Raw genomic sequence first — 57,671 nt, forward strand, 5'->3', positions numbered from 1 at the left:
ATCGTCGGCGCAGGCGTCAAAATCGTCCCACAGGGATACCAGTGGACGGTGGAGCGTTTCGGGCGTTACACCAAAACTCTGCAACCTGGGTTAAGCCTTGTTGTGCCGTTCATGGATCGTATTGGTCGTAAGATCAACATGATGGAACAAGTGCTTGATATCCCCTCTCAGGAAGTCATCTCCAAAGATAACGCCAACGTCTCGATTGATGCTGTGTGCTTTATTCAGGTGATCGACGCGCCGAAAGCAGCATATGAAGTCAGTAACCTCGAACTGGCAATCATCAACCTGACCATGACCAACATTCGTACCGTTCTCGGTTCAATGGAGCTTGATGAAATGCTCTCCCAGCGTGACAACATCAACACGCGCCTGCTGCATATTGTTGATGAGGCCACCAATCCCTGGGGCATCAAAATCACCCGTATTGAGATTCGTGACGTGCGTCCACCGGCGGAACTGATTGACGCCATGAACGCGCAAATGAAAGCCGAACGTACCAAGCGCGCCTACATCCTGGAAGCCGAAGGCATCCGCCAGGCGGAAATCGTCAAGGCCGAGGGTGAGAAGCAGTCGAAAATCCTGATAGCGGAAGGTGAACGTCAGTCCGCGTTTTTACAGGCTGAAGCGCGTGAACGTTCCGCAGAAGCAGAAGCCCGCGCAACGCAGATGGTTTCTGAAGCCATTGCCGCCGGGGATATCCAGGCCGTGAACTACTTCGTGGCGCAGAAATACACCGAAGCCTTGCAGCATATCGGTTCGTCGAATAACAGCAAAGTAGTGATGATGCCGCTGGATGCCAGCAGCCTGATGGGTTCCATAGCCGGGATCGCCGAACTGGTTAAGGACAGTGCCAGCGAGCGGAAAAAATCATGATAGCGATGATTCTGGTCCATCCGCACATCTTCTGGCTCAGCCTCGGCGGTCTGTTGCTCGCCGCCGAGATGCTGGGCGGTAACGGTTATTTGCTATGGAGCGGCGTGGCAGCGGTGATAACCGGACTGGTGGTTTGGCTCCTCCCGCTCGACTGGGCGTGGCAGGGAGCGATGTTCGCTGTACTCACGCTACTGGCGGCCTGGCTGTGGTGGAAGTGGCTGGCAAAACGCGTGAAAGAGCAGAAACCAGCCGACAGCCATCTTAACCAGCGCGGTCAGCAGTTGGTTGGCCGTCGATATATTCTGGAAAGCGCCCTGGTCAATGGTCGCGGACATATGCGCGTCGGCGACAGTTCGTGGCCCGTCAGCGCCCGCGACGATTTGAGCGCGGGAACGCAGGTTGAAGTCATTGCCGTTGAGGGAATTACCCTGATTATCAAAGCGGTACCACACTAAAATAGACAGGAATTCAGACTATGATCAGGAAGACGTCTCTCGCCGTTGCCCTTTATTCTTTGCTGGCTGGCGCGCCTCAGGCTTTCGCCTCCTTCGATATGGAAGACTGCAAATGGAGCGACGACAGCTGCCTGCTGAAAGGTACGCCGACCTTTAACCCGGCAAACGACAGCCGCGACAACCTGCTGCGGCTGCTGAGCCAGGAAAAAGCATTTGATCTGCCCGTGCAGTCGATGCCTGAAGATATCACCCGCTCCCGCGATTTCTATTTTGCATATCACCCGCAGTGGGATGAAACAGCCCCGCAGCCAGCCTCTGCCCCGGCATCCGCTGAAGATAGCCCCCTCTCCCGACAGATGGCCGAGCTGAACATTAATGCGGATGAAGCCAACCTCAACGACGCCGAGCATGAGAACCGTTATGTTTCGAATAATACCGCCAGCGTCAGCCAGTTTTTTGCTGCACTGCTGGCCGATACCGCGTTAACAGCAGAGCAACGCCAGGCCTTAGCGCAAGCGCGTATGGGGCTGTTCTCTGACGCGACCCGAGAACAGATTGAGTCATCTCTCGCCACTCTCCCAACGGATTCGCCAGCTCAACAGTACAAAAGTTACCTCGCGGCAGCCGCCAGCTTCTATGCGGGTGATTATGCCAGCGCCGAACGGGATTTCACTCAGCTCGCTAAAAGCGATCGCCCGTGGCTGGCGGAGACCGCGCAATACATGCTGATGCGTACGGCGCTGAACAAGAGCAGTCAGAACAGCGTGGGCGAATATGGCGATTTTGATATCGCTAAAATTAACCGCGAGGACGCCTCTCAGGCTCAGATTCTGGCGCAAGCCTATCTGCAACGCTTTCCGCAGGGGCAATACGCCGCCTCCACGCGCGGCATGTTGCGCCGAATTAACTGGTATTTACAGGCGTGGCCGCAGCTGGCCGGGTTGTATGAGCAGACGCTCCAGCAGTCGGCTGACGCACAGCAACTGCGTGAAACCGTCATCGAATACGATAATGTCTACGGCATGGCGTTCTACGATCAATCCGTGCTGGAAGCCTTCCCCGATGCGCCGCGAGTCAGCTACATCGAACTGCTACGCGCGTTACGTCTGGATAGCAATAACAACCCCACGCTGACCCAGGCGCAACTCGATGCCAGCAAGCCGGTGTTTGAGCAAAGCCAAAAAATGCCACTGTGGCACGATCTGCAACTGAATTTGTGGATGGCGACAGGCAACTATGCGGCGATTATCCAGGCGGTAACGCCAGCGCATAAACTTGCACCGCGCGATACGCTGGCTTTCAGCGAACAGGTGCTGTACGGCGAAGCGCTGATGGGCCAGAAGAATTGGACCGCGGCACGCGATTTCTGGCAGCAGTTGCTGAAACTCAGCCAGGACAACGAACAGCGGCAGTATGTGCAGGCTAAGCTCGCCGCAACGCTGGTTTATAGCGGTGACGTGGCTGCGGTTTTCGCTCCGGATAGCGCGGTGACTAACCTGCGTTTTCGTTCGCAGGTGCTGAAAACACAGGCCACACTTGAACAACTGCGTCAGCAGGCCATCCATGGACCGAATAACGAAGAACGTACCATCGCCCTGCATACGCTGCTGGTACGGGATCTTACCGAGAATCGTTTTGGCGACTGGTTGAAAGATAAAAAGCTTGTCAGCGAAATCGCACCGCCGGTCATTGGCGAGGCGTTTAATGACGTGAACCTGAGCACTTTTGACTGGAACGGCGATACGGCTCAGGCCGGATATACCTGCCGCAGCCTCAATGAAACGGTAACGGTATTGAGTAAAAAAGCGGATGATGCCCACGCGCTGAACTGTTTAGGCGAATTTTTCCGTACCACGCAAACGCATGTTGATCTGTGGAAAAACAGCGCTGGCAACGACGTGCTTGAAGCAGCCATTTCTCGTAAGGAGCCGTTTGGCCAGTTCGACAGACAAAGCTACTATCAGCAGGTAATCACCTCGTCCACCGCCGAAGTCGAAGATAAGAGCTTCGCGCTGTACCGCGCCATCATGTGCTATGCGCCTTCAGGCTCTAACGAATGCGGCGGTGAGGACGTGGATAAAGTGCAGCGTAAGGGCTGGTTCACCCAACTGAAAACGCAGTATCCGGGAAGTCCGTGGGCGCAAAAACTCAAATATTACTGGTAACCGCGCTACTGATGGGCCAGGCACAGGCGGCGGATGTTGTTGCCGCTCGTGAACATCCGGCTTTCTGGCTGTGGTCTGGAGTAAAGGCCAGTGACGAGCTGAAAAACGCGCAAACGGTCTATCTGCATCAGGGCGAGGTGCTGGTTCGGTCGGGTAACGTGGTTTTCCAGCGCTTGGGACTGCCGGTCAGTCGACTGACTTTTCCCTCAATCTGGCTGACCGTACGCTTTACCACGCTCGACGTACCGGAGGTGATTCCTGCCCGTATCATACGGCTGATGCAACGCTGGCAGAACGCTGGTAACCACGTCGTCGGCCTGCAGGTTGATTTTGACGCGGCGACCCACCAGCTAACCGATTACGCCCGTTTTCTACAGCAGCTACGCCAACAGCTACCGGCCGAGTTTGCGCTTGGCGTGACCGGACTACTGGATTGGGCAAAAACAGGCGATGTCGCCACACTGAACACGCTGGCGGTTGATGAACTGGTGGTGCAGAGCTATCAGGGGCGGCGCACGGTAACGAATTACCAGGCGTATCTGCCCGCACTCAGCCGCCTGCGTATTCCATTTAAGCTGGGACTGGTGCAAAACGGCAGCCGGGATCTGCAGGCAGAAGCGCAGCTGGAGAAATCCCCGTGGTACCGCGGCACGGTGGTGTTTATGCTTAATCCCTCTCGCCGTTAAGCCTTCGCTTTGTGATGACAGCAGCCAGAAAGATTATCCATGATCGGGCATTCGGCGCTGTCATCGCCGGGGCAACTCTCCGCCAGCGCCAGCAAATGCAACCGCATGGCCTGCAGCTCGCTGATATGCCGCTCAATGTCCGCTACTTTCTCTAATGTGCGTTTTTTTACGTCCGCGCTGTGACGCGCCGGATCGTTAAACAGATTTACCAGCTCACCGCACTCTTCCAGATTAAAACCAACCTGCCGCGCCTGGCGCAGCAGCGTCAGTTCATTCAGATGCTGTTGGTTGTATGTACGATAGCCATTTTCGCTACGCAGCGGCGGCGTCACTAGCCCTTTTTCTTCATAAAAGCGTATCGCTTTGCTGGTTAAACCGGTTTTTTTCGCTACATCGCTAATATTCACATTTCCCCCATCAGATCATTGAAGAGCCGAATCTCATTATAACGCACATCCTTCTCTCTTATAGATCCGAAACGATCCAGATCCACCACGCAGCAGGAAAGCCACTGGAGAACGGGGCGATAAATAAAGAAATACTCAAACCCGCTCCCCGGTTTTAGCAACATCAATATCTTATATTTTCTTCTCGAGCAGATGGGTGCGCATCAGTTCTGAAGCCATTTGAGCATCACCTTTTCTAATGTATGACAGGATTTCCCTTTGTTTTGTCGCGGTATCCAGGAAATATTGGCGATCATTTGCCGGTAACGACTCTCTTGTTTTCTCAAAATAAGTAATTAACACATCAGAGAAAACCTGCAGAACACGGTTGCCGCTTGCCTGCAGCAGGAGCAGATGAAAATCCCGATCGTGTTGATCGGCTTCTTGCGGATTGTCTGCGTTTTCTTCTATAAGCCTCAGTTCATTTTCGAGTTTCGAGAGCATGGCCGGAAAGATTCGCCGGGTTGCCAGGGGAATGATCGCACATTCAATCAGGATCCTGGCCTCTGTAAATTCCGTAATGTCAAAACCAGACAGATCGAACTGCATCAGCAGTTGGTTGTTAATGCTGCTTTGTCCCATATTTTTCAACACGCTGCCTCGGCGAGGGGCGCGTTCAAGCATCCCCATCTGTACCAGAGTGCTGAGCGCCTGACGGACTTTATAGCGAGATGTATTAAAACGAGCCGCGAGTTCAGTTTCTGTTTCAATACGTCCGTCGGCTTTACGGTTAGCATCATCAAGTAGATAATCTTTAATACTTTCAAACAGTTCGTTTTTTTTATCCATAACGTTCTCTGATTACAGTATGGCTGCATTCATAAGTATAAATAATATAATAAATTAGGTTACTTTATATACCATCGTGATAAAATTATAACCCATCATTATTAGAATAATATTAAAATATTTGTTAACAAAAAGGAATTAATTATGGTGTTATTCGTAATTGAGTTTGCGATAGTTCTTACATGTATTGGTATAGGGGGGCGCTTTGGGGGAATTGGCTTAGGCGCCGCAGGCGGATTAGGGCTCGCTATTCTGACCTTTGGCTTTGGCCTCCCTCCTGACTCTCCCCCTATTACGGTCATTTCTATTATTCTTGCAGTTATCACTTGTATCACTATCCTTCAGGCGGCAGGTGGTCTGGATCTCTTCGTTACGATGGCTGAAAGAATTCTGAGAAAGTGGCCTGGAGCAATCACTTTTCTGGGGCCAGCAGTCGCTTATCTTTTTACAGCTATATGCGGAACAGGATATGTTGCCTTTTCCGTTTACCCGGTGATTGCAGAAATAGCAGCAGATGCCAGAGTACGGCCGGAACGAGCAATGTCGATGTCAGTTATTGCCGCCAATTTTGGGCTCATTGCCAGCCCGGTGAGTGCCGTCGTAACAGGAACAATTGCCGTCCTTGCCGGGTTACATATTTCTGCTTTAGATATTTTATTAGTGACCGTTCCCGGAACGTTTCTTGGCTGCCTGGTTGGCTGTCTTTTTGTCTTTAAAAGAGGCCATGAGCTTGAAAATGATCCAGAATTTCAACGCCGGGTTGCTGAAGGTGAATTTGAGTCAGTAAAAGCTGAAGATCGTACAGCAAACATCGTGACCAAAGAAGCGAAGAGAGGATTGCTGATTTTTCTTACCGGCATCATTTTGGTTGTTGTTATGGGATCTATTCCTCAATTACGACCAGTATGGAACACTGGTTCCGGCATAGAGCGCATGAGCATCCCAACCGCGCTGCAAATAATCATGCTAACAACGGCGTGTATTATTATGATGGTGTGTCGAATTTCTCCTTCGAAACTTGATTCAGGTTCCGTTTTTAAAGCGGGCCTGGTCGGTGTCGTTGCCATATTTGGTCTGTCATGGATGATGAACTCTTTCTTTGAAGCCTGGCACGAATTATTTAATACGGCTTTTCATGGTTTTCACAACCCCGTGCTATTCGGCATAATTGTGTTTGGTCTTTCCGCCGTGATTTATAGCCCTGCAGCAACTGCGGTGGCGTTATTACCTGCTGGCGTATTAATGGGATACCCGGCTGAAACGCTGATAGCATTACTTCCGGTCACGTGTGGATCGTTTATTATTCCAGGTGGGGCACAGATTGGATGCGTGGCGTTTGACAGGACCGGAACAACCCGTATTGGTAAGTATGTGGTAAATCACAGTTATATGTTACCAGGTCTGGTCACCGTTGTGGCGTCGACCCTTTTCTGTTTCCTCTTTGCCAAAATCATATAGTGCCGAAAGACATCCCCTGCTGCATAAAACAGAGGGGATGCCGCTCATTTAGGTCAAAGCACAATCACTGTATCTCTCTTCACCTGCAACTAAAGAACAACCTGCGCAATCAGGTAGGCAAAAATTACCTGTGAGATAACCATGACGAAACCAGGACGAATATAGCTATGGTTAACCACAAAGCGTCCAATTTTGGTTGTGCCCGTTCTGTCAAACGCCACGCAACCAATCTGATTCGCCCCAGGGATAATAAAATCACCGCAGGTACAGGCAAATATAGCGATGAGATACGGAGCAGGAATACCCAGTGTGACGCCTAAGGGCATGATTGCCGCTACCGTCGCAGCCGGACTCATGATGACCAGGGAGAACAGGAATACCACAATACCAAACAGCATTGGCGCCCCATTCACGAGACCACCAAAAACGTTGATCAGTTCTGACTGGTAAGCATCAAAAAAAGTTGCTGTCATCCAGGACACACCGAGTATTGCCACGACCCCCATCAAACCGGCACGGAATACCGAACCACTATTCAGAGTACTGCTGGGAACCCTGCCGACAATCATGATGAATAATGCAGCGGTTAGCATGATCATCTGAATAACCATTGGGGTTGAAAGTCGCTTTCCATCCCAGGAAGGAAGTAGTTCTGTAAAAGATCCCAAAATGAGTACCAGCACGACCCCGATTGCAAAGATGGCCACACCTTTTTTGGCGCCAGGTGACGCAACATATTCCTGTTTCTGCTCGGAATGCATGAACTCATACTCACCAGCTGCAACACGCCGCTGAAATTCAGGATCGTCTTCCAGCTCTTTCCCACGCTTGTAGACTGAAAAGCTGGTGACGATTGCCGCCATAAAAAATGAAGGGAGGGCGATGGATAATATTTGTCCCAGTGTGATCCCAGCATATTCATGCAGGATAGCCAGCATCCCGGCGGTTGCCGCGCTCATTGGGCTGGCAGCAACCGCAACGCTGGCCGCGATGACCGTTGCGGATAATGCTCGTTCGGGACGGACTTTGGCTTCAGCGGCAACCTCTGCGATAACAGGATACAGGGAAAACGCAACATAAGTGGTTCCGCAGAATAACGTAAATACCGACGTTAATATTGGCGCAAAAAACGTAATCGCCTGCGGTTTTTTACGAAGTAACTTTTCAGCTACTCTGACCAGATAATCTAACCCACCGGCAGCCTGCAATATACTAACAGCGCCAATAACACAAATAATAATTAACATTGCCGTAATGGATGGTGAGGAGGGTTTGAGCCCAAAACCCAAAACGAGTATTGCGACCCCTAATCCCCCACCAGCACCAAGCCCCATTCCGCCATACCTTCCGCCAATTCCAATACAGGCGAGTACAATAAATAATTGTATAAAGAATAAAACGTCCATTTTTTTCACCTTAAAGAAGCTCCCGGACATTGCATCCGGGAGATATTGATTATTATATTCAGAATTATTTTAAATATTTTCTGGCTATATCAATCTGTTTTCTAACAGCATCCGGTCCGGTTCCACCATAGGACATTCTGGCTTTAATACATGCCTCCAAAGAAATATTCTCATAGATGTCATTTTCAATTTTATTATCAAATGAGCGGAACTCATCCATAGAAAGTTCTTCTAACATTTTTTTGTGTTTAATACAGTAATTAACCGCACTACCTACTACATGGTGCGCCTCTCTGAAAGGAATACCTTTACGCACAAGGTAATCGGCCATATCAGTCGCATTCGAGAACCCTCTGGCCGCCGCGCCACGGGTATTCTCTGCAAGAATGACCATTTTATCGAGCATCGGGGCCATAATTTTCAGACTGGCCTGTAACGTATCCATTGAATCATAGACCTGCTCTTTATCCTCGCTCATATCCGTATTATAAGCGAGCGGTATTCCTTTCATGATAGTCAGCATGGCCATTAGATTTCCGTACATACGCCCCCCCTTTCCGCGCATTTTTTCAGCTACATCGGGGTTTTTCTTTTGCGGCATAATGCTGGAGCCCGTACAGAAATCATCAGAAAGCTCAATAAATTTAAAATCCTGGCTGGAGAATAAAACCAGTTCCTCTGAAAGACGAGTGAGGTGCATAAAGCACATCGCTGCAGCTGCGGTGAATTCAACCATATGATCACGATCGCTGACAGAATCAATACTGTTTTCAGTCGGTTTATCAAAACCAAGCTCTCGGGCAGTGAAGTCACGGTCAATAGGAAAAGTCGTTCCTGCGAGAGCTGCCGCGCCTAAAGGACATTCTCCCATACGGTGATACAGGTCTTCAAATCGAGTCCAGTCACGACGTAACATCCAGTAATAAGCCATAATCCAGTGCGATAAAAGAATGGGCTGACCGGTTTGTAAATGCGTATAGCCCGGCATTATCGCATCAATATTATTTTCTGCTTTATTTACTATAATTTCTTGTAGATTAACAATGTCCTGTTGAATTTCGCGAATAGTGGCTCGCATATGCATTTTAGAATCTACGGTGGTCTGATCATTACGGCTGCGACCGGTATGTAGTTTCCCCCCGACAGGGCCAATGATTTCAGTCATTCTTCTTTCAATAGCCATATGAATATCTTCATCGACAGTATCGAAAATGAATTGACCTGCTTCAATTTCTTTATTTACCTGTGTTAATCCGCCAATAATGGCATTTGCTTCATCTTGCGTAATAATCCCCTGACGCCCCAACATGGTGGCATGAGCAATACTTCCCTTAATATCAAAAGGACATAAACGTTGCTCCAACATAATAGTTGCATTATAGGATTCAACTAATTTATTTGTTGGCATATCAAAACGCCCGCCCCATAACTTTGTAGACATAAAGCCTCCAACTTAATTGTTACAGAATAGTCAAATTGCCAGATAACCGGTTTGAGTTCAGTTTCAGAGTACAAAATCGCGCCTTTAATTGTCAACAAATGAAGCCATTAAATCGACTTATACAAAAATTAATTACATTTATTAAATCATTATGCTTACTAATGCTTTAAGCTAAATAAAGAGACCTTCATCGCATTTAAAAGGCCATCTGAAGAGAAATACATTCAGCATATTTAGAGGTGTCAAAATACAGTCAGCTAACCAGAAGAAAACAGCGACAATTATTTGATAAAAATCAAGAAACATTCATCAGTACGGTGAATGGCTTGAGATCCCATATACAAATGCGGATTCCGGGCTTGACCTTCCCCCAGATGGAAGGTTTACCCTTTATCACAGTCAGTAAATCCTGCAATAAAGGAGTTGGTTATGTCTCAAACAATCGATCTAACCCTGGACGGCCTGTCCTGTGGTCACTGCGTAAAACGCGTTAAAGAGAGTCTGGAACAACGCCCGGACGTTGAACAAGCGGATGTCACCGTGACTGAAGCGCACATCACCGGGAGCGCCAGTGCTGAAGCACTGATTGAAACCATCAAACAAGCCGGTTACGGCGCGGAGTTAAGCCACCCAAAGGCTAAACCGCTGACGGAGTCATCAATCCCGTCGGAAGCACTGGCAGCGGTCCCTTCCGAGCTTCCGGCAGCTACGGCTGATGATGACAGCCAACAGTTGCTGTTAAACGGCATGAGCTGCGCCAGCTGTGTAACCCGCGTACAAAATGCCCTGCAAAGCGTACCGGGCGTCACTCAGGCACGGGTAAACCTGGCGGAACGCACTGCGCTGGTAATGGGCAGTGCGTCCGCCGCAGATTTAGTGCAGGCGGTAGAAAAAGCGGGCTACGGTGCTGAAGCCATAGAAGATGATGCGAAGCGCCGCGAGCGCCAGCAGGAAACCGCCGTCGCGACCATGAAACGTTTTCGCTGGCAGGCAGCCGTCGCGCTGCTGCTGGGTATACCGGTCATGGTGTGGGGAATGATTGGCGATAACATGATGGTGAGTGACGACAACCGTAGCCTGTGGCTGGCGATTGGTCTGGCAACGCTTGCCGTGATGGTTTTCGCGGGCGGTCACTTTTACCGCAATGCGTGGAAAAGCCTGATGAATGGCACCGCGACCATGGATACGCTGGTGGCGCTGGGTACGGGGGTGGCATGGCTCTATTCCATGAGCGTCAACCTCTGGCCGCAATGGTTCCCAATGGAAGCACGACACCTTTATTATGAAGCCAGCGCGATGATTATCGGTTTGATTAACCTCGGACATATGCTGGAAGCGCGGGCTCGCCAACGCTCGTCCAAAGCGCTGGAAAAACTGCTCGATCTGACGCCACCAACCGCACGTGTCGTCACCGATGAAGGTGAAAAAAATGTGCCGCTGGCAGATGTTCAGGCAGGAATGTTGCTGCGCCTGACCACCGGCGACCGCGTTCCGGTCGATGGCGAAATCACTCAGGGCGAAGCCTGGCTGGATGAAGCCATGCTAACCGGGGAGCCGATTCCGCAACAAAAAGGCGAAGGCGATAGTGTCCACGCCGGTACGGTCGTACAGGACGGCAGCGTGCTGTTCCGCGCCAGCGCCGTAGGCAGCCATACCACGCTGTCGCGCATTATTCGTATGGTGCGCCAGGCGCAAAGCAGTAAACCGGAGATTGGCAAACTGGCTGACCGCATCTCCTCGGTATTCGTTCCGGTAGTGGTCGTTATTGCGCTGGTTAGCGCAGCTATCTGGTATTTCTTCGGACCGGCGCCACAAATTGTCTATACGCTGGTGATTGCCACCACTGTTCTGATTATTGCTTGCCCTTGTGCACTGGGCCTGGCGACGCCGATGTCGATTATTTCCGGTGTTGGTCGCGCCGCTGAGTTTGGGGTACTGGTACGCGATGCCGATGCGCTGCAGCGCGCCAGTACGCTCGATACCATTGTGTTTGATAAAACCGGGACGCTGACTGAAGGTAAGCCACAGGTTGTCGCCATCAAAACGTTTGGCAATACCGATGAAGCGCTGGCGATTCGTCTGGCTGCGGCCCTTGAACAGGGTTCCAGCCACCCGCTGGCCAGGGCGATTCTGGACAAAGCCGGTGATGTCACGCTGCCGCAGGTCAACGGGTTCCGTACGCTGCGCGGTTTGGGCGTCAGTGGTGAAACGGAAGGCCATACGCTGTTGCTGGGAAACCAGGCGCTGCTCAATGAACAGCAGGTAGATACCACTCAAATGGAAGCTGAGATTACCGCTCAAGCCTCTCAAGGGACAACTCCAGTCCTGCTGGCGATTGACGGTAAAGCCGCGGCCCTGTTAGCAGTGCGCGATCCATTGCGTAGTGACAGCGTGGCGGCCCTGCAGCGTCTGCATCGCGCCGGGTATCGTCTGGTGATGCTCACCGGTGATAACCCAACGACCGCCAACGCCATTGCTAAAGAGGCTGGTATTGATGAGGTGATTGCGGGCGTTCTGCCGGACGGTAAAGCCGAGGCGATTAAGCGTCTGCAAAGCCAGGGACGTCAGGTTGCCATGGTTGGTGACGGTATCAACGATGCGCCTGCGCTGGCGCAGGCCGATGTAGGGATTGCCATGGGTGGCGGCAGCGATGTGGCGATTGAAACCGCCGCGATTACGCTGATGCGTCATAGCCTGATGGGCGTTGCGGATGCGCTGTCTATCTCACGGGCAACGCTGCGCAATATGAAGCAGAACCTGCTCGGCGCATTTATCTATAACAGCATCGGTATTCCTGTTGCTGCCGGGATCCTGTGGCCGTTCACCGGAACGCTGCTCAACCCGGTGGTTGCCGGCGCGGCGATGGCGCTCTCCTCCATTACCGTGGTAAGCAACGCTAACCGTCTGCTGCGCTTCAAACCGAAAGAGTAAACCTTTGCCGGATGGCGCCATCAACCGCGCTATCCGGCAATTCACGCATTGCACCTTCCCGGGCCACACGCTAGCATGGAAGTCCACTTAGGGAGGTCGTATGGATTTGTTGTACCGGGTAAAAACATTATGGTCTGCACTGCGCGGCAACCACTATACCTGGCCCGCCATTGATATCTCTTTACCCGGCAACCGCCATTTTCATCTGATTGGCAGTATTCACATGGGTAGCCGCGATATGGCGCCTCTGCCTGCCAAATTACTCAAAAAGCTCAACCGTGCCGATGCGCTGATTGTCGAAGCCGATGTTTCCGGCGATGATGCGCCATTTGCTAATCTTCCGACATTTGCTGCCCTGGAAGAACGCATCAGTGAAGAGCAATTAGATAATCTGCGTAAAGTCACCGATGAATTGGGCATTTCCCCTTCTCTGTTATCGACACAACCTTTGTGGCAAATAGCCATGGTATTACAGGCGACACAGGCACAACAGCTGGGATTGCGGGCGGAATACGGGATTGATTACCAACTGCTGAAAGCGGCAAAACAAGCACACAAACCGGTGATCGAGCTGGAAGGTTCATCCAGTCAAATCGAGCTGCTATGTCAGTTACCCGATAATGGTCAGGCTCTTCTGGACGATACCCTGACGCACTGGCATACCAACGCCAGGTTGCTACAACAAATGATGGGCTGGTGGCTTAAAACGCCGCCGCGCGATAGCGAATTGACGCTTCCTAATACTTTCAGCCAGTCGTTATATGACGTATTGATGCATCAGCGCAATGTAGCCTGGCGCGATCGACTCAGGGCGATGCCAGCTGGCCATTATGTGGTGGCCGTAGGCGCACTGCATCTGTACGGAGAAGGTAATTTGCCGGAGATGTTACGGTAAAAAAATGGCCAATATTTCTATTGGCCCGTCAAAGAGGAATTTCATCATTATTATAATCCCGATGCTTAAAGCATCGGTGTAGGTCGATTGTCGCTCAAAGTCATCATCCTGCCAATACTATTGCGCAAGATGGTACTATTTTTTAGACCGCCATCAGGCGTATGCTTGTGTCGTATTTTGTCTGGGCCAGGAAAAATTGCTATGACACCCGCCGTTAAATTACTCGAAAAAAACAAGATTTCTTTCCAGATCCACACCTACGATCACGATCCGTCCGAAACAAACTTTGGTGATGAAGTGGTGCGCAAGTTAGGTCTGAATGCGGACCAGGTTTATAAAACGCTGCTGGTTGCCGTGAATGGCGATATGAAGCAGTTGGCCGTTGCCGTCACGCCGGTGGCGGGTCAATTGGATCTTAAAAAAGTCGCCAAAGCGTTAGGGGCCAAAAAGGTTGATATGGCCGATCCGCTGGTTGCGCAGCGAACGACGGGGTATCTGGTGGGCGGTATCAGCCCGCTGGGACAGAAAAAAAGATTGCCGACGCTAATTGACGCCCCCGCCCAGACGTTTGACACCATTTATGTATCCGGTGGCAAACGCGGGCTGGATATCGAACTGGCAGCCGGCGATCTGGCGAAAATTCTGGATGCGAAGTTCGCCGACATCGCCCGCCGGGATTAAGCGGTTTTAGAATGTAGGCCTGATGGCGCGCAGCTTTAAGGCCTACAAACCGCACTGATCTGTAGGCCGGATAAGGTGCCAGCACCGCCATCCGGCACTCCGCCCTGTTACTGCCAGCTCACCTCGCCCTTCGGCTCATACGCACTGGCATCCAACGGTGAGTTTTTCTGCACGTACTCTTTCAGCACTTCCGCATCGATAAACCCGGTATTCACATAACCTGGCTTGTTATCAATTCGCGGATAGCCATCGCCGCCGGTGGCGTTGAAGCTCAGCGTTGCCATGCGATAGGTTTTAGACGGGTCAACCGGTTCGCCTTTGATTTTCAGATCGTTAAGTTTACCGTCTTTCGCCACAAAGCTGACGTTGGCAAACTGCGGATAGGCCCCGGAGTCCGGCTTCATTTGCGCCACGGCGGTCAGGTAGTCAATCACCTCTTTCCCGCTCATGTCGGCATACACCACAATATTGCCGAACGGCTGCACCTTCAGCACGCTCTTATAGGTAATATCACCGCCTTCAATGGAATCACGAATACCGCCACCGCTCATCACGCCAAAGTCAGCGCTGGTCCGCGCCATTTGCGCAGCCAACAGCAGGTGTCCCATATTGGTCTGTACGAAACGAACTTTGCTGCGGTCACCTTCGAGGCGCGCATTGACGCTACCAATCTTCACGTCCAGTTGCGCTTTACCTTTATTCTGGAATGGCGTCAGCAGCGAGAGCATTTGCTGATTCTCAGCAATTTCCGGGGTGTAGAGTACGCGCTCACTTTTCCCGTTGTCCCAGGTCACTTTTTTCTTCAGGTTGACGGGGATAAGCTGGTAGTTAACCATTTTCATTTCGCCGTTACGGAACTCAAAGTCCGCCCGGCCCACGTATTTCCCCCACTCATGCGCTTGCACAATCCAGATGCCATTTTGCTTATCTGGCGCGCACGGCGTACCCGGTACGTAATCAACCTGCTTCTTGTTTTCCGAGGCCATACACACCGGATCCTGTGAGTGACCACCCACAATCATTGCCAGCGAACCCGCCGGCAGGCTACGCGCCATTTCTACGTCGCCAGGCGCGTTCGAACCGTGATTGCCATTGTCATAATGCCCCATATGGGTGGTCGCAATAATGATGTCTGGCTTTTCACCCATATTGAGTTCCTGGATGACCAGTTTGGCTTCATCGGCAGGTTTACGGAATTCGATATCGGTGAAGAACTCCGGGTTACCAATTTTCGCCGTATCGTCAGTGGTTAAACCAAGTACGGCAATTTTTAAATCCTGACGCTTAAAGATGGCCCACGGCTTAAACAAACGATCGCCAGTGCTTTTCTGGTAGATATTGGCTGAGAGAAACGGGAATTTGGACCATTTTTCCTGCTGGCGCAGCACGGTTAGCGGGTTATCAAATTCGTGATTGCCAACCGCCATCGCGTCATAGCCAATCAGGTTCATGCCGCGAAAATCAGGTTCCGCATCCTGAAGATCGGATTCTGGGACGCCGGTGTTAATATCGCCGCCGGAAAGCAGCAGTACGCTTCCCCCTTCTTCCGCCACCTCTTTACGAATACCGTCCACCAGCGTTTTTTGCGCCGCCAGCCCGTATTCCCCATATTCGCTGCGCCAGAAATGACCGTGATGATCGTTGGTATGCAGAATGGTAATTTTGTAGGTTTTATCTTTTTCGTACGCCTGCGCAGGCTGAGCTGCCAGCGCAAAAGCGGTGAATAACGCCAGCGCCACGCCCCGTTTTAAAAACTTCATATTTCTCTCCCTGAGCCAAAATCAACGACTGAAATTACAATGATATGAAATAATAGTCGAAAATGTTTTCAGAAATGAGACTTCCTTCAAACACCTTCCGCAGGTATGTTAGTCAGGTAATAATAACAAAATAGACTACCCTCATAATCGCAACCCAAACAGAAGTGACTTTCTATGGCAATAAGTGAACCAACCCCGCCAGTGGCTGGCGCGTCAGCGTCGGTTGCTAAAGCGCGCACCTCATTTGGCATTTTAGGGGCGATCAGTCTCTCTCATCTGCTAAACGATATGATCCAGTCGCTGATCCTGGCGATTTATCCGCTCTTGCAGTCAGAGTTCTCTCTGACGTTTATGCAGATCGGGATGATTACGCTAACCTTCCAGCTCGCCTCCTCGCTGCTTCAGCCAGTCGTCGGCTACTGGACGGACAAATATCCGATGCCGTGGTCGCTGCCCATTGGTATGTGCTTCACGCTAAGCGGGCTAGTGCTGCTGGCCATGGCAGGCAGTTTCCATATGGTATTACTCGCGGCGGCGCTGGTCGGTACGGGCTCATCGGTGTTTCACCCGGAGTCATCCCGCGTGGCGCGTATGGCTTCCGGCGGTCGTCATGGCCTCGCCCAGTCAATTTTCCAGGTTGGCGGCAACTTCGGCAGCTCTCTCGGGCCCTTGCTGGCGGCTGTCATCATCGCGCCATATGGTAAAGGTAATGTGGCCTGGTTTGTGTTGGCCGCGTTATTAGCGATTGTGGTTCTGGCACAAATCAGTCGTTGGTATGCTGCGCAGCATCGGATGAGCAAAGGAAAACCGAAAGTCACGATCGTTAATCCATTACCGCGTAATAAAGTGGTACTGGCGGTTAGCATTCTGCTGGTGCTGATTTTCTCCAAATACTTCTATATGGCGAGTATCAGCAGCTATTACACCTTTTATCTGATGCAAAAATTCGGATTATCGGTACAAAACGCCCAGTTTCACCTGTTTGCCTTCCTGTTTGCCGTTGCGGCCGGGACCGTAATTGGTGGACCGTTAGGTGATAAGATTGGCAGAAAATATGTTATTTGGGGCTCTATCCTCGGTGTAGCGCCATTTACCCTCGTTTTACCCTATGCAACACTGGAATGGACCGGGATTTTAACCGTGATAATTGGTTTTATCCTCGCATCTGCCTTTTCTGCCATTCTGGTCTACGCGCAGGAGCTGCTTCCGGGTCGTATCGGCATGGTTTCTGGGCTATTTTTCGGGTTTGCCTTTGGCATGGGCGGCTTGGGAGCCGCGGTATTAGGGCTGATTGCTGACCATACCAGTATTGATTTGGTCTATAAAATATGTGCTTTCCTGCCACTTCTGGGGATACTCACTATATTCTTACCTGATAACCGACATAAAGCCTGATTTTCTGACGGCCAAAAGTAAACTTTGGCCGTCTTCAGTTACAGAGACCATCAGCCTTTACTCCCCGCATACCCCTGTAGTTTTCCGATCCGTGCTTTTTTACGCCTAAAATCCCGTTTTCATCAAAATTCAATAATTATTCATAAACATAAACATTAAAATTGTCATAAACTATTACTCGGAATTTAGGTTTTCAGGATCATCACAGCAACCAAAGGAGACGGAATGCATCACGCCACCCCGCTTATCACCACCATTGTCGGCGGCCTTGTGCTCGCTTTTATATTAGGCATGATTGCCAATAAACTACGTATTTCTCCTCTGGTGGGATATCTGTTAGCGGGCGTTCTGGCCGGTCCATTTACACCTGGTTTTGTTGCTGATACCAAACTCGCGCCCGAACTGGCGGAGCTTGGCGTAATCCTGCTGATGTTCGGCGTGGGGCTGCACTTTTCCTTGAAGGATTTGATGGCGGTAAAGTCCATCGCCATTCCCGGCGCGATTGCCCAGATAGCTGTGGCGACGCTACTGGGTATGGCGCTTTCAGCGGTGATGGGCTGGTCGCTAATGGTGGGTATCGTCTTTGGACTGTGTCTTTCAACCGCCAGTACCGTTGTGCTACTGCGTGCGCTTGAAGAACGGCAGCTTATTGACAGCCAGCGCGGGCAAATCGCGATAGGCTGGCTGATTGTTGAAGATCTGATGATGGTGCTGACGCTGGTTCTCCTGCCCGCCGTCGCCGGCATGCTGGAAAAAGAAGATGTCGGCTTTGCCTCGCTGGCCGTCGATATGGGCATTACCATCGGTAAAGTGGTGGCGTTTATCGCCATTATGATGCTGGTTGGCCGTCGCCTGGTGCCGTGGATCATGGCGCGTAGCGCCGCCACCGGTTCACGAGAGCTGTTTACTCTGTCAGTCCTTGCCCTGGCATTAGGTATCGCGTTTGGCGCAGTGGAATTATTCGATGTCTCCTTTGCTCTGGGCGCGTTCTTCGCTGGCATGGTGCTGAATGAATCCGAACTGAGCCACCGTGCGGCGCATGACACCCTGCCGCTGCGCGATGCGTTCGCCGTATTGTTCTTTGTATCTGTTGGTATGCTGTTTGATCCGTTAATTTTGATCCAGCAGCCGCTGGCGGTACTGGGTACGCTGGCGATAATCGTCTTTGGTAAATCTGTTGCCGCCTATTTCCTCGTGCGCCTGTTTGGTCACTCCCAACGTACAGCGCTCACCATTGCCACCAGCCTGGCGCAGATTGGTGAGTTTGCCTTCATCCTGGCGGGTCTGGGAATGGCGCTAAACCTGCTACCGCAGGCCGGGCAAAATCTGGTGCTGGCGGGGGCTATTCTGTCGATTATGCTCAATCCGGTACTGTTCGCGGTGTTAGAAAAATATCTCGCGAAAACCGAAACGCTGGAAGAACAGACGCTGGAAGAAGCCATCGAAGAAGAGAAACAAATTCCGGTGGATATCTGCAATCACGCTCTGCTGGTAGGCTTTGGCCGCGTCGGTAGTCTGCTGGGTGAAAAATTGATGGCTGCCGGGATTCCGCTGGTGGTTATCGAAACCTCACGTACGCGGGTGGATGAACTGCGTGAGCGCGGGATCCGCGCGGTGCTGGGAAATGCCGCCAACGAAGAGATTATGAATCTGGCGCATCTGGATTGCGCACGCTGGCTGCTACTGACGATTCCAAATGGCTATGAAGCCGGTGAAATCGTCGCTTCCGCTCGCGAAAAGTGCCCGTCGATTGAGATTATCGCCCGCGCGCATTATGACGATGAAGTGGAATATATTACCGACCGCGGTGCCAATCAGGTCGTCATGGGCGAGCGTGAAATCGCCCGCACTATGCTGGAGCTGATTGAAACGCCACCTGCCGGTGACGTTGCTACTGCCAGTTAATATTACGTGCCGGATGGCGCTACGCCATCCGACCTACGTATTCCCACACCAGAGTAGGCCCGATAAGCGCAGCACCATCGGGCAAGAACTCAGCGGTCCCAGTACGACTCTTCGAGACTATCTTCACGTTCTGGCAAACCGCGCGTCAGGCGTGGTGAATGTTGATTCAGCACCTGATAACTCACGCGATTAGCATATTTACACACCTGGGCTAACGATGAATAGGTCAGCCAGGTGAACTTGTGCTTGCTGGAGTTAGGCACGTTGCTGCGGTGGTAGCTGTTGGCGGTAATATCATGCAGCAATGCCGCCAGCGCACCGTCGCCAGCGCCGTTGGTGTTCATGATCTTTTCAGGCCCGCCCATATACGGTGCGATGTGCGAATACACGCGTAGCGGATTAGTACAGTCTTTATGGCGCATGGCGCGGCTGAATTCGTACTGGTTGAATTCGGCAATAGCCCCCGGCAGCAGCGGATGTTGAGTTTTACGTTTGGCTTCTTCTTCCGTAAAGCCCGCCATATACAGACCCGCCGGACCCGCAGTGCACAGCACCAGATCCACCCAATCCAGCGCTTTGTCGGAGGCCAGCAGCGGATCGCTCTCGCCGGTCAGCGCTTCGGCCTCTTCTTCATTCATCGCCAGAATAGAGACATGCTCTTTCAGGAATGCCTGCCACCACTGCGGGTTATCGGCAATAACGAATTTGGTACCCAGCGTCAGAACCACCGGCACATTGTGTTTTTTGGCATATTCGATCGCCTTCATGGTCGCTTCCGGCATCGGCTCGCCCGGTTCGCAACGCACCAGATAGGAGGTCAGCACCAGCGCGGAGGCCCCGGCAATAACTGCCTCGGGGATGCTATCCGCCCGCAGCTTATTCATATGTCCGAGGCTGATAGCGAACGTGCGCTCACCGGATTCGCCAATCAGCGTAAAGCAGCGGCCAATCGGTCCATTAACGCCCTGCAGGTAGTTCAGATCGGTACGGCTGGAGGTATTACATAAATAACGGTACGCGTAGCTACCAATCTCGATATTGCTGCACATCACGCCCAACAGTACCGAGCGGTCATCCGCCAGCACGGAGTAGTTGTGCATCGTGTTACCGATAGTTCCACCGGCAAACTGATGGGTGATCAAATTGTCACGTACCAGCTCCTGGTAGAGCGCTTCGGCAACATCGTCTGCAATCACCAGAGAGTGCCCGGCGCTTAATCCATAACGTTTTACAAAGTCATCATCAACTTTGGCTTCAATATCTACCAGCGTCTGGTCGATACCCACCACCCAGGCTGCGCTGGTTTCATTTTCAGGCTGAATCTGTTGCAGCAATGGATCGCGCGCGCTGACAGGAAAATAGTGTTTGGATTTACGTTTACCGGGAAATTTCATGGTCGATTTTACGGGTGATTAGCTGAGCGGTGCATGGTAGCACATTCCCTGCTTTGCATGCGATGCGGCGCTGAGTTTCAATATCGGACGGTGGGATCGCAGTTTATACGGGGGTAATTTCTACAATAAATCACCTTCACAAGGAGCGTTTATGAAGCCGGAAAATAAGATCCCCGTACTCGACAGAATTTCAGACGAAATGAAAACCGTGGTGAATTTTCATCGCGACGATCTGCCGCCCTGGCCCGCCGCCGATGACATCGTGGCCCAACGCCAACACTATATCCACGAACGACAATTGTGGAATGCCGATGCCCCGCAGATGAACACCCGGGAATGCGTCATTTCTACCGCGCGCGGCCCCGTTGCCACGCGAATTTATTCTCCGCAACCCCATAGTCAGGCCACGCTGTATTATCTGCACGGCGGCGGTTTCATTCTTGGTAATCTGGATACTCACGATCGCATTATGCGCTTACTGGCGCTTTACACGCAGTGCACGGTAATTGGCATCGACTATTCGCTCTCGCCGGAGGCTCGTTTCCCGCAAGCCATCGAGGAGATTGTCGCCGTCTGTCAGTATTATCACCAGCACGCGGGCGACTATTCTCTGAATGTGGATCATATTGGTTTTGCCGGTGATTCCGCTGGCGCGATGCTGGCGCTTGCCAGCGCGTTGTGGCTGCGGGACAAACAGATTGCCTGCGGCAAGGTCGCAGGCGTACTGCTGTGGTATGGACTTTACGGCCTGCAGGATTCGCCCAGCCGACGGCTGATGGGCGGAGCATGGGATGGTTTATCGCGGGAGGATCTGCAGATGTACGAAAACGCGTACCTGCGTAGCGCCGACGATCGCGAGTCGCCGTATTATTGCTTATTCAATAACGACCTGACGCGCGACGTGCCGCCATGTTTTATCGCCGGCGCGGAGTTCGATCCGTTGATTGACGACAGCCGCTTATTATTTCAGACGTTACAGACGCATCAGCAGCCCTGCCAGTACAAAATGTACCCCGGCACGCTGCACGCCTTCCTGCACTACTCGCGGATGATGAAAACCGCCGACGATGCGTTGCGGGAGGGCGCGCGTTACTTCAAAGCACAACTTTAACGATAGGCAGCGGTCAGTTTGACCATCATTTCAATATGTTCCGGTGTGGCATTCAGCGCCGGAATATACTCATATTGCTGGCCGCCAGCCTCGAGGAAAATCTCCCGGTTTTGCACCGCGATCTCTTCCAGCGTTTCAAGGCAATCTGCCGCAAAGCCCGGACACATAACCTGGATATGTCGGGTCCCTTTCTCCGCCAGCATTTTTAACGTTTCGTCGGTATACGGCGTCAGCCACGGTTCGCGACCAAAACGCGACTGGAAGGTCATCATCACTTTTTCCGGCGGCAGGCCAAGCGCAGAGACCAGCTCACGTGTCGTATCGCGACAGCGCTGAGGGTAGTCATCGCCTTCGTCGGCGTAACGTTGTGGAATCCCATGGTAGGAGAGCAGCAGTAAATCGGGTTCGCCGTGTTTGGCGAAGGAGTCACGGGCACTTTTTGCCAGCGCGTCAATATAGGCACTGTCATCGGCGTAATCACGAATAAAAGAGACGCCGGGAATACTGCGTTTACGCGCCAGGATACGCGCGAGTTCATCCCACACCGCCGCCACCGTCGAACAGGAATATTGCGGGTACAGCGGTAACACGACAATGTGTTCAACGCCACTTGCCAACAGTTCGTCGACTGCGCACTCAAGCGAAGGCGAGCCGTAGCTCATGCCCAACGCAACAGGCGTATTGGGCAGGCGTTGTGCCAGCGCCTGCTGTTGTGCCTTGCTGTAGACCATCAGCGGCGAACCGTCTTCCATCCAGATTGACTGGTACAGCTTTGCCACGCGTGGCGCACGCAGCGGCAGGATCACCCCACGCAGCAACGGCCACCACAGCAGGCGGGAAGTATCGACTACACGTTGATCGCTTAAAAACTGGCGCAGGTAGCGTTTAACAGCTTCAGGAGTGGGGGCATCGGGAGTGCCGAGGTTTGCCAGCAGGATACCGGTTTTCGTCTGACGCATTACCGCCTCTTATCGATTCAAATTGTTGATAATTGTAGCGGAAAAGTGATGAAGAAGAACTAATTGCTGCGAGAGGTAAGACATGAATTTGCCTGATGGCGCTGCGCTTATCTGGCCTACAAAAAAATCATAGGCCGGATAAGGTGTTTACACCGCCATCCGGCATTGACTGCGCTAAAACTTAACCGAGGATTTTTTCCAGCGCTGCGCGCACGTCAGCCACGGCCTGAGTGCCGTCTACTTTCGCGTATTTGGTGTTACCCGCCTGCGCTTCTTTAGAGTAGTAGCCGATCAGCGGCGCGGTCATCTGATGGTATTCCACCAGGCGCTTACGCACCGTCTCTTCCTGATCGTCTTTACGGGTAGTCAGTTCTTCGCCAGTCACGTCGTCTTTACCTTCAACCTTAGGCGGGTTGAATTTGATGTGGTAAACGCGGCCAGAAGCAGCGTGTACGCGACGGCCCACGATACGGTCAACGATCAGCTCGTCAGGTACGTCAAACTCCAGAACGTAGTCCACGTTGATACCTGCTTCTTTCATGGCGTCAGCCTGCGGAATAGTACGCGGGAAGCCATCCAGCAGGAAACCATTACGGCAGTCTTCCTGAGCAATACGCTCTTTTACCAGCGCGATCACCAGCTCATCAGTCACCAGCTTACCGGCGTCCATGATGTCTTTCGCTTGTTTGCCCAGCTCGGAGCCAGATTTCACGGCGGCACGCAGCATATCACCGGTGGAGATTTGCGGAATACCATACTTCTCCATGATGAACTGAGCCTGAGTTCCTTTACCCGCGCCCGGAGCGCCAAGCAGAATGATACGCATTACGAAAATCCCCTTAAAGGTTGTCGATATTTTTTAAAAAGCGCTAAACGATACCACCATCACGCAATTGGCTCAAGGAAGACGCCCGACGCTGAAACGGTTAATGGAGGGAAAATTGAAAATAAGGAGTGAAATTGCCGGATGGCGGTGTAAACACCTCATCCGGCCTACAATATCTTTTTAATCGTAGGCCGGATAAGCGTTAGCGCCATCCGGCATTAGATGATGACGATCAGGACACCAGCAGCTGGTTCATACGACGGATGAACTGGTTAGGATCTTCCAGCGTGCCGCGTTCGGCGAAGAGAGCCTGATCCAGCAGCAGTTCAACCCACTCTTTAAACTGCGTTTCGTCCTGGGTATCCGCCGTGCGTTTTACCAGCACGTGGTCCGGGTTAAGTTCAAAGATATATTTCACGTCCGGTACGGCCTGACCCGCAGCAGCGAACAGTTTCGCCATCTGGGTGCTCATTTCGTCCGCATCGGTGGTGACGATGGTCGGCGTGTCAGTCAGACGGTGGGTCAGACGCACTTCTTTGACGCGATCGCCCAGCAGGGTTTTCACGCGTTCAACGAACGGTGTCAGCGCTTTTTCCGCTTCTTTCGCGCTCTCGTCCACTTCATCCGCCAGTTTATCGATGGACTCGTCGGCTTTCGCAACGGACTGGAACGGCTTGCCGTCGAACTCGGTCAGGTAGTTCATCATCCACTCATCAATGCGATCAGAAAGCAGCAGGACTTCAATGCCTTTCTTACGCAGCAGTTCCAGGTGCGGGCTGCTCTTCGCCGCCGCGTAGCTGTCTGCAGTGATGTAGTAGATTTTCTCCTGCCCTTCTTTCATGCGGGAGATATAGTCTTCCAGCGACACGGTCTGTGCGGAGGAGTCTGTGTGCGTAGACGCGAAGCGCATCAGCTTAGCGATAGTTTCCTGATTGGCGTGGTCTTCCGCCGGACCTTCTTTCAGCACCAGGCCGAACTGTTTCCAGAAGGTCTGGTATTTTTCGGCGTCATCTTTCGCCAGTTTTTCCAGCATCTGCAACACGCGTTTGGTCAGCGCGCTGCGCAGGTTACGGGTGACGGTGCTGTCCTGCAGGATCTCGCGGGAAACGTTCAGCGGTAAATCGTTGGAATCTATCAGACCGCGCACAAAGCGCAGATAGTTCGGCATAAACTGCTCGGCGTCGTCCATGATGAACACTCGCTGAACGTACAGTTTCAGACCATGCTTGTGATCGCGGTTCCACATATCCCACGGCGCCTGCGACGGAATGTACAGCAGGCTGGTGTACTCCTGCTTACCTTCCACACGGTTGTGGCTCCAGGTCAGCGGGTCAGTAAAGTCGTGGGCGATATGCTTGTAAAATTCGTTGTACTCGTCGTCTTTGATTTCCGACTTGTTACGCGTCCACAGCGCCTGCGCCTTGTTGATCTTTTCCCAGGAAACCACGGTCTCGCCGTCTTTCTCTTCGGATTTTTCGATCTCTACCGGCAGCGCGATATGGTCGGAATATTTGCTGATGATGGAACGTACACGCCAGTCATCCAGGAACTCGTCTTCACCTTCGCGCAGATGCAAAGTGATTTCGGTGCCGCGATCGTCTTTGGTGATATCGGCAACGGTGTACTCGCCTTCGCCCGCAGATTCCCAGAACACGCCGTTCTCAGGCTTGTCGCCCGCCGCGCGGGTACGTACGGTCACTTTATCAGCCACGATAAACGCCGAGTAGAAGCCAACCCCGAACTGACCGATCAACTGGCTGTCTTTCGCCTGATCGGAGCCCATGGATTCGAGGAAAGATTTGGTACCGGATTTCGCAATGGTCCCCAGATGATCGATGACGTCATCACGGTTCATCCCCACGCCGTTATCAGCAATGGTCAACGTACGCTTATCTTTATCGAAGGAAACACGCACGCGCAGTTCACCGTCACCCTCGTACAGATCCGGGTTAGACAGTGCACGGAAACGCAGCTTGTCTGCTGCATCTGAGGCGTTAGAGATAAGCTCACGCAGGAAGATTTCTTTATTGGAATACAGAGAATGGATCATCAGGTGCAGAAGCTGTTTTACTTCTGACTGAAAACCACGAGTTTCTTGTCCTTTCATGTAGATCTACCTCAACAATGCCATTTTCAATGGTAAAAACACGTTGAGGGTGAAATGGGGACAAGCGGGAAAGATTTCAAGCGGAAGCCGCCGTCGCGGCCTCCGTTTGTTCAGAATTTAATCTTGTGACGCCCGGCCAGAGAGTGCGACAGCGTGGTGCCGTCGACCATTTCCAGCTCGCCGCCGACCGGTACGCCATGGGCGATACGGCTGGCTTCAACGCCATACTGCATGCAAAGCTCAGCAATATAGTTGGCGGTCGCCTCTCCTTCGACCGTGGGATTGGTCGCGAGGATCAGTTCGTTGATTTGCTCAGACGCCAGTCGCTGTTCGAGACGATCCAGCCCGATATCATCAGGGCCAATACCGTCCAGCGGTGACAGGTGCCCCATCAGCACGAAGTAACGTCCAGAAAATTGGCCGGTTTGCTCAATGGCATAGATGTCCGCCGGACTCTCCACCACGCAAATCTGACCATTTTCCTGACGACGCGGGTTCGAACAGATGTTACAGACGTCCTGCTCTGTGAAGGTGCGGCAATCGGCACAGTGGCCGATTTCCGACATCGCCTTCGTTAACGCCTGCGCCAGACGCATCCCGCCGCTGCGATCGCGCTGAAGTAGCGTGAACGCCATGCGCTGCGCAGACTTCGGGCCAACGCCCGGCAGACAGCGCAGTGCTTCCATAAGCTGAGTTAACAGCGGGCTGGTTTGCATCAGAACGGCATCTTAAAGCCAGGCGGCAGCTGCATTCCGGAAGAAACAGAAGCCATCTTCTCTTTCTGCGTCTCTTCAATGCGACGCGCCGCGTCGTTGAATGCCGCAGCAACCAGGTCTTCCAGCATCTCTTTGTCGTCTTCCAGCAGGCTTGGATCGATCTCCACGCGACGGCAGTTGTGCGCGCCGTTGATAGTCACTTTTACCAGACCCGCACCAGATTCGCCGGTCACTTCCAGCTTGGCGACTTCTTCCTGCATCTGCTGCATTTTTTCCTGCATCTGCTGGGCCTGTTTCATCAGGTTACCCAGACCGCCTTTACCAAACATAGGCTTCTCTCTCAATCACGTTAAGGGATGACGACCGTCCAACCATCAGGCTGACGATCAAATGGGGCGAATACTCTCTTCGTCCAGGTCTGCATCGAAAAAACGACGCAACGTCTGAATGTTATTATCCGCAATAATCGACTCACGCGCCTGCGCGAGTTTCTCTTCATAAATGGCCTGACGCCACTCCAGCGGCGTGCGCACCGCTGGATTATCATCTTCAACGATGGTCAATTCAACCGTTGACCCCGTTAAGGTACTCAATGCTTCGGCCAGTTTTTGCTGCGCGCCGCTGGAATTAAGGTGCCGTTGTGTGGAACGTAGGTGCAGGCAAACCACGTTGCCATACTCTTCTTTCCAGGCATTCAGCGCCACCTGCTCCACCAGTTTAGGCAGCGAAAGCTGGCTCACCTGAGCAGCCCAGGGATCACGCTCAATGGCTTCTGCCGCCAGTTTTGCCGCCAGTTCCGGCGTTTTTTCATGCTCAAGCGCTTTTTTCAGCGCTTTCGGCGTGGCAACGACTTCTTTGACTTCGGCTACGGGATTGGTCGTTTTCCAGCGATACGCTTCCTTCTTCGCTGGCGCTTTTTCCAGCGCAGAAACTGCAGGGCGCGCCTGAACGCGTTCCGACACCGAAGCCAGTCTTTCCAGCGCAGCATTATTCACCGGCCGCGCGCGGGAAGCGGCTGCCGGTTCACTCTTTTTTGGTTTGGATGCTCCCTGAGCGCGTTGCAGCTGGCTGCGCGCCGCCAGCACCTGGCTGGTGGCATCAGAGAGCGGCACATTCTGTTGCTGCTGCGCTGGCGCAGGCTGCTGTGATATCTGCGTCGGGGTCATCACCGCAGTGGGCGCGACGGGGGCAAACGACTGGCGTGGGACTTCAGGCTCCGGCAGCGGCATGCGCGGATGAAAAGCCAGCGCACGCAGTAGCGTCATTTCGACACCCATTCGTCTGTCCGGCGCATACGGCAGTTCTTTGCGCCCAATTAACAGGGTTTGATAGTAAAGCTGTATATCGGTTGGCGGCACGATTCGCGCCAGTTCGCGCATACGCTGTTCAATGGCGGCCATATCGCTGCCGAGCGCAGCGGGCGAAAGTTGTACCATAGCAATGCGATGCAGCAAAGCCGACATCTCAACCAGCAGCGCTTCCCATTCAATACCCCGTGCGGCGGCATCGTTCACCAACGTCATAACGCGTTCGCCGTCAGCCGCGACAACCGCTTCAACAAGCGAGAGTGCCTGGTCATCGTCCAATGTGCCGAGCATGGTGCTCACTGCGTCGGTCGACACCTGACCATCGCCGCTGGCAATCGCCTGATCGGTCAGACTCAGCGCATCGCGCAGGCTGCCGTCCGCGGCGCGGGCCAGCAGTTGCAAGGCGCGTGGCTCATGGGCGATATGCTCTTCTTTGAGGATATGCTCAAGCTGATGGCGAATCTGTTCAACATCCAACGCTTTAAGATGGAATTGCAGACAGCGCGACAGGATAGTCACCGGCAGCTTCTGCGGATCGGTGGTCGCCAGCAGGAATTTAACGTGCGCAGGTGGCTCTTCGAGCGTTTTCAGTAAGGCGTTAAAGCTGTGGCGCGACAGCATGTGCACTTCGTCGATCAAATAGACCTTGAAGCGACCGCGCGCAGGCGCGTACTGAACGTTATCCAGCAGATCGCGGGTGTCTTCGACTTTGGTGCGTGAGGCGGCATCGATTTCAATCAGATCGACAAAACGCCCCTGCTCAATTTCACGGCAGTTATCGCACACGCCGCACGGCGTGGCGGTGATGCCGGTTTCACAGTTTAGTCCCTTCGCCAGTAAACGGGCGATAGAGGTTTTTCCGACGCCACGGGTGCCGGAAAACAGATAAGCATGATGAATACGCCCTAACGACAAGCCGTTCGCCAGTGCCGTCAGCACATGTTCCTGGCCGACGACGTCAGCAAAGGTTTGGGGGCGCCATTTTCGGGCTAAGACCTGATAACTCATTGGCAGGCTCTGAAAGGCTGGAGGGTGGATTCACAGGAGGATAATGCTAACACAACCTCGCAGCGACGGCGAGGTTGTGTGTCTCGGTATTACTTCAGCCGAGATGAGATAGCCGACTTAGTGGCCCGGGAACGGAACCAGGCTATAACAGGTCAGCCCCTGTTTTTCCAGGCGCTGTTCGCCGCCCAGGTCAAACAGGTTAATGATAAAAGCAGCATCGGTCACTTCGCCACCCAGACGGCGGATCAGTTTCACGGTGGCTTCAATCGTGCCGCCGGTTGCCAGCAGGTCGTCCACTACCAGGACCTTATCGCCCGGTTTGATGGCATCAACGTGGATTTCCAGCTGATCGGTGCCGTATTCCAGCTCATAGCTCTCGGCGATCACTTCACGCGGAAGCTTGCGGGGTTTACGTACCGGAACAAAGCCGACGCCCAGACCCAATGCTACCGGCGCGCCAAACAGGAAGCCACGCGCTTCGGTGCCAACCACTTTAGTGATACCCGCATTTTTGTAGCGTTCAACCAGCAATTCAATGCTGAGGGCGTAGGCTTTCGGGTCTTCCAGTAAGCTGGTGACATCGCGAAAAAGAATGCCCGGTTTCGGGTAGTCGTGGATGCTTTTGATGCTATTTTTGAGAAACTCAAGCTGCTGTGCAGTCGCGGTCATAAGTTTGTGCCTGATTAATTCGGTATTACTTCACGGCGCACTATACACTTCATCCTCGACGTGTCTTGAATGATTTTGTGTCTATATTAAGGGCCAGGGTTACATTTGCTTAACCTTTGACCACCTGCGCCTGTGCTCGAAAACGGTCGAATTTACTGGCTGTGAGCGACAATTGCAACAGCGATTATTGCGCTTTATTGCTTTTGTTGTTTTTCATCAATCACCGGGATCCGCCACATAAAAATCAGTAAACAGGCGAGAATAACCAGCAGCAGGCCGCGTACCCACATCATATTGACCAGCCACAGTGAAATACCAAACGTAATCAATATCAGCAAAATAGCGCGCGGCTTTGCGCCCGGCGGCATCGCGCGGTGTTTTTGCCAATGGCGCAGATACCCGCCGAACCACGAACGATACAGCAGCCAATCGTGAAAACGCGGCGATGAGCGGGCAAAACACCAGGCAGCCAACAGGATAAATGGCGTCGTGGGTAATAGCGGCAATACCACGCCCAGCGTTCCTAATACTACCGCTAGCCAGCCAATGATGATTAGAATAATGCGTTGCATAATATGAGTACTTAACACAGAGAATCGCTACTTTAGCATAACAGTTCTCATTTTCATCGGAGTGTTGTCGTGAAAACCGTCATGCTGCTACAGACGCTCGAAAACCAGCTTAACCGCCTGCGGCAGCGTTGTGCCCCGTTGGCGCACCATACAACGCTGAGCGCCCGCTTTGACAGGCATCTGTTTCACACTCGCAGTACGTTGCTGCAGGCGTGTCTGGATGAAGCAGAAGAAAATCTTAAGGCCCTACGCCGCGCGGTTGATCAGCAACAACTACCACAAATTAGCTGGCTTGCGGAACATCTTGCCTCACAGTTAGAGGCGATTTCACGCGAAACCACCAGCTGGTCGCTCAGAGAGTGGGACTGCGCCTCTCCCGGTCTGGCGCGTTGGCAGCGCAAGCGGGTTCAACACCAGGAATTTGAACGCCGGCTGGTTGAAATGACGCGTGAACGCAAAGAGCGCCTGGCTCAGGCTACTGGCTTTGAAGAACAGCAAAAGCTGCATCGTGAAGTAGAAGCATTCGAAGCGCGACTCGCGCGCTGTCGTCATGCACTGGCAAGAATAGAAAATGTGCTGGCGCGTTTAACCCGCTAATCCCCGGAGAATTTATGTCATTAGAGAACGCCCCGGACGAGGTCAAACTGGCCGTCGACCTGATTGTTTTACTTGAGGAAAATCAGGTTGCGCCTGAGACCGTGCTGAAGGCGCTAGAGATTATTAAACGGGATTACGAAAGGAAGCAGCTCTCTTCTTCTAAAAAAGCGCTATAGCTGAAATGCCTGATAGCGTTGCACTTATCAGGCCTACGAATGAATGAAAGCTCGCAGGCCTGATGATTTTTTCTATTAACCTACCGAAGGCGTCGGATCGTCACCCTTGATGATGTCACGCTTAACCTCGGTCACAGTGTCCCCTTTCGCATTATGCAGGTGCACTTCGAGCTGGTTAAAGGCGATATCAATGTCATTTTCACGGCACAAACGATCGACCGCACGGTTAAGTTCGTCAACCGTATGGCTACGATCGCGCAGTTCACGCACGTATAAACGCAGCTCATGATCCAACGTGCTGGCACCGAAGGCGGTAAAGAACACCGCTGGCTCCGGATCGTGCATCACTTTCGGATGTTCCATCGCCGCCTGCAGCAGCACTTTCTTCACTTTCTCCAGATCCGAACCGTAGGCCACACCAATGCGGATCACCAGACGCGTAGTGGTATCGGAAAGCGACCAGTTGATCAAACGCTCCGTCACAAAGGCTTTGTTCGGGATGATCACCTCTTTGCGATCAAAGTCGGTAATAGTGGTGGCACGGATACGGATCTTGCTGACCGTTCCCGAGAATGTTCCGATGGTCACGGTATCGCCGATACGTACCGGGCGCTCAAACAGAATAATCAGACCGGAAACAAAGTTACCGAAAATCTCCTGCAAACCAAAACCAAGACCAACCGACAAAGCTGCGGCCAGCCACTGTAGTTTATCCCACGAGACGCCGAGCGATCCGAAGACCGTCATCGCACCGATGGCGATGATCGCATAGTTAAGAATGGTGGTGATCGCATACGACGCCCCCTGGCGCATCTTCAGTCGCGAGAGCACCAATACTTCCAACAGGCCGGGTAAGTTACGGATCAGCGCCCACGCGACCATTGACGCAATAATCGCAAACAGCAGGCTGCCCATGGTGACGCTTTTCACCACTGCGGCCCCCGCTTCTGTCGCGTTATAATGCCAGAGCGTAATGCTGTCGAGGTAACTGAACACGGTGATCAGATCGGACCAAATTGCCCAGAACAGAACACCAAACAGGGCAACCATCACCAGCATGGTGATACGCAAGGTTTGCTGGTTAACCTGCTCCAGCGCAATGGTCGGTTCTTCTTGCGGTTCCGCGCCTTCCGCCCCTTCTTTCACCAGGTTCTGACGACGCGCTAACGCACGACGCCAGGCGATACGCCGCGCCGCTACGCTCAACCCGCGAAGTACCGTCTGATACAACAGGTTCCAGACAATAACCAGATAAACCGTTTCAATCCAGCGCCCCGACAAGCGCAGCGTGGTATAGAAATACCCTGTCGCCGTCAGCACCATCAATGCGATAGGGATAATAGACAGCACGGTAATGGTGACCAGACGCAGACCATGCGACTCTTTGTCACGCCAGCTTTCACGGCACATTGGCCATACCAGGAAGGCGATCAGCAACAGGTTGAGGAAAATGACGGACTGACCAAGCACATCGTCCATCAGATTGAGCGGTGACAGTTCAGCAACAACCGACCAGAAGTTAAGCGGTAACAACGCCAGGCTAATACGCACAATCTGACGACGCCAGTGGCTGGTTTGCTTTGCAGGCATGCCAAAATGGCGTATCGCCACGCCATCTTTTTCCAGCACCTTCCAGCACAGACCAAACACCAGCCAGAAGACGGTCATCTTCTTACTGAACGCCCACAGCAGGTCGCTGATATTCAGCTGCATGGTAAGCAGAATCAGACCCACGGCGAGGATAATCAGACAGGCCGGCAGCGCTCTGATGAGATCGATCAGTATCGCTTTTGGCGTATTGAGCTGACTGTCATTACGAAGGTTGCCTACCGCAGCGGCTAATTTCGCCTGATATTCTTTCAGCCATTTCAAACGCCAGCGGATTAACCCGGCGATGAGCAGCAGCGGCAACCCTGCGAGGAAGGCAATAAATACCGCTGGCCAGGCTTTTTCCCAGTTCACCGTGATTTTCATCGACTTAAACTGGTCTTTCAGCGTTTGCGGGAAGGCTTTGATCCAGTCCCAGTCCATTGGGCGGTTACTGTTAACCCAAAAAATTTGCTGGGTGAGGATCCCTTTCAGGTTTTTCGACACGCTCATCAACTGCTGCTGGTTGATTTGCAGGTTAATCGCCATCATCAACTGGTTACCCAGTTGCTTATTCAACTGATCCAACAGCTCCCGGCGCATATCCACGACCTGCAGCAGGGCATCATGAACTTCACCGTTGACTTCGCTGCTGTGCCCTTCTTCCAGTTTGGCGACAAACGCATCATTCTGGAACAGGGCGTCACGTTGCTGATTGACCTCGAACTGCTCCAGACGCAAATCGGCGATCCGGTTAGTCATATCGGCAAGCTCATCTGCCGACGGCAGCGTTTGTTGCTGCTGGTACAGAATACGTGACAGCAGCAGACTGCCTTTCAGGACAGCGATCTGCTCTTTAATATTGCGTTCGGATTGCAGCGCGCGATCGAGCCAGTTTTTGACCTTAATGTTTTGCTGCATCAGGTTATTGCCGTTTTCGGTCGCGGCGATTAGACGCTGGCTAAGCTGATGGTTGACGTCCAGTTCCTGCTTCACTAACGGATTAGACTGAATACGCTCAGCTTCGTCAGGCGATACCGCTTCCTGCGCCGTCTTTTCGGTTAACGTCAGTCGTTTGCTGTTTACCGCTTCTTGCAGGAGCTGGAGCTGGTGTTCAAGACGATTGCTGTTTGCCGTCACGTAATCGCGTTGTTTTTGCAAGGTGTCCTGCAAAATCGTATTACCTTCAAGGCTTTTACGTTGTTGATCGATCTGCGCGTTCAAGAGCGCCTGCTGTGCCTGCAGCAGGACCTGCTGGCTGGGGCGCAACGCCGCCTCACCCACGTTATTACCATCAAGCCGATTGCGGATTTGCTGCATTTGCTGCGACGCGGTGTACATCGCATTTTGCACGCGCTCTGGCTGAGTCTGCAGTGATACCAGTTGGCTGTTATAAGCGGCCAAATCGTTTTGCGCGCTTTGCAGGTCATCCAATACCTGCGCCACGCGCGACTCCAGCTGGCGTAAGGAGAGCGTACTCAGCGTTTTTCGCGTTTCATCGTCATTATCAACATCGCTGAGCGAATTTAGCGCATCCGTCGCCTGACGCATTTTCTCCGGCGCCTCGGCAACTTTCTGCCGAAGCTGTACGGTCTCATCTTTCACGCGATCGATTTTATCCAGCGTGGCGATGGTATCGGTCAGATCCTGCTGAACCAGCTTATCCTGCGCGGAGAGATCTTTTTGTTTATTCAGCGCGTCCAGTTGGCTCTGAATATCCGCTTTCGTCGGCAGATCTCCACTCTGTTGCGCCCGTGCAAATGCTGACGACTGGCAAGAAAGCAATAGAATGAAGAAAAGAAAGGTAATAGCAATAAGATGCTGTGAACGTTTATAGAGCTGCAACATAGTCATGAGAATGAACGTTTCTGAACCGGAAAAGTGACCGGAAATAGTCAAGCGGCAAGAATATCACGGCTGTGAGCGGCAGAATAGCAGCAGGCAAAACGACCAGGATAATTCCTGGTTCAGACCGCAAAAGTTAGCAGGATTTCGCCACATTAACCCGCAGGCTTGGGCAGAGAAGACACATCTCCAACAGCACTGCGACGTATTCACGCGCTTCTTTTTTCAGATCAAAAGATTCAGGGGCAAATAACCAGTTCTCTATAATTCCGGTAACATAGCTACGCAGCAGCACCGCCACGCGCCGCGTGTTCAGATTTTCCGGCAGCATGTTGGCATTCATGCAGTGCCGCAATGTTTGTTCGATACGGTCGTAATTCTCAATACACAGACTGCGTTGAGCTAGCTGAACAGCGGCCATTTCCCCGACAAATTCGCATTTGTGGAATATAATTTCCAACAACAAACGTCGACGTTCTTCTGTCACGGTAGCTTCAAGAACGTAAATTAAAATTTCTCTTAATACTGATAGTGGATCGTCGGGGAATTTTGCTTGATACTCAGTCTCTAACTCATCAATGTTAGGTTTTGCTAGCTCCCAAATTTCACTGAATAAATCCGATTTGTTTTTGAAATGCCAATAGATTGCGCCGCGCGTGACACCAGCGGCTTTTGCGATCTCCGCAAGCGAGGTGGATGATACCCCTTGTTGCGAAAACAAACGCAGAGCAACATCGAGAATGTGCTGTCGTGTTTCCTGTGCTTGTTGTTTGGTTTTTCGTGCCATAGGTCAGTGAATTTACAGGTGTTAGATTTACATACATTTGTGAATGTATGTACCATAGCACGACGATAATATAAACGCAGCAATGGGTTTATGGGCTTTAAGCCATTGATCAATTTGAAATCGGACACTCGAGGTTTACATATGAACAAAAACAGAGGGTTAACGCCTCTGGCAGTCGTTCTGATGCTCTCAGGCAGCTTAGCGCTAACAGGATGTGACGACAAACAGGCCCAACAAGGGGGCCAGCAGATGCCAGAGGTTGGAGTTGTTACGCTCAAAACTGAACCTCTACAGATAACAACCGAACTCCCGGGTCGCACCAGTGCGTATCGCATTGCTGAAGTTCGTCCTCAGGTTAGCGGCATCATCCTGAAACGTAATTTCACGGAAGGTGGTGACATCGAAGCGGGTGTATCTCTCTATCAGATTGATCCTGCGACTTATCAGGCCGCTTATGAGAGCGCAAAAGGCGATCTGGCCAAAGCACAAGCCGCAGCAAATATCGCTCAACTGACGGTTAAACGTTATCAGAAACTGTTGGGTACTAAGTACATCAGTCAACAGGATTACGATAGCGCGCTGGCAGACGCACAGCAGGCGAACGCCGCCGTCGTCGCCGCGAAAGCCGCGGTAGAAACTGCACGCATCAATCTGGCCTATACCAAAGTGACGTCGCCGATCAGCGGCCGCATTGGTAAGTCATCCGTTACGGAAGGTGCTCTGGTGCAAAACGGTCAGGCGACCGCACTGGCTACCGTTCAGCAGTTGGACCCTATCTATGTGGACGTGACGCAGTCAAGTAACGATTTCCTGCGCCTGAAACAAGAGTTGGCCAACGGCACGCTGAAGCAAGAGAACGGTAAAGCGAAAGTCGAGCTGGTGACCAATGACGGCATTAAGTTCCCGCAGGCCGGTACGCTGGAATTTTCCGATGTTACGGTAGATCAAACCACCGGTTCGATTACGTTACGCGCAATCTTCCCTAACCCGGATCACACCTTACTGCCGGGAATGTTCGTCCGTGCTCGTCTGGAAGAAGGGACTAACCCAACTGCATTACTGGTTCCGCAGCAAGGCGTTACCCGCACACCGCGTGGTGATGCCAGTGCCTTGGTTATCGGTGCAGATAACAAAGTTGAAATGCGTCAAATTGTCGCCGCACAAGCGATTGGCGATAAATGGTTAGTCACTGATGGACTTAAGCCGGGCGACCGCGTGATTGTCACTGGGTTGCAAAAAGTACGTCCTGGCGCGCAGGTAAAAGCCCAGGAGATTACCGCGGATAATAACCAGCAAGCCGCAAGCGGTAGCCAACCTGAACAGTCCAAGTCTTAACTTAAACAGGAGCCGTTAAGACATGCCTAATTTCTTTATCGATCGCCCAATATTTGCGTGGGTGATCGCCATTATCATCATGTTGGCAGGGGGGCTCGCGATCCTCAAATTGCCGGTAGCGCAATATCCGACTATTGCACCGCCAGCAGTGACGATCTCCGCGACCTACCCTGGCGCTGATGCCAAAACAGTACAGGATACTGTTACGCAGGTTATCGAACAGAATATGAACGGTATCGATAACCTGATGTACATGTCCTCAAACAGTGACTCCACGGGTACCGTGCAGATCACCCTAACCTTCCAGTCTGGTACTGATGCGGACATTGCGCAGGTACAGGTGCAGAACAAACTGCAGCTGGCTATGCCGTTACTGCCGCAGGAAGTACAGCAGCAAGGGGTTAGCGTTGAGAAGTCATCCAGCAGCTTTCTGATGGTCGTCGGTGTTATCAACACCAATGGCACCATGACGCAGGAGGATATTTCCGACTACGTTGGCGCCAACATGAAGGATGCCATTAGCCGTACTTCAGGCGTGGGCGACGTTCAGCTGTTCGGTTCGCAGTACGCAATGCGTATCTGGATGGATCCGAACAAACTGAACAATTTCCAGCTGACACCGGTTGATGTCATCAACGCAATCAAAGCGCAAAACGCCCAGGTTGCAGCCGGTCAGTTAGGTGGTACGCCGCCGGTGAAAGGCCAGCAGCTTAACGCGTCGATCATCGCGCAGACCCGTCTGACCTCCGCCGATGAGTTCAGCAAAATTCTGCTGAAAGTAAATCAGGATGGTTCCCAGGTTCGTTTGCGTGACGTGGCGAAAGTAGAGCTGGGCGGCGAGAACTACGACATCATTGCGAAGTTCAACGGTAAACCGGCATCCGGTCTGGGTATCAAGCTGGCGACAGGCGCTAACGCCCTGGACACGGCAAATGCTATCCGCGACGAACTGAAGAAGATGGAACCGTTCTTCCCGTCAGGTCTGAAGATCGTTTACCCATATGACACCACACCGTTCGTGAAAATCTCTATTCACGAAGTGGTGAAAACGCTGGCGGAAGCGATCATCCTCGTGTTCCTGGTCATGTATCTGTTCCTGCAGAACTTCCGCGCGACGTTGATTCCGACTATCGCCGTACCGGTGGTGCTGTTGGGTACTTTTGCCGTCCTTGCGATTTTCGGCTTCTCGATAAACACCCTGACGATGTTCGGGATGGTGCTCGCCATTGGCCTGTTGGTGGATGACGCCATCGTGGTGGTCGAGAACGTTGAGCGTGTTATGGCGGAAGAAGGACTACCGCCGAAGGAAGCGACACGTAAATCAATGGGCCAGATTCAGGGCGCGCTGGTGGGTATCGCGATGGTGCTGTCAGCGGTATTTATCCCGATGGCATTCTTCGGGGGGTCTACCGGTGCAATTTACCGTCAGTTCTCCATCACCATTGTTTCCGCGATGGCGTTGTCAGTACTGGTGGCATTGATTCTGACCCCTGCTCTGTGTGCGACCATGCTCAAACCGATTGCTAAAGGCGATCACGGAGAAGGTAAAAAAGGCTTCTTCGGCTGGTTTAACCGCATGTTCGATAAGAGCACGCACCATTACACCGACAGCGTGGGCGGTATTCTGCGCAGTACCGGTCGTTATCTGGCGCTGTATCTGATCATCGTCGTGGGCATGGCCTATCTGTTCGTTCGTCTGCCAAGTTCGTTCCTGCCAGATGAAGACCAGGGGGTATTCCTGTCCATGGCTCAGCTGCCAGCGGGTGCAACGCAAGAGCGTACCCAGAAGGTGCTGGACGAAATGACGGATTACTATCTGACGAAAGAAAAAGCGAACGTTGAATCGGTATTCGCCGTTAACGGCTTCGGTTTTGCGGGTCGTGGTCAGAACACCGGTATCGCGTTCGTCTCGCTGAAAGACTGGAGTGAACGCCCAGGTAAAGAGAATAAAGTTGAGGCGATTACCGAGCGTGCGATGGGCGCATTCTCGCAGATTAAAGATGCAATGGTCTTTGCCTTTAACCTGCCAGCCATTGTGGAGTTAGGTACCGCCACCGGTTTTGACTTCCAGTTGATTGACCAGGCAGGTTTGGGCCATGAAAAACTGACCCAGGCACGTAACCAGCTGTTTGGTGAAGTTGCGAAACATCCTGATCTGTTAGTCGGCGTACGTCCTAACGGTCTGGAAGATACGCCGCAGTTCAAGATCGATATCGATCAGGAAAAAGCGCAGGCTCTGGGTGTTTCCATTAGTGATATTAATACAACGCTGGGTGCAGCATGGGGCGGAAGCTACGTGAATGACTTCATCGACCGTGGTCGTGTGAAGAAAGTTTACGTCATGTCTGAAGCGAAATACCGTATGTTACCGGAAGATATTGGCAACTGGTACGTCCGCGGCAGCGATGGACAGATGGTCCCATTCTCCGCCTTCTCTACCTCACGTTGGGAATATGGTTCACCGCGTCTGGAACGCTATAACGGTCTGCCTTCCATGGAGATCTTAGGCCAGGCCGCACCGGGTAAAAGTACCGGTGAAGCGATGGCAATGATGGAGCAACTGGCCAGCAAACTGCCATCCGGTATCGGTTATGACTGGACAGGTATGTCCTATCAGGAACGACTGTCTGGCAACCAGGCCCCTGCTCTGTATGCCATTTCACTGATCGTCGTCTTCCTGTGCCTGGCGGCATTGTACGAGAGCTGGTCTATTCCGTTCTCCGTAATGCTAGTGGTACCGTTGGGGGTTATAGGCGCATTGCTGGCGGCAACGTTCCGTGGCCTGACTAACGACGTTTACTTCCAGGTAGGCCTGCTCACAACCATTGGGTTGTCGGCGAAGAACGCGATACTTATCGTCGAATTCGCCAAGGACTTGATGGATAAAGAGGGCAAAGGACTGATTGAGGCAACGCTGGACGCGGTCCGCATGCGTTTACGTCCGATCCTCATGACGTCACTGGCTTTTATTCTGGGCGTAATGCCGCTGGTAATCAGTTCCGGCGCAGGTTCCGGCGCGCAGAACGCCGTTGGTACTGGCGTAATGGGCGGGATGGTGACGGCAACCGTGTTGGCTATCTTCTTTGTTCCGGTGTTCTTTGTGGTGGTACGCCGCCGCTTTAGCCGCAAAAATGAAGATATTGAGCATAGCCACTCAGTCGATCATCATTGATACCTCTCTAAAGATAAGGCCGCGCAAGCGGCCTTTTTTCTGGAAAAATCATAAAATCCACTTATTGCGATTCTGTTTATTTGCTCCAGCTTAAATAAGCGATATAATCCCTGTAGCCTTAAAGGCTATTCTTAAAAAGTGTTGAGAGTTCTTATTTACGTTAATAAATATTAAGATTATTCCTAGCTATCGGTCGATCTTGTCGGTTGTTGCCTGTTGTTGCTATAGCTAATCAAGATAACCCGATGATTGCCCGAAGAATAAAGAATTTGTCCGATTTCGAATAACTGCATTTATCTGTTAAAATGTAAAAATGACGCTACATCATAATTTTGCATAATTGTAATTTTTCGTGATATGACGATGAAATCTTTTTTAGAGTAGATTATAGTTAAATCATCAGGAGTCGCGGGCAAGTTCCAGGTAGTTTGTTGTATCCATCCCGAAGGTGTTCGGTTAGTTTAAGCCACGAAGAAGGGGATGCGTTATGGATGAATACTCACCCAAAAGACATGATATCGCGCAGCTTAAATTTCTCTGCGAAACTCTGTATCATGACTGTCTTGCAAACCTTGAACAAAGTAACCATGGCTGGGTTAACGACCCTACCTCTGCAACCAGCTTACAGCTCAATGAACTGATAGAGCATATTGCAACCTTCGCACTTAATTATAAAATTAAGTACAATGAGGACAATAAGCTGATTGCGCAGATAGATGAATACCTGGATGACACTTTTATGTTGTTCAGCAGTTATGGTATTAATACGCAGGATCTGCAGAAATGGCGGAAATCAGGTAATCGACTGTTTCGCTGTTTTGTCAATGCCACCAGGGCTAATCCTGTTAGTTTGTCTTGTTAAAAATTATTACAATCATAGGTAAGAGTTATGTCTGATAAACCATTAACTAAAACAGATTATTTGATGCGGCTGCGACGCTGCCAGACAATTGACACGCTTGAGCGCGTTATTGAAAAAAATAAATATGAATTGTCCGACAACGAACTGGCTGTATTTTACTCAGCAGCGGATCACCGCCTTGCTGAATTGACCATGAATAAGCTCTACGACAAGATTCCAACTTCCGTTTGGAAATTCATTCGCTAATTGTTCTCAAGGTTAAGTCAGGTATAGCGGTACATTTGTCTGACTGACCATTTTCGCACTTACAATGGTTATTTAATTCAAATCACGTGACAACGATCACAGTGAAGTAACGGGAACGTTCCCCTTATTTGCATTGCGTTTTACTGTGCTGAAATGTTCATCAGTACACAGGGAATTCGTAATGAGTAAAGAAGAGCAGAAAATGATCGCCGGTGAACTCTATCGCCCGGCAGATGAAACGTTGCGCGACGACCGACTACGCGCTCGTCAGTTGACCCATCGCTACAATCTCACTGCGCCAGACGCAAAAAGTGAGCGTCAGGCCATCCTGCATGATCTGTTGGGTCAAAGCGAGGGCGCGTATATTGAACCCTCTTTCCGCTGTGATTACGGTTATAACATCTACCTCGGTAAAGAATTTTACGCCAACTTCGACTGCGTCATGCTTGATGTCTGTCCAATCCATATTGGCGATAACTGCATGCTGGCACCCGGCGTCCATATCTACACAGCCACGCATCCGCTTGATGCGACCGAACGCAACAGCGGTCTGGAGCTGGGAAAACCCGTCACTATTGGCAACAACGTCTGGATAGGCGGACGTGCAGTAATAAATCCAGGCGTAACGCTCGGAGATAATGTCGTTGTAGCATCTGGCGCGGTGGTGACGAAAAGCGTTCCGGCAAACAGCGTAGTCGGCGGTAATCCCGCGAGGATCATCAAAACACTGTGATCTTAAATGTAACTGTTATGCTAAATTGTGGTTAATCTGTTACTTTCTTCAGAAGGTGTCCCCTTTTAAAATAGGGCGATCCCTCCTGAATTTTGCAGATATCACGAAGGCAAGAGATGACAGAAATACAGCGCCTGCTTACCGAAACAATCGACGACTTAAATATTCGCGAGAAGCGCGACAACAAACCGCGCTTTAGCATCAGCTTTATTCGCAAACATCCGGGGCTGTTTATCGGTATGTATGTGGCGTGGTTTGCTACGCTGGCGGTAATGCTACAGTCAGAAACGCTGGTCGATTCGGTATGGCTGCTGGTAGTACTGTTTGTCATACTTAACGGCTTTTTCTTTTTCGACGTGGCGCCGCGCTATCGCTATGAAGACATCGACGTCCTGGATTTCAGAGTTTGCTATAACGGTGAATGGTACAACACGCGTTTTGTTCCATCCTCACTGATCGACTCTATTTTGCACTCCCCTTCAGTTGATAGCGAACATAAAGCACAGTTGCAAAAGATGATTTCACGTAAAGGCGAACTCTCGTTCTACGATGTGTTTACGCTCACCCGCCCGCAGGCCAGCCAGTAATTTCGCCGTTACCATAAAAAAGTGCGTCCCTGTAAAGGAAACGCACTTTAATCCCTGAATGCTGGCAATGAAACTAACGTCTTTTTTTACGACCCTGTACCGCTTTAAATCGCGGATTCGTTTTACAGATAACATACAAGCGCCCTTTGCGTTTCACTATCTGGCAGTCAGGGTGCCGCTGTTTTGCGCTGCGAAGCGAATTGAGTACCTGCATTTTAACCTCGCTTAGCACCAATAAAATGACCAAAACGTTTCTGGAAGCGCGCTGCGCTACCTTCGTTATCAAAGGTCTTTTGTTTTCCGGTGTAGTATGGATGTGACTTAGAGGAGATATCGAGGGTCACATACGGGTACGTTTTCCCCTCGAACTCAATCTCACGTTCGGTTTTGATGGTCGAACCGACCTTAAAATATTCATTGGCACTGGTATCGTGAAACACCACGGTACGATAAAAAGGATGGATATCCGGTTTCATGGCAACCTCAATTGTTACGTTATAACATAACCACCAAAATACACCACTCTTGTTTAAATCACAACCTGATTTACGCTACGGACAAACAAACGGGATGATAAGTGGCCCTAAATATATGATGCCAATCGAATAGCTTTTTCGGCTTTCAGATATACTTTCCTTACGCTGTGTTAATAAGGATATCATTGTGACAACACGACATCTGATAAGCCTGGTAACCGGGGTGCTGTTTCTTTCTATTCTCGCGCCCGTAGGTTTAAGCTTGTGGCTGGCACATCGTCAGGTCGAAACAAAATTTATCGATGAACTCGATATGTTCTCAACACGAGCCGCATTGCGCACGGAACGCGTCGGCGAGCAGGCCAGGAAAGCATTACGCCACATAGAATCCTTTCAGGGGGTGCCTTGTAGTGACGAGCATCTGCTGGAAATGCGTCGCTTGTCATATAGCTATCGCTATATTCAGGAAGTGCTGTATCTCAAAGATAATGTTCCACAATGTTCTTCTCTGGAAAAAAGCAGCCAGGCTGCCGCATTTCCACCGGCAATGAAAGTCACGCCGGATGGATATCGCGCATGGCTTACTACGCAAAATGATTTGGGCATCAAGCGTTTTATGGCAGCTTTAGGTAGCGAGCATTATGTTGTAATGGTCGATCCGGGCTCCTTTATTGACGTCATCCCGTTTGGCTCATGGCCGATAGAAGTCACAATCATTGGCACCGCGCGCAACGTGGTGGTTGCCAGTAGCGCCGCGCTGCCATCAGACGTTTTGCAACACGTGAAACAAGAACATTCGATCACTCATTTTCAGAAAGGTAGCAGTATTTTTAATGCTCGCCCCTTCCCCGAACTGGGCATCACGATCGTCACCTGGGCATCTACCCTACCATTACAGAAAACCTGGCACCGACAGGCCCTGATCTGGGTCCCGGCAGGGATTATCATCGGCCTGCTTACCGCCGCCTTTATTCTGCGCATTTTGCGCCGCTTACAGTCCCCCCATCACCAGTTGCAGGATGCCATCCAGAATCGGGATATCAAGGTCCATTACCAGCCGATTATCTCACTCACAACGGGAAAAGTGGTCGGGGCAGAAGCGCTGGCCCGTTGGCAGCAGGCCGATGGGAGCTATTTGTCGCCCGAAATTTTTGTCGCGATGGCGCAGGAGACCGGACTGACAAAACCCCTCACGCGTTTGATAATTGAAAGCGTGTTTGACGATTTAGGAAAATGGCTGCGTCAACATCCGGATCAGCATATCTCCATTAACCTTGAGTCAGCCGATCTGGCTTCTGAAACGCTTCCCGCTCTGTTAGGCCAGAAGGTAAAACACTGGCAGCTTAAGCCAGCGCAAATCGCGCTGGAACTGACCGAACGCGAGTTTGCCGATCCGAAAAACAGCGCGCCGTTTATTGCTAAATATCGTCAGGCGGGACACTCGATATACATCGATGACTTTGGGACCGGCTATTCCAGCCTGAGCTATTTACAGGATCTGGATGTGGACATCCTGAAGATAGATAAATCCTTTGTTGATGCCCTGGAGTACAACAACGTGACGCCGCATATCATTGAGATTGCCAAAACGCTGAAGCTGGAAATGGTGGCAGAAGGTATCGAAACTGAAAATCAGGAAGCCTGGCTACGACAACATGGCGTGCAGTATGGTCAGGGCTGGCTTTACAGTAAGGCACTGCCAAAAGCGGAATTTATTCTGTGGGCTGAAAAACGGCTTTAACAGGGCTGTTGATGTTGAGATGGCTGGCGGCACGCCGCACAGCCAGTCACATCACTCGTCCATAATGGGCGCAAATCCACCGTAGATCATTCGCTTGCCATCAAATGGCATAGATTCACCGAATTCCTTCATACGGGGATCGGACATCATCTTCTGATTCGCCGCATCGCGGACCTCTTTGGATGGGTATTCAATCCAGCTGAATACCACCTCTTCATGATCCTGCGCTTTCACTGCCATGCGAAAATCGGTCAATTTGCCGTCGGGGACATCATCAGCCCAGCACTCCACCACGCGTAATGCGCCGAACTCCTTGAAAAGCGGAGCTGCTTTTGCCGCCATCGCAATGTACGCCTCCTTATTTTCAGCGGGTACGGCAACCACAAAACCATCAACATACTTCATGAGAAAAACCTCCGAAGTTTACTGCGCGGCAAGCCGATTCTGACCGCGTCAGTCGAGGTTAAGTTTAGTCGCCAGCGGACGATCGTGCCCCAGACTCACTCCTGACACGAATGCGCGACTGTGGCTGGTGGCGAAACCACGGCAGGCAAATCTGAATTAACGGCCCAATAGCCAGCGCATACAATACCGTGCCAACCCCCACGGTTCCCCCCAACAGCCAACCGATAAGCAACACGGACACTTCAATAGCGGTGCGAATGCGTCGTACTGGCCATCCGGTACGTGCGTGAATACCGGTCATCAGACCGTCCCGTGGGCCCGCGCCAAAACCAGCGCCAATGTATAAACTGGTGGCTAATGCATTCAGTATCACCGCCGTCACCAGCAGGCCGCTGCGCGCCAGCAGGGATTCAAATCCCGGGATCACCACCAGCGCGGCATCTGCAGCCAGCCCAATCATAATGACATTGCTCAGGGTGCCAAATCCGGGACGCTGGCGTAGCGGTATCCACGCCAGCAGCACCAACACGCCTACGACAATAATCACCACGCCGATATTCATCGACAGTAAATTGGCCACGCCCAGGTGAAATACGTTCCACGGATCGGCCCCTAAATCGGCACGAACAAACATGGCTGTCGACACACCGTACAGCGCCAGACCGATATACAGCTGAAGTAAACGACGCAGCATGCTTTTTCCCTCTCACTCTCAGATAGCTTTCATCTTCCCCGTAATTGGCACTATGATTAATGTCCAGTTTTCAAAAAGTGGACTGCTATGTCATCTCGCCGTTATGGAAGTCAGTCTTTGCAGCGCCTGCTCGGCCACTGGCAGGAAAGCCCTTCGCGAACGCCCCTCTGGCGACAGTTGGCAGAAGCGCTACGTCTATTGATTCTCGATGGTCGTCTGGCGCTGGATAGCCGCTTGCCTGGCGAGCGTGAACTCGCTGCCGTTCTGGAAGTGAGCCGAACCACCGTTGCCAGTGCTATGGCGCAACTGCGTGAGGAAGGCTATCTGGAGAGCCGTCATGGGAGCGGTTCACGGGTTATTCTGCCGGAACACATTCGCCACGTGCCAACGCGAACCAGCGCTGGCACTGCGCTTGATTTGTCCACGGCAGCGCTCAGTGCCGGTCCCGAAATTCATCAGGCTTATCAGCAAGCGTTGTTCGCGATGCCGCAGCATCTGCTGAGTTCCGGGTATCTGCCGCAGGGGCTGGCAGCTTTACGTGAATCCATCGCCTGGCATTATTGCGAGCGCGGACTCCCCACGCAGCCCGATGAAATAATGGTGGTGAATGGCGCGGTCAGCGGTCTGGCGCTGATCCTGCGTTTGCTGACAGGTCCTGGCGATCGCGTCGTCGTTGATCACCCCACGTATCCGCTGGCGATTGCCGCTATTCAGGGCGCATCTTGTCGGCCTGTTGGCGTGTCGCTACCCGAGCAGGGTTGGGATACGGCCGGTCTGGTCGCCACCATCGCGCAAACGGCGCCCAGAATGGCCTACCTGATGCCAGACTTTCATAACCCGACCGGGCGCTGCATGGACGCCGCAACCCGCCAGGTTATCGCAGATATTGCCGAAAGAACGCGTACCACGTTGGTAGTCGATGAGACGATGGTGAACCTGTGGTACGACGCCCCGCCACCACCGCCGCTTGCCGCGTTCAATCGCGATGCCCCAATCATTTTACTGGGTTCGGCAGGGAAAAGCTTTTGGGGAGGATTACGTTTGGGTTGGATTCGGACTTCGTCACGAACAATTGCCGCCCTGGTACAAACCCGCGACACCTTCGATTTGGGCTCTCCGGTACTTGAACAACTCGCCACCCGTTGGTTGTTGGATAACGCTGAGCGCTTTCTGCCTGACAGAAGACGGTTGCTGACATCGCAGCGCGATCTGTGTTCCAGTCTGATGTATACACATTTCCCGGAATGGCAGTTTACCCAACCACAAGGAGGACTCTCTTTCTGGGTCGAACTGCCCGATACGCTGGCGACGCTCTTTGCTGCACGCGCCGAAAGCGCGGGGATTCAGTTAGGAACCGGTACGCGCTTCGGCCTCGATGGCGCATTCGATCGTTTTTTGCGCATGCCCTTCACATTGCCGGATGATACAGCACGCGCCGCCTTCAGGGTGTTGCAACCCATTTGGGATAACCTGCGTTTGCAGGCCAGCAGCGGGAAAATGCGCAAAATAATTTAATTTTGCCCTGGCATCACACCAGGCGGGAGCAATACGAAGAAATTGCCGGACGGCAGAATTGGGTGGGGGCCCTGCCAGCTACATCCCGGCACACACGTCATCTGCCTTGGCTGCTTCCTTCCGGACCTGACCTGGTAAACAGAGTAGTGTTGCGGGAGAACCAACAGAGCCCCCATTGAGAGCGTTGTTAACCAACGCGCAGGCGCATTATCACTGCTGCACCCTGTAAATGCAACCCATCCAGCATCGGATGCTGTTTTCTTGCGCAATGCGGCTTCACTCACTCGCCATTCAGGATTATGCTGAAGGATTAGCGCAGGAATAAATGATGGATATACAAGACACTTTCCCCCAACGCGTCTGGCAAATTGTCGCGTCAATCCCCGAAGGATTCGTCACCACCTATGGCGATGTCGCCAGACTTGCCGGATCGCCGCGCGCTGCGCGCCAGGTAGGCGGCGTGCTTAAGCGTCTCCCCGAAGGTAGTTCCCTGCCCTGGCATCGGGTCGTCAATCGCCACGGTGCTATTTCACTGACGGGCCCCGATCTGCAACGACAACGTCAGGCGTTGCTGGCAGAAGGCATTGTCGTTTCCGGCAGCGGGCAAATCGATTTACAGCGCTATCGCTGGGTGTACTAACCCTCTCCTCATGGAGAGGGTTACGACTGCCTTAATACTGCGTGGGAGCAGGAACGGCAGAAGACGGGGTCACCTGGGTTGGTGAGGTCGAAGGCACCGTGGTGGTTGCGCCGCCGCCAGCATTAAGCGGGACTGCGGTCTGCTGCACGGGAACCAAAGTCAGGTCGGCTTTCGTCCCGCCCTGATTGATAACCGTCTGAACGGTATCGGTAATAAAGACCAGTTTGCCATTCACCGTAATTGCGGCACTCAGCAGAATACGCGCGTTGGGCTGAATATCTGCCGGGTTAAACGGTAATACGAAGCTGAATGGCGCTTGCTTACCTTCAGTACGCACCGCTTTTTGCGACAGCACTTTTGACGGCGCATCGGCCAGCGACGCATCCGACAGCGTGACGGTCAGCACCGCATCCGGTGGCAGAGCCACTTTCTGGCGGATCCATACCGTACCAGAGACATTGGGCTGTTGAATTTTAGACTGTGTGTCAGAAATTGACGTATTAGGGCTTGGCGCAGGTGTCTGAATATCTGCACTTTTATCGGCGCAGGCTGCCAGAGAGACTGCAACCGCTAAACCACTTACCATGTGCACGAGTTTCATTAAATTCTCCTTATCATCTATGCACCAGCGAGAACTTTCCTCGCCAGAAGAGTGGTTAACAAAAACATAACGTGATTAAGTGTGGCACAAGACAGCTGTTTTTGCCTGTAATAGGCCCGTAATTCAGACAATTGCACCCATCGGACCACTTTCAAAATTGCGTTATACTCTGCCTACCTCGCGCGACATCGATATCACCTGGAGAGCACGTATGAGTCTGGCACTGAAAAATTTGCTGACATTGTTAAATCTGGAAAAAATAGAAGAAGGACTCTTTCGCGGCCAAAGTGAAGACTTAGGATTACGTCAGGTTTTTGGCGGACAGGTTGTCGGTCAGGCGCTATATGCCGCGAAAGAAACCGTCCCGGAAGAACGTCTGGTGCACTCCTTTCACAGCTACTTTTTACGCCCCGGCGATAGCCAAAAACCCATCATTTATGATGTAGAAGTCCTGCGTGATGGTAACAGCTTCAGCGCACGCCGCGTTGCCGCAATCCAAAACGGTAAACCCATTTTTTATATGACAGCCTCTTTTCAGGCACCGGAAGACGGATTTGAACATCAGAAAACCATGCCGGATGCGCCGGGTCCCGATGAGTTGAAGTCAGAAACGGAAATTGCCCGCTCAGTGGCGCATTTGCTACCGCCGCTGTTGAAAGAAAAATTTATCAACGATCGCCCATTGGAAGTACGTCCGGTAGAGTTTCATAACCCCTTAAAAGGTCACGTCGCTCCTCCGACCCGTCAGGTATGGATCCGCGCCAACGGTCAGCTGCAAGACGATCTGCGCGTCCATCAGTATCTGCTGGGTTATGCCTCTGACCTGAACTTCCTGCCCGTCGCGTTGCAACCGTACGGGATTGGTTTCCTGGAAAAAGGGATTCAGATCGCCACCATTGACCACTCAATGTGGTTCCATCGTCCGTTCAATATCAATGAATGGCTGCTGTATAACGTCGAAAGTACTTCCGCCTCCGGTGCACGGGGCTTTGTGCGCGGAGAATTTTATACCCAGGATGGCGTGCTGGTCGCTTCTACCGTACAGGAAGGGGTAATGCGTAATCGCAATTGATGCCTTATCCGGCCTACAGACTACATCGTTGTAGGCCGGATAAACATTAGTGCCATCCGGCATATTGAGAAATCAGGCGTTGTAGGCGTTCTCGCCGTGACTGTTCACATCCAGACCTTCGCGTTCCTGCTCTTCTGGTACGCGCAGACCCACCGTCATATCCGCCAGCTTATAACCAATGAAGGCCACCACGCCGGACCAGACGATGGTAATCGCCACGCTTTCCAGTTGCACCAGTAACTGATGCCCCATGGTCACGCCCTCAGCAAACCCCACGCCTCCCAGAGAGCTGGCGGCAAAAACCCCGGTCAGGATGCAGCCGACAATGCCACATACGCCGTGAACACCAAACACATCACACGGATCGTCCACGCGCAGAAAACGCTTCAACATCGTCACCCCCCACAGGCCCGCCAGACCGGCTACCACGCCAATAATCAACGCCCCGCCGACACCGATATAGCCACAGGCAGGCGTTACGCCAACCAGACCCGCAACGGCCCCAGAACAGGCCCCCAGCAGAGACGGTTTACCGCGCAGCGCCCATTCCCCGAAGATCCACCCGAGGATGGCGGCAGCGGTGGCGACCACGGTATTGACGAAAGCCAGTGCAGCGATTTCATTCGCCATGCCCGCAGAACCGGCATTAAAGCCGAACCAGCCAATGTAGAGAATGGCGGTGCCGGTGAAGACCATCGGTAGGTTATGCGGTTTAAAGGCTTCTTTACCAAAACCAACGCGTTTGCCAATCAGATAAGCACCCACCAGACCGGCAATCGCCGCGTTGATATGTACAACCGTCCCGCCGGCAAAATCCAGTGCACCGTGAGAAGCCAGCAAACCGCCGCCCCAGACCATATGGGCTATTGGGATGTAAGACAGCGTTAACCACACCACCACAAAAATCAGTACCGCCGAGAAGCGAATACGCTCAGCCAGCGCCCCAACGATAAGCCCAACGGTGATACAGGCGAAAGAGCCCTGAAAAGCAACGTGAATGTACTGGTAGAAGCTCCCCGTGACCGCCGTCAGCGCGATGTTCTTCAGCAATACCCAATTGAAGTTGCCGAAGAAATTATTCCCTTCGCCAAAGGCCAGAGAGTAGCCATAAACCACCCATAAAATACAGACCAGGGCAAATGTCACCGTCACCTGAGTCAGCATCGACAACACGTTCTTACCGCGAATCAAACCGCCGTAAAACAGCGCAATGCCAGGAATGGTCATAAACAGCACCAGCGCGGTACAGATCATCATAAAAGCGTTATCCGCTTTGTCCGCGACCGCCGGTGCCGCCATCGCCAGTCCCGGCAACAGCGCCAGTGAAGCAATACCTGTTTTCATCGTTGCTATCTTCATTTTTTGGTTTCCTATCACTGTGTGCCAGACGTTACAGTGCGGCTTCGTCAGTTTCGCCGGTACGAATACGAATCACGCGTTGCAGCTCGGCGACAAAGATTTTGCCGTCGCCAATTTTTCCGGTGTAGGCCGCCTTGCTGATGACATCAATCACTTCATCCAGTTGGTCGTCGGCAATCGCCACATCAATCTTCACCTTGGGCAAAAAATTGACGCTATATTCAGCCCCACGGTACAGCTCGGCATGACCTTTCTGTCGGCCAAACCCCTTCACTTCGGTGACGGTCAGCCCCTGAATACCAATAGACGACAAGGCTTCGCGGACGTCTTCCAGTTTGAACGGTTTGATTACCACGGTAACCAGCTTCATAGATCCCCTCCAGTCAGAATTCAGTAGTGGCTGCAGATACACCAGATGAATACTGCAAGGGGTGTGCCAGGAATGAAAATGGCAGGATGGTTCGGGCTAGCCGAGGAGGGTTGAGGGGGAAAAAGAAAAAACGCACTATAACGGTGCATAGTGCGTTACATTTTTGCACCAGATTGTTGATTGCCGTCCGGCCTACGATACCGGGTTGGTCTCAGCTATCAGGCAATAATGGAATCCTCTTGCGTACTGGCTGCCAGCTCCTCGCCCGCCAGTTGCAGTTGATACATCTGCCAGTAACGGCCTTGTGCCGCCAGTAATTGCTGGTGCGTACCTCGCTCAACCGCCTGTCCACGGTGCAGCACCAGAATGGTGTCCGCATCGACAATCGTCGATAAGCGATGCGCAATCACCACCAGCGTGGTGTGTTCACGCACCGCCGCCAGCGCTTGCTGAATCGCCTGTTCCGTGCCGGAGTCAATACTGGCCGTGGCTTCGTCGAGGATCAGTACCTGCGGCGTTTCAACCAACACTCGCGCCAGCGCCAGCAGCTGTTTTTGCCCAACGGAGAGATTATTGCCCTGCTCGCCCAGCCGGGTATGAATCCCCTCGCTCAGGCCGCGCGCCAGCTCCGCCAGTTGCACGGTCTCCAGCGCCTGCCATACCCGCTCTTCTGAGATATCGCGGCCCAGCGTGACATTTGCCAGGAAGGTATCCGCCATCACCACCGGATCCTGCTGCACCATCGCGATGCCCTGGCGTAATACACCATGGCTCAGCGAAGACAGCGGTCTCCCATCAAGGCGGATTTCCCCCTGCGTCAGCGGGTAGTACCCCATCAGCAGGCTGGCCAGCGTACTTTTGCCGCTGCCGGTGTGCCCGACCAGGGCCACAAAGCTACGCGAAGGCACGGACAGACTGATGTTTTGCAGCACCAGATTGTCGTCACGATAGGCAAATGAAACGTTATCTACCTCGATATCCCCGTTCTTTAGCGGCTGGTCATCGTCACCATAGCGTTGACGTGGCCCATCCATCAATTCGAACACACGTTCACCGGCGACAACCGCCTGCTGCAGCATTGACTGCTGGGTTGTCAGCTCGATAAGCGGCTCGTTCAACCGCCCGAGATAGCTAATAAACGCATACAGCACACCAACCTCGATGGAGCTGCCAGAGGTAAAGCTGAACAGCATCAATAAACCGCAGAGGATCAGCGCCGAGAAAAGGCTAAGCAGCGGACGCAGCAAAAAGCCATCCAGGCGCAGGGTCTGCATCCGCGCCATATAGTGCGAACGGCTGGCCTCGCCCATTCTTTCGCCAAATCGCGCCTGCTGGCGGAACTGCTGGATAACACTCATGCCGTTGATGACTTCGTTAAACCCATCGTTAATATCCGCCAGATAAGCGCGCACCCGGCGCACAATCGGGGTGCTGTAACGTTGATAAATCACCATCACCACCAGCACCGCCGGGAAAATGATCATCGCGACCAGCGCCATGCGCCACTCCAGGCTGAACATCGCCACCAGCATCGCGCCGATCAAGGCCGCACTGCGCAGAACCGTTGCCACAACCGTCACATACAGGTCACGAATCACTTCCGTGTCATTGGTCACACGTGAGATAAGCTGCCCGACGGGCTGAGTATCAAAGGCGCTGAGCGGCTGGCGCAGCGCAGCGTCCATGACATCAGTGCGCAACTGTTGCACCACGCCAACCGCCGCCTGATTAAATAACAGTGACTGCGCATAATGCAGACCCGCCGCCAGCAGTTGCAATCCCACATACGCCGCAACCAGCCCGGCGACCATCGCCAGCGGCAGGTTGTTTTTCGCCACCATGTTATCGATAAAATAGCTAATCAGCAGCGGGCCGCTGACTTCCGCCGCAGCCGCCACCCACAGCATGACTACCGCAATCGCCAGCGGTTTTCGCCATGGCGAACCGTACTTCAGCAGCCTTTTCAGGGTCGGCCATAGTTGCCCAAAACTACGCATTAGCCGCCTCCCCGTTTATCTCTGGCGCATCGGACAGCGCCGCTTCCAGCTGCTGATAACGGTACATATCGCGATACCAGCCAGGCTGCTGCACTAACGATTCATGTTCACCGCGCTGAGCAATATGCCCATGCTGCATCACGATAATCTCGCTGGCTTCCGTCAAAGCCGATAAACGGTGAGCGCTGATAATCACGGTTCTGCCTTCGCCCCACTGGCGCAGGTTATGCAGGATCTGATGCTCGGTACGACCATCTACTGCCGACAGCGCATCATCCAGAATCAGAATTTCAGCGTTCAACAGCAGCGCACGGGCAATAGAGATTCGCTGTTTTTGCCCACCGGACAGCATCACCCCGCGTTCACCCACCTCGGTGTCATAGCCCTGAGGAAGACGTAAAATATCCTCATGAACGCTGGCAAGGCGCGCCACATGTTCGATCTCTTCCTGCGTGGCCTGCGGGCGTCCTAAGGCGATGTTATTGGCGACGGTATCTGAAAACAGGAATGGCGTCTGGCTAACCACCGCCAGTCGGCTGCGCCAGCTATCCAGCTGTAAGCGCGTTAACGGGATATCATGAAAGCGCACATCGCCCTGGGTGATATCAAAATGACGCTGGATCAGCGACAGCACCGTACTTTTTCCCGCGCCAGTCGGACCACAGATGCCCAGCATCTGTCCAGGTTTAAGCTGGAAATTCACATTTTCCAGCGCCGGGTGGGTGGTTTGTGGGTAGCAAAACTCGCGAATCGCCACCGCCAGCTCGCCGCGTCCTTCCGGCACCGGTTCAGTACCGTCATCCACCACCGGCGCTTCAGCCAGCATGGCGCGAATTCGGCTATACGCGGCGCTGCCACGTTCGACGATGTTAAACATCCAGGCCAGCGCCAGCATCGGCCAAATCATTAGTCCGAGATACATCATAAAGCTGGTCAGTTGGCCGAGCGTCAGCGAACCGTGCACCACCATCCAGCTTCCCCCGGCAATCGCCAGCAAGTTAGCCATCCCAATGGCGATATAAATCGTGGGATCAAAGCGGGCGTCAATACGTGCCACCCGCAGGTTTTTCTTACCGGTATCTTCAGCATCTGCGGCAAATAATGCCGACTGCCGATCCTCCAGCCCAAAAGCCTTGATCATACGAATACTGGTCAGGCTTTCCTGAGTACGATCGTTGAGGCTGGAAAACGCCGCCTGCGCCAGCTTAAAACGGTGATGGAGTCGATCACCGTAACGTTTGATCATCAACGCCATCACCGGCATCGGCAGCAGCGCAATGAGCGTCAGTTGCCAGCTTATCTGCGTTGACATCACGATCAGCACCGCACACCCCATTACCAGCGAATCCACCAGCGTCAGCACGCCTTCGCCAGCGGCAAACACCACTCGATCGACATCGTTGGTGGCACGCGCCATCAGATCGCCCGTACGGTGACGCAGATAAAATTCTGGATGCTGGCGACTCAACTGACGGTAATAATCTTCCCGCAGCTCAACCGCCAGTTGGTAGGATGCGCCAAACAGCAGCACGCGCCAGACATAACGCAGCAAATAAACCACCACGGCAATCAGGGCAATTGTCCCCACCCACATCAGCAGCCGTTCGGTGGTGAAGCGTTGAGTCGTCACGCCATCCACAATGATCCCGACCACTTTCGGCGGAATAAGCTGAAGGATAGCGATGATGATAAGCAAGGCCACTGCCCCGAGGTAGCGACGCCACTCCCGGCGGAAGTACCAGCTTAATTGAGCAAATAATCGCACGCGTTATGTCCTGACAAGATTTCCGGCAATGAGCGCCGGAAGAATTATTCAATCGGTAGAGCAGTTGTGTATTTAATCTGTTCCATCGCAAAGCTGGAGGTAACATCAGACAGGCCCGGCACGCTGTTCACCAGGCGCTTATAAAATTCATCGTAGCTTTTCATATCGGCGACCTGGACCCGCATCAGGTAGTCATACTCCCCTGCCATACGCCAGAATCCCAGAACTTCCGGCATTCCGGTGACTTCGGTGACAAAGCGGCAATACCATTCGCTGCTGTGGTGCTGAGTTTTGATCAACACAAACGCGGTTAAGCCCAGCCCCAGTTTTTCGGGATCCAGCAGGGCGACTCGCCCCAGCAGGATACCATCATCTTCAAGCCGTTTGAGGCGTTTCCAGCAAGGGGTGGTCGTCAGATTAACGGCATCTGCTAACGCCTGCAAAGAAAGGGTGCAGTCTTTTTGCAGTAAGCCGAGCAGCTTACGGTCAATTTTGTCTAACATATCCACTCCACAGAGAAGAATTTTCTCCTTACATTCTATTTTAAAGGCTAAATGGCAACAATTTTTTCCGTGCTTTTCGCTATTCTGGGCACAAAATGACAAATGGATATCTTTTAATGATGAATAGCTCCTGGGTTAAAAACGCCATCAATGAAATCAATGCGGATTATCAGCGTTCTGCGGATACGCATCTCATTCGTCTGTCGCTCCCGGCGTTTCCGGGCATTCAGCTCTATTTAAAAGATGAGAGCACACATCCGACCGGGAGCCTGAAACATCGTCTGGCCCGCTCACTGCTTCTGTATGGACTGTGCAATGGCTGGATCAAAGAAGGCACCACCATCATCGAGTCATCATCCGGCTCAACGGCGGTCTCCGAAGCTTATTTCGCCCGTCTGTTAGGCTTACCGTTTATCGCCGTTATGCCTTCGTGTACTGCGAAACGTAAAATTGAACAGATTGAGTTTTACGGTGGGCGCTGTCATTTCGTGGAAAGCGCCTGCGAAATTTATGCGGCTTCTGAACAATTGGCTCGTGAGCTGAACGGCCATTATATGGATCAGTTCACTTACGCAGAGCGTGCCACCGACTGGCGTGGTAACAACAATATTGCCGACAGTATCTTTCGTCAGATGCAATGCGAGCCCAATCCCGTTCCCCGGCATATCGTAATGAGCGCCGGAACCGGCGGCACCTCGGCAACCATTGGCCGCTATATTCGTTGTCAGGGCTACGATACTCATTTGATGGTGGTGGATCCGGAAAACTCGGTCTTTCTGCCCTTCTGGCAAAATCGCGATGCAACATTACGCAGCCCGGTAGGTAGCAAAATCGAAGGTATCGGTCGCCCACGCGTAGAACCGTCTTTTATTCCTGATGTGGTCGATGAAATGCTGCGCGTGCCGGATGCCGCAAGCGTGGCTACCGCGCACTGGCTGGAAACACAGCTGGGCCGTAAAGTTGGTGCCTCAACCGGTACCAACATGTGGGGAGCATTACAACTTGCCGCCCGTATGCGCGACGCAGGAGAAACGGGATCGCTGGTGACGCTGCTGTGCGACAGCGGCGAACGTTATCTGGAAACCTATTACAACCCGCAGTGGGTCGACACGCACATCGGTGATTTAACGCCGTGGAAAGCGGAGCTGGCTCAACTCCTGAATACCCACTAATCAGACAAAAAAAAGCCAGACGCGAAGTCTGGCTTGCTGGAAGGGATCTCTCATTCGGGGGAATAAGGTAGATGCGGATTGTCCAGCCAATGCGTCAAAAAGTGTGATACTGCCTGATTGCGGCAATGCCCAATCACCGATAGATGAGGCAGTTCAGCAATCAGTTGCGGCATCGCGTTACCCATAATCAGGCCGCGCCCTACGCTGCCTAACATTTCGCGATCGTTCATGGCATCGCCAAACGCCATACACTCAGCCATTGAATAACCTAAGTGGTTGCTTAATACCGCCAGCGCAGAACCTTTATTACAACCCAGCGGCAGTACCTCGAGGCAATCAACTGCGGAGAAACAGAGATTCGCCTGCTCACCCAGCGCCTCATTGAGTTGAATACGCAGACGGATCAGCGAGTCATGATCGCCGCAGAAACAGATCTTCGTGACCTGGTGGGCGGGAATACGTTTCACATCCACGATCTGATAGCGAAATCCGCTATACACATGTGCCTGAAGCAGCGCTGGAATTTCTTGTCCGGTGAACCAACCGTTGTCATTAAAGACATGCATGCTGGCCGTGGTGTCCCACTTCTGGTGCAACACAGTATCTGCAACATTCGGATCCAGATCCTGGCGGTGCAACACATCGCCCTCGATCGTGTGAATACGCGTACCGTTACCGGTGATCAAAAAGGCGTCCAGCGAAATGGAACCCAGGATATGGCGCATCTCCAGCACATGACGACCGGTGGCAAATGTCAGAGTGATATCACGTTCACGCAGGCGCGCCAGCGTTGAAAGCGTTTCATCACCTAAATGGTGATTCGGCATCAAAAGGGTGCCATCCATATCAAATGCAGCCAGACGAGCCATCTCTTTCTCCACACTGTGAGGCGGTTAACTTGTGATTCAGTATCACCTGAGATATACGGAAGTAATAGTGAATAGATAAAATTAATTGTTCCGGGTTTATATGCGACTATTGAACCGACTAAATCAATACCAACGCCTGTGGCAACCGTCGAACGGCGAACCACAGTCTGTGACCGTGGGCGAACTGGCTGAACGCTGTTTTTGCAGCGAGCGCCACGTGCGAACCCTGTTAAAACAAGCGCAGGATGCAGGCTGGCTGGAGTGGCACGCCCAGTCAGGGCGGGGTAAACGCGGGCAGCTATGTTTTTTGGTTACGCCAGAATCGCTACGTAATACCATGATGGAGCAGGCGCTACAAAAGGGGGAACAGCTTAACGTGCTGGAGCTGGCCCAACTGGCGCCGGGTGAATTAAGAGCCCTGCTACAGCCATTTATGGGCGGTCAGTGGCAAAACGACACGCCAACCCTGCGTATCCCCTATTACCGTCAACTTGACCCTTTGCACCCCGGATTTCTCCCTGGCCGCGCAGAGCAACATCTCGCCGGGCAGGTATTTTCTGGCCTGACCCGGTTTGACACGCATACGCAACGCCCCTGCGGTGATTTA

The 57,671-nt window shown here is 52.4% G+C and carries 51 protein-coding genes, 1 other RNA gene, 1 pseudogene and 1 other annotated feature (2 of these 54 running past the window's edge); of the genes and pseudogenes, 25 read left to right on the plus strand and 28 right to left on the minus strand.

Annotated elements, in window-relative coordinates; translation table 11 throughout:
* The 4 genes in view from FDX04_RS10780 to FDX04_RS10795 are tightly spaced (at most 20 nt apart) and all read left to right on the plus strand, a layout consistent with a single transcriptional unit that may run on beyond the window.
* Positions 1 to 876 carry the 3' portion of an SPFH domain-containing protein gene (locus FDX04_RS10780; RefSeq protein ID WP_003831073.1) on the plus strand. The gene continues 42 nt to the left of window position 1, outside the view, so only the last 876 of its 918 coding nucleotides appear in the window; its start codon lies beyond the left edge, outside the window; its stop codon occupies positions 874 to 876.
* Positions 873 to 1,331, plus strand: a complete 459-nt coding sequence (locus tag FDX04_RS10785) for an NfeD family protein (protein ID WP_137370913.1) — start codon at positions 873 to 875, stop codon at positions 1,329 to 1,331. Before FDX04_RS10780 ends, FDX04_RS10785 begins: the two co-directional genes overlap by 4 nt.
* Positions 1,332 to 1,351: 20 nt before the next feature.
* A complete protein-coding gene (locus tag FDX04_RS10790; RefSeq protein WP_137370914.1) occupies positions 1,352 to 3,496 on the plus strand; it encodes a hypothetical protein in 2,145 nt (714 codons plus the stop codon).
* Positions 3,466 to 4,182, plus strand: coding sequence for a DUF3142 domain-containing protein (locus FDX04_RS10795; protein ID WP_137370915.1), 717 nt, complete (start codon positions 3,466 to 3,468; stop codon positions 4,180 to 4,182). Before FDX04_RS10790 ends, FDX04_RS10795 begins: the two co-directional genes overlap by 31 nt.
* Here FDX04_RS10795 and cueR read toward each other — a convergent pair.
* Positions 4,179 to 4,589 (minus strand): Cu(I)-responsive transcriptional regulator, encoded by a 411-nt coding sequence (gene cueR, locus FDX04_RS10800; RefSeq protein ID WP_006685661.1) that lies wholly within the window; start codon positions 4,587 to 4,589, stop codon positions 4,179 to 4,181. The genes FDX04_RS10795 and cueR overlap by 4 nt on opposite strands.
* A gap of 171 nt (positions 4,590 to 4,760) precedes the next feature.
* On the minus strand, positions 4,761 to 5,417 hold the full coding sequence (locus tag FDX04_RS10805; RefSeq protein WP_042310019.1) for a FadR/GntR family transcriptional regulator: 657 nt from the start codon (positions 5,415 to 5,417) through the stop codon (positions 4,761 to 4,763).
* A 144-nt stretch (positions 5,418 to 5,561) separates the two neighbouring features.
* Between FDX04_RS10805 and FDX04_RS10810 the strand changes: the two genes are divergently transcribed.
* The gene (locus FDX04_RS10810) at positions 5,562 to 6,875 is read left to right on the plus strand and encodes an anaerobic C4-dicarboxylate transporter family protein (protein ID WP_137360432.1); all 1,314 of its coding nucleotides are present in this window, start codon (positions 5,562 to 5,564) and stop codon (positions 6,873 to 6,875) included.
* 89 nt (positions 6,876 to 6,964) lie between these two features.
* On the opposite strand, the gene FDX04_RS10815 is transcribed toward FDX04_RS10810, so the two are convergent.
* The gene (locus tag FDX04_RS10815; RefSeq protein WP_137360431.1) at positions 6,965 to 8,281 is read right to left on the minus strand and encodes an anaerobic C4-dicarboxylate transporter family protein; all 1,317 of its coding nucleotides are present in this window, start codon (positions 8,279 to 8,281) and stop codon (positions 6,965 to 6,967) included.
* Positions 8,282 to 8,345: 64 nt separating this feature from the next.
* Positions 8,346 to 9,722 carry an argininosuccinate lyase gene (gene argH / locus FDX04_RS10820; RefSeq protein WP_042310024.1) on the minus strand — a complete coding sequence of 459 codons (1,377 nt, stop codon included), beginning with the start codon at positions 9,720 to 9,722 and terminating at the stop codon, positions 8,346 to 8,348.
* A gap of 429 nt (positions 9,723 to 10,151) precedes the next feature.
* Between argH and copA the strand changes: the two genes are divergently transcribed.
* The 3 genes from copA to ybaK all read left to right on the plus strand — a co-directional run bounded on the left by copA (position 10,152) and on the right by ybaK (position 14,229).
* Positions 10,152 to 12,653 carry a copper-exporting P-type ATPase CopA gene (copA, locus tag FDX04_RS10825; protein WP_137370916.1) on the plus strand — a complete coding sequence of 834 codons (2,502 nt, stop codon included), beginning with the start codon at positions 10,152 to 10,154 and terminating at the stop codon, positions 12,651 to 12,653.
* Positions 12,654 to 12,753: 100 nt separating this feature from the next.
* On the plus strand, positions 12,754 to 13,548 hold the full coding sequence (locus FDX04_RS10830) for a TraB/GumN family protein (RefSeq protein WP_137360429.1): 795 nt from the start codon (positions 12,754 to 12,756) through the stop codon (positions 13,546 to 13,548).
* A gap of 201 nt (positions 13,549 to 13,749) precedes the next feature.
* Positions 13,750 to 14,229, plus strand: a complete 480-nt coding sequence (ybaK, locus tag FDX04_RS10835) for a Cys-tRNA(Pro)/Cys-tRNA(Cys) deacylase YbaK (RefSeq protein ID WP_042310028.1) — start codon at positions 13,750 to 13,752, stop codon at positions 14,227 to 14,229.
* Between the two features lie 107 nt (positions 14,230 to 14,336).
* Here ybaK and ushA read toward each other — a convergent pair whose 3' ends face one another.
* Positions 14,337 to 15,989: a bifunctional UDP-sugar hydrolase/5'-nucleotidase UshA gene (gene ushA, locus FDX04_RS10840; protein ID WP_137360428.1), complete on the minus strand. Its 1,653-nt coding sequence runs from the start codon at positions 15,987 to 15,989 to the stop codon at positions 14,337 to 14,339.
* 174 nt (positions 15,990 to 16,163) lie between these two features.
* On the opposite strand from ushA, the gene fsr reads away from it, so the two are divergent.
* Both fsr and ybaL read left to right on the plus strand, forming a co-directional pair.
* A complete protein-coding gene (gene fsr / locus FDX04_RS10845; protein WP_042310030.1) occupies positions 16,164 to 17,384 on the plus strand; it encodes a fosmidomycin MFS transporter in 1,221 nt (406 codons plus the stop codon).
* Between the two features lie 225 nt (positions 17,385 to 17,609).
* Positions 17,610 to 19,289: a YbaL family putative K(+) efflux transporter gene (gene ybaL / locus FDX04_RS10850; protein WP_042310032.1), complete on the plus strand. Its 1,680-nt coding sequence runs from the start codon at positions 17,610 to 17,612 to the stop codon at positions 19,287 to 19,289.
* 89 nt (positions 19,290 to 19,378) lie between these two features.
* Here the strand turns inward: ybaL and gsk are convergent, their stop codons facing one another.
* A complete protein-coding gene (gene gsk / locus FDX04_RS10855; protein WP_137370917.1) occupies positions 19,379 to 20,683 on the minus strand; it encodes an inosine/guanosine kinase in 1,305 nt (434 codons plus the stop codon).
* 151 nt (positions 20,684 to 20,834) lie between these two features.
* Between gsk and aes the strand changes: the two genes are divergently transcribed.
* Positions 20,835 to 21,794 carry an acetyl esterase gene (gene aes / locus FDX04_RS10860; RefSeq protein ID WP_137370918.1) on the plus strand — a complete coding sequence of 320 codons (960 nt, stop codon included), beginning with the start codon at positions 20,835 to 20,837 and terminating at the stop codon, positions 21,792 to 21,794.
* On the opposite strand, the gene hemH is transcribed toward aes, so the two are convergent.
* From hemH to FDX04_RS10905, 8 genes are all read right to left on the minus strand, one after another.
* A complete protein-coding gene (gene hemH, locus FDX04_RS10865; RefSeq protein WP_079225183.1) occupies positions 21,791 to 22,753 on the minus strand; it encodes a ferrochelatase in 963 nt (320 codons plus the stop codon). The two genes, aes and hemH, sit on opposite strands and share 4 nt — an antisense overlap.
* 181 nt (positions 22,754 to 22,934) lie before the next feature.
* Positions 22,935 to 23,579, minus strand: coding sequence for an adenylate kinase (gene adk / locus FDX04_RS10875; RefSeq protein WP_003021773.1), 645 nt, complete (start codon positions 23,577 to 23,579; stop codon positions 22,935 to 22,937).
* 232 nt (positions 23,580 to 23,811) lie between these two features.
* The gene (gene htpG / locus FDX04_RS10880; RefSeq protein ID WP_137360425.1) at positions 23,812 to 25,686 is read right to left on the minus strand and encodes a molecular chaperone HtpG; all 1,875 of its coding nucleotides are present in this window, start codon (positions 25,684 to 25,686) and stop codon (positions 23,812 to 23,814) included.
* A 110-nt stretch (positions 25,687 to 25,796) separates the two neighbouring features.
* The gene (gene recR / locus FDX04_RS10885) at positions 25,797 to 26,402 is read right to left on the minus strand and encodes a recombination mediator RecR (protein ID WP_003021767.1); all 606 of its coding nucleotides are present in this window, start codon (positions 26,400 to 26,402) and stop codon (positions 25,797 to 25,799) included.
* Positions 26,402 to 26,731, minus strand: coding sequence for a YbaB/EbfC family nucleoid-associated protein (locus tag FDX04_RS10890; protein ID WP_003021764.1), 330 nt, complete (start codon positions 26,729 to 26,731; stop codon positions 26,402 to 26,404). The genes recR and FDX04_RS10890 overlap by 1 nt, the downstream gene beginning before the upstream one ends.
* 57 nt (positions 26,732 to 26,788) lie before the next feature.
* Positions 26,789 to 28,717 (minus strand): DNA polymerase III subunit gamma/tau, encoded by a 1,929-nt coding sequence (dnaX, locus tag FDX04_RS10895; RefSeq protein WP_137360424.1) that lies wholly within the window; start codon positions 28,715 to 28,717, stop codon positions 26,789 to 26,791.
* Positions 27,392 to 27,456 (minus strand) — a sequence feature (DnaX frameshifting element). (Overlaps the previous gene by 65 nt.)
* Positions 28,718 to 28,834: 117 nt before the next feature.
* The gene (apt, locus tag FDX04_RS10900; RefSeq protein ID WP_006685676.1) at positions 28,835 to 29,386 is read right to left on the minus strand and encodes an adenine phosphoribosyltransferase; all 552 of its coding nucleotides are present in this window, start codon (positions 29,384 to 29,386) and stop codon (positions 28,835 to 28,837) included.
* A 194-nt stretch (positions 29,387 to 29,580) separates the two neighbouring features.
* On the minus strand, positions 29,581 to 29,958 hold the full coding sequence (locus FDX04_RS10905; RefSeq protein WP_038638360.1) for a DUF454 family protein: 378 nt from the start codon (positions 29,956 to 29,958) through the stop codon (positions 29,581 to 29,583).
* 69 nt (positions 29,959 to 30,027) lie between these two features.
* On the opposite strand from FDX04_RS10905, the gene priC reads away from it, so the two are divergent.
* Together priC and rsmS are read left to right on the plus strand one after the other, a co-directional pair.
* A complete protein-coding gene (gene priC / locus FDX04_RS10910; protein ID WP_042310045.1) occupies positions 30,028 to 30,555 on the plus strand; it encodes a primosomal replication protein N'' in 528 nt (175 codons plus the stop codon).
* A gap of 14 nt (positions 30,556 to 30,569) precedes the next feature.
* The gene (gene rsmS, locus FDX04_RS10915; RefSeq protein WP_064507026.1) at positions 30,570 to 30,731 is read left to right on the plus strand and encodes a pleiotropic regulatory protein RsmS; all 162 of its coding nucleotides are present in this window, start codon (positions 30,570 to 30,572) and stop codon (positions 30,729 to 30,731) included.
* 75 nt (positions 30,732 to 30,806) lie between these two features.
* Here rsmS and mscK read toward each other — a convergent pair whose 3' ends face one another.
* Together mscK and acrR are read right to left on the minus strand one after the other, a co-directional pair.
* On the minus strand, positions 30,807 to 34,172 hold the full coding sequence (gene mscK / locus FDX04_RS10920; RefSeq protein ID WP_137370919.1) for a mechanosensitive channel MscK: 3,366 nt from the start codon (positions 34,170 to 34,172) through the stop codon (positions 30,807 to 30,809).
* Positions 34,173 to 34,299: 127 nt separating this feature from the next.
* Positions 34,300 to 34,950: a multidrug efflux transporter transcriptional repressor AcrR gene (acrR, locus tag FDX04_RS10925; protein ID WP_137370920.1), complete on the minus strand. Its 651-nt coding sequence runs from the start codon at positions 34,948 to 34,950 to the stop codon at positions 34,300 to 34,302.
* A 141-nt stretch (positions 34,951 to 35,091) separates the two neighbouring features.
* Here acrR and acrA point away from each other — a divergent pair, with 141 nt between their 5' ends.
* From acrA to FDX04_RS10955, 6 genes are all read left to right on the plus strand, one after another.
* Entirely contained in the window at positions 35,092 to 36,285 is a 1,194-nt protein-coding gene (acrA, locus tag FDX04_RS10930) for a multidrug efflux RND transporter periplasmic adaptor subunit AcrA (protein ID WP_038638348.1), read from the plus strand.
* A gap of 22 nt (positions 36,286 to 36,307) precedes the next feature.
* Positions 36,308 to 39,457, plus strand: a complete 3,150-nt coding sequence (gene acrB / locus FDX04_RS10935; RefSeq protein WP_038638345.1) for an efflux RND transporter permease AcrB — start codon at positions 36,308 to 36,310, stop codon at positions 39,455 to 39,457.
* Positions 39,458 to 39,944: 487 nt separating this feature from the next.
* Positions 39,945 to 40,319: an Hha toxicity modulator TomB gene (gene tomB, locus FDX04_RS10940; RefSeq protein ID WP_003021733.1), complete on the plus strand. Its 375-nt coding sequence runs from the start codon at positions 39,945 to 39,947 to the stop codon at positions 40,317 to 40,319.
* Between the two features lie 27 nt (positions 40,320 to 40,346).
* Entirely contained in the window at positions 40,347 to 40,565 is a 219-nt protein-coding gene (locus tag FDX04_RS10945) for an HHA domain-containing protein (RefSeq protein ID WP_002892050.1), read from the plus strand.
* A gap of 181 nt (positions 40,566 to 40,746) precedes the next feature.
* Positions 40,747 to 41,298: a maltose O-acetyltransferase gene (gene maa, locus FDX04_RS10950; protein WP_137360422.1), complete on the plus strand. Its 552-nt coding sequence runs from the start codon at positions 40,747 to 40,749 to the stop codon at positions 41,296 to 41,298.
* Positions 41,299 to 41,414: 116 nt separating this feature from the next.
* Entirely contained in the window at positions 41,415 to 41,885 is a 471-nt protein-coding gene (locus FDX04_RS10955; RefSeq protein ID WP_042310054.1) for a YlaC family protein, read from the plus strand.
* A 73-nt stretch (positions 41,886 to 41,958) separates the two neighbouring features.
* Here FDX04_RS10955 and ykgO read toward each other — a convergent pair whose 3' ends face one another.
* Together ykgO and FDX04_RS10965 are read right to left on the minus strand one after the other, a co-directional pair.
* Positions 41,959 to 42,099, minus strand: coding sequence for a type B 50S ribosomal protein L36 (ykgO, locus tag FDX04_RS10960; protein WP_005125190.1), 141 nt, complete (start codon positions 42,097 to 42,099; stop codon positions 41,959 to 41,961).
* Between the two features lies 1 nt (position 42,100).
* Positions 42,101 to 42,361: a type B 50S ribosomal protein L31 gene (locus tag FDX04_RS10965; RefSeq protein ID WP_038638331.1), complete on the minus strand. Its 261-nt coding sequence runs from the start codon at positions 42,359 to 42,361 to the stop codon at positions 42,101 to 42,103.
* Positions 42,362 to 42,548: 187 nt separating this feature from the next.
* Here FDX04_RS10965 and FDX04_RS10970 point away from each other — a divergent pair, with 187 nt between their 5' ends.
* Positions 42,549 to 44,102, plus strand: a complete 1,554-nt coding sequence (locus tag FDX04_RS10970) for an EAL domain-containing protein (RefSeq protein WP_137360421.1) — start codon at positions 42,549 to 42,551, stop codon at positions 44,100 to 44,102.
* A gap of 51 nt (positions 44,103 to 44,153) precedes the next feature.
* Here the strand turns inward: FDX04_RS10970 and FDX04_RS10975 are convergent, their stop codons facing one another.
* The gene (locus FDX04_RS10975) at positions 44,154 to 44,507 is read right to left on the minus strand and encodes a DUF1428 domain-containing protein (protein ID WP_042310059.1); all 354 of its coding nucleotides are present in this window, start codon (positions 44,505 to 44,507) and stop codon (positions 44,154 to 44,156) included.
* A 64-nt stretch (positions 44,508 to 44,571) separates the two neighbouring features.
* Entirely contained in the window at positions 44,572 to 45,201 is a 630-nt protein-coding gene (locus FDX04_RS10980) for a YitT family protein (protein WP_137360420.1), read from the minus strand.
* An 87-nt stretch (positions 45,202 to 45,288) separates the two neighbouring features.
* On the opposite strand from FDX04_RS10980, the gene FDX04_RS10985 reads away from it, so the two are divergent.
* Complete coding sequence (locus tag FDX04_RS10985; RefSeq protein WP_137370921.1) at positions 45,289 to 46,716, plus strand: PLP-dependent aminotransferase family protein; 1,428 nt, start codon at positions 45,289 to 45,291, stop codon at positions 46,714 to 46,716.
* A gap of 69 nt (positions 46,717 to 46,785) precedes the next feature.
* Here FDX04_RS10985 and ffs read toward each other — a convergent pair.
* An RNA gene (ffs, locus tag FDX04_RS10990) (signal recognition particle sRNA small type) lies at positions 46,786 to 46,882 on the minus strand.
* 84 nt (positions 46,883 to 46,966) lie between these two features.
* Between ffs and FDX04_RS10995 the strand changes: the two are divergent.
* Positions 46,967 to 47,356: pseudogene (locus FDX04_RS10995) on the plus strand (MGMT family protein).
* Positions 47,357 to 47,387: 31 nt separating this feature from the next.
* Here FDX04_RS10995 and FDX04_RS11000 read toward each other — a convergent pair.
* The gene (locus FDX04_RS11000) at positions 47,388 to 47,957 is read right to left on the minus strand and encodes a YbaY family lipoprotein (protein WP_042310078.1); all 570 of its coding nucleotides are present in this window, start codon (positions 47,955 to 47,957) and stop codon (positions 47,388 to 47,390) included.
* A gap of 211 nt (positions 47,958 to 48,168) precedes the next feature.
* On the opposite strand from FDX04_RS11000, the gene tesB reads away from it, so the two are divergent.
* The gene (tesB, locus tag FDX04_RS11005) at positions 48,169 to 49,029 is read left to right on the plus strand and encodes an acyl-CoA thioesterase II (RefSeq protein WP_042310080.1); all 861 of its coding nucleotides are present in this window, start codon (positions 48,169 to 48,171) and stop codon (positions 49,027 to 49,029) included.
* A gap of 72 nt (positions 49,030 to 49,101) precedes the next feature.
* On the opposite strand, the gene amtB is transcribed toward tesB, so the two are convergent.
* The 5 genes from amtB to FDX04_RS11035 all read right to left on the minus strand — a co-directional run bounded on the left by amtB (position 49,102) and on the right by FDX04_RS11035 (position 55,023).
* Positions 49,102 to 50,388 (minus strand): ammonium transporter AmtB, encoded by a 1,287-nt coding sequence (gene amtB / locus FDX04_RS11010; protein WP_042310082.1) that lies wholly within the window; start codon positions 50,386 to 50,388, stop codon positions 49,102 to 49,104.
* Positions 50,389 to 50,419: 31 nt separating this feature from the next.
* A complete protein-coding gene (gene glnK, locus FDX04_RS11015) occupies positions 50,420 to 50,758 on the minus strand; it encodes a P-II family nitrogen regulator (protein WP_006685697.1) in 339 nt (112 codons plus the stop codon).
* Between the two features lie 218 nt (positions 50,759 to 50,976).
* Entirely contained in the window at positions 50,977 to 52,755 is a 1,779-nt protein-coding gene (locus FDX04_RS11025) for a SmdB family multidrug efflux ABC transporter permease/ATP-binding protein (RefSeq protein ID WP_137360417.1), read from the minus strand.
* A complete protein-coding gene (locus FDX04_RS11030; protein WP_061381564.1) occupies positions 52,748 to 54,520 on the minus strand; it encodes a SmdA family multidrug ABC transporter permease/ATP-binding protein in 1,773 nt (590 codons plus the stop codon). The genes FDX04_RS11025 and FDX04_RS11030 overlap by 8 nt, the downstream gene beginning before the upstream one ends.
* 44 nt (positions 54,521 to 54,564) lie before the next feature.
* The gene (locus FDX04_RS11035) at positions 54,565 to 55,023 is read right to left on the minus strand and encodes an Lrp/AsnC family transcriptional regulator (protein ID WP_170972906.1); all 459 of its coding nucleotides are present in this window, start codon (positions 55,021 to 55,023) and stop codon (positions 54,565 to 54,567) included.
* A gap of 116 nt (positions 55,024 to 55,139) precedes the next feature.
* Between FDX04_RS11035 and FDX04_RS11040 the strand changes: the two genes are divergently transcribed.
* The gene (locus FDX04_RS11040) at positions 55,140 to 56,195 is read left to right on the plus strand and encodes a PLP-dependent cysteine synthase family protein (protein WP_249935526.1); all 1,056 of its coding nucleotides are present in this window, start codon (positions 55,140 to 55,142) and stop codon (positions 56,193 to 56,195) included.
* Positions 56,196 to 56,245: 50 nt separating this feature from the next.
* Here FDX04_RS11040 and cof read toward each other — a convergent pair whose 3' ends face one another.
* Positions 56,246 to 57,064 (minus strand): HMP-PP phosphatase, encoded by an 819-nt coding sequence (gene cof, locus FDX04_RS11045; RefSeq protein ID WP_137360415.1) that lies wholly within the window; start codon positions 57,062 to 57,064, stop codon positions 56,246 to 56,248.
* Between the two features lie 100 nt (positions 57,065 to 57,164).
* Between cof and FDX04_RS11050 the strand changes: the two genes are divergently transcribed.
* Positions 57,165 to 57,671 carry the start of an SgrR family transcriptional regulator gene (locus tag FDX04_RS11050; RefSeq protein ID WP_137370923.1) on the plus strand. The gene runs 1,194 nt beyond the window's last position, so the window shows 507 of its 1,701 coding nt (coding positions 1-507); it begins with the start codon at positions 57,165 to 57,167; its stop codon lies beyond the right edge, outside the window.

Source organism: Citrobacter sp. wls615, assembly GCF_005281355.1.
In the GTDB taxonomy this organism is placed as follows: Bacteria; Pseudomonadota; Gammaproteobacteria; order Enterobacterales; family Enterobacteriaceae; genus Citrobacter; species Citrobacter werkmanii.

What these genes read in the sequence shown, in the direction of transcription:
- acrA (WP_038638348.1), top strand. Translation starts at nt 35,092, where the DNA reads ATGAACAAAAACAGAGGGTTAACGCCTCTGGCAGTCGTTCTGATGCTC.
- aes (WP_137370918.1), top strand. Translation starts at nt 20,835, where the DNA reads ATGAAGCCGGAAAATAAGATCCCCGTACTCGACAGAATTTCAGACGAA.
- FDX04_RS10890 (WP_003021764.1), bottom strand. Translation starts at nt 26,731, where the DNA reads ATGTTTGGTAAAGGCGGTCTGGGTAACCTGATGAAACAGGCCCAGCAG.
- apt (WP_006685676.1), bottom strand. Translation starts at nt 29,386, where the DNA reads ATGACCGCGACTGCACAGCAGCTTGAGTTTCTCAAAAATAGCATCAAA.
- tomB (WP_003021733.1), top strand. Translation starts at nt 39,945, where the DNA reads ATGGATGAATACTCACCCAAAAGACATGATATCGCGCAGCTTAAATTT.
- amtB (WP_042310082.1), bottom strand. Translation starts at nt 50,388, where the DNA reads ATGAAGATAGCAACGATGAAAACAGGTATTGCTTCACTGGCGCTGTTG.
- FDX04_RS10965 (WP_038638331.1), bottom strand. Translation starts at nt 42,361, where the DNA reads ATGAAACCGGATATCCATCCTTTTTATCGTACCGTGGTGTTTCACGAT.
- ybaL (WP_042310032.1), top strand. Translation starts at nt 17,610, where the DNA reads ATGCATCACGCCACCCCGCTTATCACCACCATTGTCGGCGGCCTTGTG.
- FDX04_RS10955 (WP_042310054.1), top strand. Translation starts at nt 41,415, where the DNA reads ATGACAGAAATACAGCGCCTGCTTACCGAAACAATCGACGACTTAAAT.
- FDX04_RS11040 (WP_249935526.1), top strand. Translation starts at nt 55,140, where the DNA reads ATGATGAATAGCTCCTGGGTTAAAAACGCCATCAATGAAATCAATGCG.
- glnK (WP_006685697.1), bottom strand. Translation starts at nt 50,758, where the DNA reads ATGAAGCTGGTTACCGTGGTAATCAAACCGTTCAAACTGGAAGACGTC.
- argH (WP_042310024.1), bottom strand. Translation starts at nt 9,722, where the DNA reads ATGTCTACAAAGTTATGGGGCGGGCGTTTTGATATGCCAACAAATAAA.
- ykgO (WP_005125190.1), bottom strand. Translation starts at nt 42,099, where the DNA reads ATGCAGGTACTCAATTCGCTTCGCAGCGCAAAACAGCGGCACCCTGAC.
- acrB (WP_038638345.1), top strand. Translation starts at nt 36,308, where the DNA reads ATGCCTAATTTCTTTATCGATCGCCCAATATTTGCGTGGGTGATCGCC.
- maa (WP_137360422.1), top strand. Translation starts at nt 40,747, where the DNA reads ATGAGTAAAGAAGAGCAGAAAATGATCGCCGGTGAACTCTATCGCCCG.
- FDX04_RS10945 (WP_002892050.1), top strand. Translation starts at nt 40,347, where the DNA reads ATGTCTGATAAACCATTAACTAAAACAGATTATTTGATGCGGCTGCGA.
- copA (WP_137370916.1), top strand. Translation starts at nt 10,152, where the DNA reads ATGTCTCAAACAATCGATCTAACCCTGGACGGCCTGTCCTGTGGTCAC.
- adk (WP_003021773.1), bottom strand. Translation starts at nt 23,579, where the DNA reads ATGCGTATCATTCTGCTTGGCGCTCCGGGCGCGGGTAAAGGAACTCAG.
- FDX04_RS10985 (WP_137370921.1), top strand. Translation starts at nt 45,289, where the DNA reads ATGTCATCTCGCCGTTATGGAAGTCAGTCTTTGCAGCGCCTGCTCGGC.
- htpG (WP_137360425.1), bottom strand. Translation starts at nt 25,686, where the DNA reads ATGAAAGGACAAGAAACTCGTGGTTTTCAGTCAGAAGTAAAACAGCTT.
- FDX04_RS10790 (WP_137370914.1), top strand. Translation starts at nt 1,352, where the DNA reads ATGATCAGGAAGACGTCTCTCGCCGTTGCCCTTTATTCTTTGCTGGCT.
- FDX04_RS11035 (WP_170972906.1), bottom strand. Translation starts at nt 55,023, where the DNA reads ATGTTAGACAAAATTGACCGTAAGCTGCTCGGCTTACTGCAAAAAGAC.
- dnaX (WP_137360424.1), bottom strand. Translation starts at nt 28,717, where the DNA reads ATGAGTTATCAGGTCTTAGCCCGAAAATGGCGCCCCCAAACCTTTGCT.
- hemH (WP_079225183.1), bottom strand. Translation starts at nt 22,753, where the DNA reads ATGCGTCAGACGAAAACCGGTATCCTGCTGGCAAACCTCGGCACTCCC.
- FDX04_RS10815 (WP_137360431.1), bottom strand. Translation starts at nt 8,281, where the DNA reads ATGGACGTTTTATTCTTTATACAATTATTTATTGTACTCGCCTGTATT.
- mscK (WP_137370919.1), bottom strand. Translation starts at nt 34,172, where the DNA reads ATGACTATGTTGCAGCTCTATAAACGTTCACAGCATCTTATTGCTATT.
- tesB (WP_042310080.1), top strand. Translation starts at nt 48,169, where the DNA reads ATGAGTCTGGCACTGAAAAATTTGCTGACATTGTTAAATCTGGAAAAA.
- FDX04_RS10905 (WP_038638360.1), bottom strand. Translation starts at nt 29,958, where the DNA reads ATGCAACGCATTATTCTAATCATCATTGGCTGGCTAGCGGTAGTATTA.
- FDX04_RS11000 (WP_042310078.1), bottom strand. Translation starts at nt 47,957, where the DNA reads ATGAAACTCGTGCACATGGTAAGTGGTTTAGCGGTTGCAGTCTCTCTG.
- ushA (WP_137360428.1), bottom strand. Translation starts at nt 15,989, where the DNA reads ATGAAGTTTTTAAAACGGGGCGTGGCGCTGGCGTTATTCACCGCTTTT.
- rsmS (WP_064507026.1), top strand. Translation starts at nt 30,570, where the DNA reads ATGTCATTAGAGAACGCCCCGGACGAGGTCAAACTGGCCGTCGACCTG.
- ybaK (WP_042310028.1), top strand. Translation starts at nt 13,750, where the DNA reads ATGACACCCGCCGTTAAATTACTCGAAAAAAACAAGATTTCTTTCCAG.
- acrR (WP_137370920.1), bottom strand. Translation starts at nt 34,950, where the DNA reads ATGGCACGAAAAACCAAACAACAAGCACAGGAAACACGACAGCACATT.
- FDX04_RS11025 (WP_137360417.1), bottom strand. Translation starts at nt 52,755, where the DNA reads ATGCGTAGTTTTGGGCAACTATGGCCGACCCTGAAAAGGCTGCTGAAG.
- gsk (WP_137370917.1), bottom strand. Translation starts at nt 20,683, where the DNA reads ATGAAATTTCCCGGTAAACGTAAATCCAAACACTATTTTCCTGTCAGC.
- recR (WP_003021767.1), bottom strand. Translation starts at nt 26,402, where the DNA reads ATGCAAACCAGCCCGCTGTTAACTCAGCTTATGGAAGCACTGCGCTGT.
- fsr (WP_042310030.1), top strand. Translation starts at nt 16,164, where the DNA reads ATGGCAATAAGTGAACCAACCCCGCCAGTGGCTGGCGCGTCAGCGTCG.
- FDX04_RS10980 (WP_137360420.1), bottom strand. Translation starts at nt 45,201, where the DNA reads ATGCTGCGTCGTTTACTTCAGCTGTATATCGGTCTGGCGCTGTACGGT.
- cof (WP_137360415.1), bottom strand. Translation starts at nt 57,064, where the DNA reads ATGGCTCGTCTGGCTGCATTTGATATGGATGGCACCCTTTTGATGCCG.
- FDX04_RS10810 (WP_137360432.1), top strand. Translation starts at nt 5,562, where the DNA reads ATGGTGTTATTCGTAATTGAGTTTGCGATAGTTCTTACATGTATTGGT.
- FDX04_RS10830 (WP_137360429.1), top strand. Translation starts at nt 12,754, where the DNA reads ATGGATTTGTTGTACCGGGTAAAAACATTATGGTCTGCACTGCGCGGC.
- FDX04_RS10805 (WP_042310019.1), bottom strand. Translation starts at nt 5,417, where the DNA reads ATGGATAAAAAAAACGAACTGTTTGAAAGTATTAAAGATTATCTACTT.
- FDX04_RS10785 (WP_137370913.1), top strand. Translation starts at nt 873, where the DNA reads ATGATAGCGATGATTCTGGTCCATCCGCACATCTTCTGGCTCAGCCTC.
- FDX04_RS10975 (WP_042310059.1), bottom strand. Translation starts at nt 44,507, where the DNA reads ATGAAGTATGTTGATGGTTTTGTGGTTGCCGTACCCGCTGAAAATAAG.